The organism is Bradyrhizobium sp. SZCCHNR1015, from assembly GCF_032489875.1.
Classification (GTDB): domain Bacteria; phylum Pseudomonadota; class Alphaproteobacteria; order Rhizobiales; family Xanthobacteraceae; genus Bradyrhizobium.
In genome coordinates this window covers 230,687-288,357 of the sequence record NZ_JAUEYW010000004.1, presented here as the reverse complement: position 1 = coordinate 288,357, position 57,671 = coordinate 230,687, and the positions used below count along the sequence as shown (strand labels likewise).

Below are 57,671 nucleotides of genomic sequence, written 5' to 3'. Positions count from 1 at the left end.
TGATATCAACTCACGCCGGAGCTTTCGCTTCGCGTGGGGATGGTGGCCAGAAAGCACGGCGCACCAGGGAGAACGCGAAGCAGCCGTTAAAACCGATCGCGCAGGGAGGGCCGGGTCGTTCCGGCTGAACCTGTGGTACCTGCCGCCTGCATTCTTTTCGCAGGCGGGCCACGGGCCTCAGCCGAGGCCCGGCCTTCCCTGCGCCCTCTGCTTTGAGAGGGCGAACGAATCGACAAAGCTCGGGCGCGGGATGCGTCGCGAGAACGCGAAGTGCTGTGACGTCAGTCAGAGAGGGGCGGTGTGACGCAATCTCGCTTCGACAGAAATGGTTTCGTCCCCGCCTAGTGCGCAATTGCGCACGTCGCGCGGGGAACCATAACCACAGGGTCTTGTGGTGAAACGGCATCGTCGCTCCAGCCGTCGCCAAACTGCACACTGTGGTTATGGGTCCCGGGTCGGCGCATCCGCCAACGCTGGCGCGTTGTCGGACGCTTGCCCGGGACGACAGCTGAGCAGAAGTCAGCGGGTGTGCCGGGCCGATACGCGATGAACGTTGAAAGCCAAGTACAAAAATGCGGGTGCACGATCGGTCATCAGCCGAACCAAGTGCACGCTCGGCTAATTCAACACCCGCTTGCCGCCGTCCGGGCTGTCGAGCGAAAACGCCGGCACAGCGATGTCGAAGTGCTCGCCGCTCTCGCTCTCCATCTGGTAGGAGCCGGCCATGAAGCCGGACGCGGTGGTGAGCGGCACGCCGGAGGTGTATTCGAAGCGCTCTCCTGGCGCGAGCACCGGCTGCTCGCCGACCACGCCCTCGCCGCGCACCTCCTGCTGCCGGCCGATCCCGTCGGTGATGATCCAGTGGCGGCTGCGCAGCCGCACCGTCTCCTCCCCGCTGTTGGTGATGACGACGGTATAGGACCAGAACCAGCGGCCATCGGCCACCGAAGACTTCTCAGGCAGGAAGTTCGGTTCGACGGTCACTTCGATGTGGCGAGTCACGGCGCGATACATGGTGGCATTGTAGCGGAAACCCGCGCCGGAACCAATCGCGACGCCATCGTGCTTTCAACACAGTTCCGCATTATGGCACCAGAATCGCGGACTCTGTCGGCCGTACGCGCGGTCCGTTCCTTGGACTCGGATCGGGCGCGGCCGGCAGACCCTGGCGGCGATCGACCTGTCCTGCGTCGTGCGATCGCCCACCAGCTGGCCGCCAAGGTCGAAAAACTGGGCACGGCTCAGCTGATAAGTCCTTCATCGCTTGCGCAAAAACTGCGCGGCCCTACATTTCCCCTGCCGGGCCTCGAAGGCTGGCAGCCTTGACGCGGTGCCTGATGACGTCGATTGCCGATCGCCTTGCCGGACCGTCCGCCCCCGCAGCCAGCGCCGCGCCCGCGCCGGCTGCGGAGACCGCCGCCGCGGCGAGCGCGGCTGCACCTGTGGTTGCATCGGCATCAGCATCCGCCGTCGCGGCCGCGCCGGCCGCCACTGCTGCACCCGCCACCACCGCTGCTCCGGCGATCACCTTCCCGGCGGTCGGCGAGCGCGAGCTGCGGCTCGACCTGTTTCGCGGGCTGGCGCTATGGCTGATCTTCATCGACCACCTGCCGCCGAACCTGCTGACCTGGTTCACGATCCGCAACTACGGCTTCTCCGACGCCACCGAGATCTTCATCTTCATCTCCGGCTACACGGCGGCATTCGTCTATGGCCGGGCGATGCAGGATGCCGGCTTCATCGTCGCCACCGCGCGCATCCTGCGCCGCGTCTGGCAGATCTACGTCGCCCATGTCTTCCTGTTCACGATCTTCCTCGCCGAGATCTCCTACGTCGCGACCAGCTTCGAGAACCCGCTCTACACCGAAGAGATGGGGATCATGGATTTTCTCAAGCAGCCGGACGTGACCATCGTGCAGGCGCTGATCCTGCGCTTCCGCCCCGTCAACATGGACGTGCTGCCGCTCTACATCGTGCTGATGCTGTTCCTGCCGCTGATCCTGTGGCTGATGCGCTGGCGTCCGGATGTCACGCTCGGGCTCTCGGTCGTTCTCTACGCACTCACCTGGGAGCTCGATCTCTATCTGACGGCCTATCCGAACGGCTTCTGGGCGTTCAACCCGTTCGCCTGGCAGCTCCTGTTCGTGTTCGGTGCGTGGTGCGCGCTCGGCGGTGCTCATCGCATGTCGCGCATCATCAACTCGCCGATCACGCTCGGGCTCTGCGTCGCCTATCTGGTCGCGGCGTTCTGCGTGACCTTGACCTGGTACATCCCGCAGCTCGGCCATCTGATGCCGCGCCGAATCGAGCAGTGGATGTATCCGATCGACAAGACCGACCTTGACGTGTTGCGCTTCGCGCATTTCCTCGCACTCGCAGCACTCACCGTGCACTATCTGCGCAAGGATTGGCCGCTGTTGAAGTCGCCGTGGCTGCGCCCGCTGATTGTTTGTGGGCAACACTCGCTCGAGATCTTCTGTCTTGGCGTATTTCTGGCGTTTGCGGGCCACTTCGTCCTTGCCGAAGTGTCCGGCGGCGCCATGATGCACGCGGTGATCAGCCTTTGCGGCATCCTCATCATGTGGGGGGTGGCGTCGTTGATTTCGTGGTACAAGCGTGAGGCCGATAAGGGCGCCGCGCGAAAAGGTGCGCGCAGCAACGCCGATCTGGCGGGAGGGGGCTGATGAAGTCCGTCTCGTGGTTAAGGTTTGGTATCGCGGCGCTGGCTGTTTCGCTGGCGGCCTCCGCGCGCGCGGAAGACGCGCCGCAGAACTGCGAGGTGCCGGCCTACCTGCTGACCACCGAGAGCCCGCTCCCGAAGGTTGCAGACGCCGTCAAGAACGGCCGCACACTCGATATTCTCGTCGTCGGAAGCCGCTCGTCCTCGATCGTCAACACCTCCGACGCCAATGCGTACCCCGCCCGTCTGCAGGCTGCGCTGAAGGACAAGCTGCCGGCGGTCGCCGTCAATCTCAGCATCGAGCTGCAGCCCAAGAAGACGGCCGAGGAAGTCGCGGGCAATCTCGTTAAACTGGTGGAAGGAAAAAGGCCTAATTTGGTCATCTGGCAGACCGGCACGGTCGACGCCATGCGGTCGATCGATCCTGATGAGTTCCGGCAGGCGGTCGACGACGGTGTGGCGACGCTGCAGAAAGCAGGAGCTGACGTCGTCTTGATGAATCTGCAATACAGTCCGCGGACGGAAACATTGATCTCCGTGCCGCCCTATGTCGACAACATGCGTGTGGTGGCGCAGCACCGCGACATTCCGCTGTTCGATCGGTTTGCCATCATGCGGCAGTGGAACGAGCAGGGCGATTTCGACCTGTTCAATCCGACGCACGGGGTCGAGCTGGCCAGGCAGGTTCATGACTGCATCGGCCGGGCGCTGTCGAAGTTCATCATCGACGCGGCGCATATCGGGCCGGCGCAGCAGAACTAGGATTATGTCGTTCATGACGTCGAATGAGTGTCACCGCGTATCCGGGACATGGGAGAAGCTTTCGGCCGTTGCGGTCATTGCCATCGCCCTCGCGCTGAGCCCGCAGACGGTACGGGCGCAGAGCGCAGCGCCGGCTGCACCCGCCGCGCTGTCCGATGTGGAGAGCTCCGGTCCGAAGACTCCGCTGATCAGCGAGCTGCGACCTAGCATCGGACACGTCACATTGGCGCAGGCGAACGATCAGGTGCGCGGGCCGATCGCCGCGGTGCGCCCGGCGGCCACGACCGCGCCGCCTGCGGCGACGACCGCGCCGGCCATGACCGACGCACAGCCGCCGGCCGCAGCCGGGCAGGCCGTCGCGGCCACGCCGCCGCAATCGCGCAGCATCACCGAGCGGGCGATCGACAAGGTCAAGCAGGTCGCCAAATCGGCCACCGACATCTTCAACCGCGTGCCATGCCTGGCGCCGAAGGGCGTCGCGAAGAAGAATTTCATTTCGCTGCCGCACGTCGCCAACAAGCTCGCCTCCGGCCTGCCGATCGTGATCGTCGCCTTCGGCTCGTCGTCGACGCAGGGCTATGGCGCGAGCGCGCCGGACTACACCTATCCGAATCGGCTCGCCGCGCAGCTGCGCCGGCAATATCCGATGGTCGACATCAGCGTCATCAATGCCGGCGTCGGCGGCGAGGATGCGCCGGAGATGATGAAGCGGATCGAGACGTCGGTGATCGACCGTCACCCGGATCTCGTGATCTGGCAGGTCGGCACCAATGCCGTGCTGCGCGATCTCGATCCGGCCGAGACCGCCAGGCTGGTCGAGGACGGCGTCGCCAAGATCCAGGCCGCAGCCTCCGATGTCGTGCTGGTCGATCTGCAATATTCGCCGCGCGTGAACGAGCGGCAGGAGAGCGCGGGTCGCATGAACAAGCTGCTCGGCCGCATCGCCGAGCTGCATCACGCCGGCATCTTCCCGCGCTTCGAGGTGATGCGCGACTGGCACGAGCGGCAGGCGATCCCGATGAACGAGTTCGTGATCTCGGACGGCTTGCATATGAGCGATTGGGGTTATGCCTGCTTCGCGCAACTGCTCGGCGACGACATCATCCGCTCGGTTGGCCAGGTCAAGCTCGGCATCAACGCGCCGGCCGAGGTGCCGACCTATCGGCCGATGTGACGCCGCGGGCGTTATCCCGGGGCGCTCGCCGCGCGAGCGAACCCCGGGATCCGGAGGTGATGTGCGGATGAGGAATGACGAGTAGCGCGCAGCGATGAGATCGGTCTACTCGCGACGCTCACTTCGCCATTCGCTACGCCGCGCTGAGGGCGGCGTCGAGATCCTCGATCAGATCGTCGGCATGCTCGAGCCCGGCGGAGAAGCGGATGAAGCCCTCGCTGATGCCGAGCTCGGCGCGCGCGTCCGGCGTCAGCCGCTGATGCGTGGTCGTTGCGGGATGCGTGACCAGCGTCTTGGCGTCGCCGAGATTGTTGGAGATGCGCGCGAGCCTCAATCCGTTGAGCATACGGAACGCCGCCGCCTTGCCGCCCTTCACCTCGAAGCCGACCAGGGTCGAGCCGGCGCGCATCTGCTTCTTGACCGTCGCCGCCTGCGGATGGTCCTCGCGTCCGGGATAGATCAGCCGCGAGATCTTCGGATGCGCGGCGAGAAAATCGGCGACCTTGCCGGCGGTCTCAGTCTGCGCGCGCACGCGCACCGCGAGCGTCTCCAGGCCCTTGAGCAGGACCCAGGCGTTGAACGGCGAGATCGACGGGCCGGTCTGGCGCATGAAGTTGTGGATGTGCTCGGCGATGAAGGCTTCCGACGACAGGATCACGCCGCCGAGGCAGCGGCCCTGGCCGTCGATGTGCTTGGTCGCGGAGTAGACGACGACGTCCGCGCCGAGCGCGAGCGGGCTCTGCCAGATCGGCGTGGCGAACACGTTGTCGACGATCAGCCGCGCGCCATGGGCGTGCGCGATCTCGGCGATCGCGGGAATGTCCATCACGTCGAGCGTCGGATTGGTCGGGCTCTCGAGGAAGAAGCTCTTGGTATTCGGCCTGACCGCCTTCTGCCACTGGTCGAGATCGAGCCCATCGACCAGCGTCGACTCGATACCGTAGCGCGGCAGCAGATCCTCGACCACGTAGCGGCACGAGCCGAACAGCGCCTTGGCCGCGACGACGTGATCGCCGGCCCGCAGGGGGGCCAGGATCGCCGTGGTGACCGCAGCCATGCCGGTTGCGGCCGAGCGGCAGGCCTCGGCGCCCTCGAGCTCGATCATGCGGCGCTCGAACATCGCCGTGGTCGGATTGGAGAAGCGCGAATAGATGAAGCCGGGATCCTCGCCCTTGAAGCGCGCCTCGCACTCCTCGGCCGTGGCGTAGACGAAACCTTGCGTCAGATAGAGCGCTTCGGCGGTCTCGCCGAATTCGGAGCGCAAGGTGCCGGAATGCACCAGCCGGGTTTCGGGACGATACTGGGCGAACGACACCGGCGCCTTCGCGGGGGACTTCGACATGTGACCTCCATCGTGACCACCGCGCTCGGCGCGATGGGCACAAAAAAACCGGCCTGGGAAAACTCCTCAAGGCCGGGATCACATTCGTCCCCGGCCTGTTTAGCGACTTATTTAACGTGGCTGCAAGCCGGCCGGCTCAAATCACCACGGGATAAGTGGTGCTCATAGTCGCAACCGGCCTTTCCGTCAAGCCGGCCATCGGATAACCGGTCAAAAGACCCTATATTGGCTCCACAAGCCGCCGTTCCGGCGCCTGCAAAGGATCAGGCCTTGCCGTTTTCGCTTCCCGCCGACGCCCACGGCATCCTCCCCGATCGCATGATCGTGGCGATGGCGGAGGCCGGCTTGATCATTCCCGAATATGATTTCGTCGAGAGCCAGATCCAGCCGGCGAGCTTGGACCTGCGGCTCGGCGACGTCGCCTACAGGGTGCGCGCGAGCTTTCTGCCGGGGCCGGGATCCACCGTCGCCGAGCGCATCGACGAATTGAAGCTGCACGAGTTCGCGCTCGCCGACGGCGCGGTTCTGGAGACCAACTGCGTCTACATCGTGCCGCTGCTGGAGAGCCTGGCGCTGCCGAAAGACATCGTCGCGGCCGCCAATCCGAAGAGCTCGACCGGGCGGCTCGACGTGTTCACCCGCGTGATTGCCGACGGCACGCGACGCTTCGACATGATCGGCGCCGGCTATCACGGTCCGCTCTACGCCGAGATCAGCCCGAAGACGTTTCCGGTCCTGTTGCGCGAAGGCTCGCGCCTGTCCCAAGTTCGCTTCCGCTATCGCGACGCGGTCCTGTCGGAGGACGAATTGATCGCGCTGCACCAGGCCGAGCGGCTGGTGGATCGCGATGATGCGGATCTCGCCGGCGGTGTCGCTCTGTCCGTCGACCTCTCAGGCAGCAATGCGAACGGCTATGTCGGCTACCGCGCCAAGCGCCATACCGGCGTCGTCGACGTCGACCGCCGTGCCGGCTATCCGGTCGAGGAGTTCTGGGAGCCGATCAAGGCACGGCCCGATGGCAGCCTCATCCTCGATCCCGGCGAGTTCTACATCCTGGCCTCGAAGGAAGCCGTGCAGGTGCCGCCGGACTACGCCGCGGAGATGGTGCCGTTCGATCCGCTGGTCGGCGAATTCCGCGTCCACTATGCCGGCTTCTTCGATCCCGGCTTCGGCTATGCCGGCGCCGGCGGGCAGGGCTCGCGCGCGGTGCTCGAGGTGCGCTCGCGCGAGGTGCCGTTCATCCTCGAGCACGGCCAGATCGTCGGCCGCCTGGTCTACGAGAAGATGCTGGCGCGTCCCAACGCGATGTATGGCAGCCGCATCGGCTCCAACTACCAGGCCCAGGGCCTGAAGCTTTCCAAGCACTTCCGCTTCTAGCCGGCTGCGTCTGCCGCGCACCCCCAATGCGCCTGCCGCACAGGGCGCGCGCCAGCGCCGTGCTAGGAAAGCGAAAGCAATCGAACGATAAGACGGCCGCGACCTGCGCGGCCGAGCGGGGAGCTGAGATGTCCGAGATCGGCCTGGCCGACAATCCGGTCGGCGAGGGGCGTGCATTGCCGCCCCCCGAGAAGCCGATGCGGAATATGCTCGTCGACGGACCCATCCTGCGCACCCTGCTGTCGCTGGCCTGGCCGAACATCATCGCCAACACGGCCGGCACCTGCGTCGTCATTGCCGAGACCTCCTATATCGGCCGGCTCGGCATCGAGGCGCTGGCGGCGATGGCGCTGGTGTTTCCGCTGGTGATCCTGACCATGACGATGTCCGGCGGCGCGATGGGCGGCGGTGTGGCCTCGGCGATCGCACGGGCGCTGGGCGCCGGCGACACCGATCGCGCCTCGACGCTCGCCTCGCATGCGCTGCTGATCGCGCTGCTGTTCGGCGCGACCTTCATGATCGGCATGCTGGTGTTCGGCCCGGCCTTGCTGGAGTTGCTCGGCGGCCGCGGCGCGGTGCTGAGCCATGCCACGGCCTATCTGCAGATCTTCTTCGGCGGCGCGATCCTGCCCTGGCTGATGAACTCGATGGCCGGCATCCTGCGCGGCACCGGCAACATGAAGCTGCCGTCGTTCATGATCCTGAGCTCGGCGATGCTGCAGATCGTGCTGGGCGGCACGCTCAGCCTGGTCCTCGGGCTCGGTATGCGCGGCGTCGCCGCCGGCGCGCTGCTGGCGTTCTGCGTCAGCATCTCGGTGATGGGCTGGTACCTATTTTCGGGGCGCGCGCGCGTCCGGCCGAAGCTGCGCGGCCTCAGGATCAGCGGCGCGATGTTCGCCGACATTCTCAAGGTCGGCGCCGTCGCCTGCTTCTCGCCGCTGCAATCCGTGCTGTCGATCGCGATCTTCACGCATATGCTGGCGTCGTTCGGCACCGCGGTGCTCGCCGGCTACGGCATCGGCGCGCGGCTCGAATTTATGATGACCACGGTCGCCTTCTCCGTCGGCATGGCCTCGGTGCCGATGGTCGGCATGGCGATCGGCGCGCAGCGAATCGCGCGCGCCCGCCGCATCGCCTGGACGGCGGGGCTGGTGTCGTTCGCGTCGGTTGGCGCGCTGTCGACGCTGATCGCGATCGTCCCACAATTGTGGGTCGACATCTTCACCCAGGACGAGAGCGCGCGCGGCGCCGGCCGGCACTATCTGCAGGTCGCCGCGCCGATGTATGCCTTCATCGGCCTGGCGATCTCGATGTACTTCTCTTCGCAGGGCGCAGCCAGGGTGATCGGTCCGGTGCTGGCGCAAACGGTGCGGCTCGTGTTCATCGCCGCAGGTGGCTCTTATCTGTTGAGCCATGCCGCGACCGAGGGCGACTTCTTCATGCTGGCGGCGTCCTCGATGGTGCTGCTCGGCGTGCTGACGCTCGCGAGCGTCATGCTCACGCGGTGGGGGCCGAAGCCGGCCGCGGCGCTGGAGCTGCGCCCGGCCGTGCTGGCGGCCGGACGCGGTCCTGACGCGCACGCGCCGCCGCGTGTCGGCTGAGCCGCTATCCGCGCAGCCTGCCCAACGTGTCCTGCATCGCGCGCGCGCCGAGCTCCATCTGCTGCTCGATATAGGGCGCGATCTCGTGCGGCAGCACGTCGGTGGTCCAGATCACCCGGCAGCGCTCCTCGCCTTCCGCGATGATCTGAAACGACGCACTGTGCTGGCTGATGCGTTCGTTCCTGATGGCGTAGACGAGGCGCCGGCGCTGATCGTTGCAGTCGACCAGCTGCTCGCGCACCACGCTGCCGTTGGCGAAGCTGACAATGCGGACGTCTCCGTCGAGCCTGGTGCCGGTCACGAAGCCGCGCGCCACCCTGGTATGAACGGCGCCGAAATCGCGCACTGCGTCCCACACTGCACCGGCCGGGGCCGCGATCGGAATGTCCTTCTGGATGGATGCCATGACGCTGACCTCACGGACATACGGCTTCGACGTTGTTGCCGTCGGGATCGATCAGGAAGGCGGCGTAATAGGTCGGGCTGTAGTCCGTGCGCGGCCCGGCGCCGCCATTGTCGCCGCCTCCTGCCTTCAAACCCTCGCTGTGGAATCTGGCGACCGCCGCGTGGTCCTGGGCGCGGAACGCGATATGCGCGGTGCCTTTGCTGGCGCCCTTGTCGAGATACAGCCACAGCGCCGGCTGCCCCTTCGGGCCGATGCCCGCCGACGCCTCGTCCTTGGAGCAGAGGATGTGGCCGAGCGGCGCCAGCGCGGCGGTGTAGAAGCGGACGCTGGCGTCGAGATTGCCGACCCTGAGGCCGATATGATCGTACATCGATGATCTCCATGCTTCGCATGCGGCTGCCGCACGCGCCGGGATCATCCAATCAATGGCGGCTCAGACGGTCTTGGAGAATCTTGCGCTCGCCGCGCGAGGCCTTGCGAAACTTCGCCGGCGACACGCCGGCAGCGCGCGAGAAGGTGCGGGTGAAATTCGACAGATCGGCAAAGCCCGAATCGTAGGCGATGGCGGTGACCGGCGTATCCTCCTCGCTGAGGCGCCGCGCGGCGTGCCGCAGGCGGGAGCGGATCAGATATTGATGCGGCGTCACGCCGATCGTAGCGGCGAACATCCGGAGGAAATGAAACGGGCTGACGCCGGCCTCGCCTGCCGCAGCCGCCAGGTCGATGTCATCATGCGCATTGTCGTCGATCCACAACGCGCTCGCGACCGCGCGCCGTCGGTCGCGAGGGCCTGGTGTCGCGGCGCGCACCTGCTGGCCCGTGGCGGTCGCGACGAAGCGGCTGGCGATGATATGGCCAATCTCGTCGAGGCCCAGGGTCTGCTCGCGCGCGGCGACGGCCTCTGCGAGCTCAGCGAGGACCATGAGCTCCGGCAGCGGCGGCATCGCGCCGGCCCGCCAGGCCTGCCTGTCGCCGCCGATCTCGTCGATCAGCGCATCGTCGAAGAAGAACGACAGGCATTCGTCGCCGCAGACGTGGTCGTGCGTACACATGAACTCATCGCCGGGATGCCCGACCAGCAGCGCGCCGGTGACCAGCTCGAAGACGCGGCCGCGGTGCCGACAGCCGAAGCTGCCCTTGCGCACATAGGACAGCGAGTAGCCGGCATACTGCTCGACATAGGGACGCTCGCCCGGCATCGCTGCACAGCGGAACTCGGACACGGTGACGTCACGGCTTTCGAACAGGATGGTGGCGGTCATCCTGCAAATCTAGCGCATTGCGGAGGAAAGTGGAGGGCGATGCGCGAGATAATATCGCGCGACGCGAGGCGTCCGCTTACGACGCGCGCGGCCGGTCGACGGCGAGAAACGCGTCGAACAGCGTCAGGCCCGCATGAGGCCGTGCGCCTTCGAGCGACAGCAGCCGACGCTTGGAGACGATGCCGCTGTTGGGCGACGGCTTGTCGAGGCCGTTGCCGATGTCGCGGACGCGATGGCAAGGGACGATCAGGACGAACGTATTCTTGGTCAGTGCCTGCGCGATCGAGTTCAGCGCCTTGGGCACGTGCAGTTCGTCTGCGATCGCGTCGGCGGTGCGCGTCTCGCCGCGCGGAATCGCGCGAATGCAATCGTAGACGCGCTGGTTGAAGGGCGTGACGCCGTCGAGGTCGAGCGCAACGTCGGAGAAGTCGACCTCCTGCCCGCGCAGCATGGCCGCGATGCCTTCGATGGCGAGTTCAGTATTCGAACACGGGCGCTGCTCCCGTGCGTCGGGAAACTGGCGAAACAGGCGCCGCCGCGTCTCGATTTCCCGCGCTTCCGGCAATTGTACGCCGGTGATTCCGGCATCGCTCCATGCAATGCCGCAACGGCCGAGGGCCGTATCAAAGATCGTATACCCACGCCCCATGACGCCACCCCAACCCCACGCACATCATATCATCGTCACGATCGCCCGCATCAACTTTGTTTACAAAGTGTTAACAGCGCGGCGTGACGGGGGCGGGTTTGCCCTGATTTGGGTGATGGTTGTCAAGCGTTGCGTTGCGATCTCTGTTGTCGCAGGCGAGACGCGATCGATCAGAGCTCAGACGAGCGGCTCACCATTCCGGTGCGATCGCCAGCAAAATCAGGATCATGCGCGAGCCACAGCTCGAGGAGGCTTAGGAAGGTCACGGCGATCCCGACCGTGATGCTGACATGCATCGCCGATGTATGCGCGAACCCGAGCAGCCACGGCGCTGCAATCAGCCATACGCCAAGCGCAACCTTCAGCCACTCCTCCCAATCGGCGAACGCCACGAGGCCGCCGAACGAGAGCGCGACGACGGCAGCTCCCGCCAGCTCAGCATCGATCCGGCCGGCGCTGCGCGCGAAGCCGAACAGCGCGGGCGCGAAGGCCAGGAACAGGCCGCAACCGAGCGTGTAGAGGTCGAGCGCCGACGGGCCCGACATGAAGGCGAGGGTTTTCGAGGGGGCGGTCGGAGACTTGTGGCCATGGCTCTGCATGATGTGAACTCCCAGCACACGGCGCGGCGACGCGAGCGCCGGCTCCAATGGCAAGGCGAGATCGCCCAATCTGTTCCCGAGACTTGCGGTTGCGACCGATCACGATCGGGCGATCCGGCCATCGCAGACCTTTCGCGTTCGCCGTCTGGGCCCGCAGATCGCGCGGCAACAAGCCGCTTGGCGAAACGCATCGTGTCGGCTAAGCATTGGCGAGCGCGGGCGTAGTTCAATGGTAGAACGGCAGCTTCCCAAGCTGCATACGAGGGTTCGATTCCCTTCGCCCGCTCCAAGCTCCGCATTGGATGCCGACAATGCGAAGGTGAATTGTCCACCGCTTCCGATAGCGCCGGATAAGACGAGTACGCGGTCTATGCTGCGCGATGAGGTGCAGCTGCGGCGTCAGGACGGTATGCGTTGCGCGCGCCCGGTGGAGGGCGGACCTCCCCTGCCGCTCCGCACTTTCGCTGCAAATCGATCAGGACCGCGCGGTTTCGAACCTGACACCAACCCGACGTTCGCGGGAGATCGTGAAGATGGGCGTCGCGGCAGGTGCAGACCTTTTGGCTGTCGCGATCGACTGACGGGCAGGGACCGTGCGCGCGCCGGACCGTCGTTGCGGCCCTGGCTTCCTCAACCTGCGCGGCTGACGACACGGCGGCCGGCCGGAGGAGCGGTTCTGAAGATCGTCCGGTTGCCAAGATGCAGCTGGGACATGATCACGCCTCTCATCCTCGAAAAACTGCCATCGAATACACCTTTAAGGTGTATTTCAATTGACTGGAAATTCCTGAGGGCGCAAGTTTCGCGAGTATATATTTTCATTACAATCATAGATCAAGCCCAATCATGGATTGTTAAGGGGCCGGATCGGCCCCGACATTCGTTTCGGCAAGGGGGAACGTCCAGTGGCAGAGCAGCCTGTCTCATCGACGGGAGTCGATAACTATTCCCGATACGGCGACTATCTTTCCGCGCAGATGCAGTCCAACCGCAGCTTCGGTTACGGTCTGTTCATTTGCAGGATGCAGGCGGCACCAGGTCCCGTCTGCTCGGCATTCTGGCTCTACTCCAACGCGCCCTCGGCGGCGCAATCGCCCGACGTAGCGCAGAACTGGAATTGGAACGAGGTCGATTTCGAGTTCGTCCCCTTCACCCAGGCGACCCAGGCGGCCTACGCCACCTTCGCGGGCGGGCTGCCAAAACCGAATGACCTGCAAACCTTCGGCGCAACCGTCGCTCTGGGAGATCCGCGTTCGCAGACACTCGATCCGGCCGCGACCTCTTGGACACTCGGCTTCACGCGGACCGATGAGGCCATCGCGCAGCAGATGTGGGCCTACTACAATACGTGGATGGGCGCGCCGGGCGCTCCGCCCAGCGGCGGAACGTTCGTCCTGGAGGACGGCACGACTGGCGCCAAGACCGGTGATCTTGCTTACAATATCAGTTCCGGCGACCTGCAGACAGCGCTCAACAAACTCAACAGCGGCACCGGCTTGTTCGGCGCAGGGCCGGTCACGGTCACCGTCGCGGCGTCGGGCGGTTCGGGAAACATCAACAGCGGCCAGCTCAATCAGATCGATATCACCACGGTTGGCCTGATCGGACAGCTTTCGGGCGGCGAGGCGGTCTCCGCCGTGGGTAACCCCGGTCTCCTTCCCGAAGGGACCTTCATCACCGAGGTCGACCAATCGACGTCGATCGTCACGCTGAGCCAGGCCGCCAGCGCGCCCGTATCAGGCCAGACCTTCCAGTTCACCCCCGTGAACGTTTGGTCGGTTGGCCTCGCCGGTAGCCAGCCAGTCAAAGACGTGCTGATCATCGATACAAGTGATCTCACGCCGGAGGGCACGCTCGGAAGCGTGATCGCCGGCCTCAGCGGTCCCGGTGGCAACGAGGAGACCGCATTCAATGTCTCCGTCTTCCAACCCCTGCACGCGCCGGCGCGCGGGTCGACCTGGTGGGAGTTGCTCGTCGACCAGACCGGGCCCAATTTGATCTGGCCTGACGCGACGACCTGGAAATATCCGCTGACGTCGCTCGCGGCTCCATCCGACCTCGACATGACCAATGCCGTGGCGCTCAACTACTGGCGGAGCCCTGCCGGCCAAGCCTCGAATACCGTCGATTTCACCGGATGGCCCGACGTCACGCACACCGGAATACTCCGGGTGAGCCCCATACCCGGCACGAGCGATCCGAACTCCTTCACCTCGGCGGTGCTCAACAACGAGGCGTATCTGTTCGACACGTCTGGAAACTTCGCGCCTTACAGCGAGTTTCATACGTACACCATCGCGTGGACGCCGACGCGTGTGGCGCAGTACATCGACGCGCCGAACGGCGGCCGCGACATCTCCAAAGCCACCCCGGTCGCGGTGTTCGACCGCACTGATTTCCCGTCTGTCGCCAAGTCCGGACCACAGGCGCCGGGCGCGGAGATCCCGTGGATCAGCAGCGAAATGAACATGCCGGTGGGGAACGTCACGATAAATCTCGCCAACTACGTCGCCTTCATGGCTGCCGGTGCGGGACCAAACCCTCCGGTCGAGACGACAGGCAGCCTCACCGCAAATTCGACGGCCGTCACCGTTTCCGATCCATCGGGGATTTTCGCCAGCCAAGTCGTCTCCGGGGCGGGAGTGCCGGCGGGAGCGACGGTGACGGGCGTCAATGGAAGTACCGTAACGATGAGCCTCGCCGCCACGACGAGCGGCACGGGGGTCCCGCTGCAATTCGTGCCGACCGCCACGGTCACGACGACAGGCGACCTCGCGACCGGATCGCCGACGATCTCCAACATCGCTGCGGCGCAGGGAATCTTCGTCGGCCAGCAGGTCTCGGGGGCAGGAGTCCCGGAGGGGACGACGGTGACGGGCGTCGCGCCGCCCGATGTGATCATGAGCGCCAACGCCAGCGCGAGCAGTTCGGGAGCGCCGCTGACCTTCACCACATTGTTCGACGCGACGACGACCGGCGATCTGACCCAAGGTTCGACGATCATCACCAATGTCGCCAATCCCTCGATTGCCCTCCCGGGCCAGTCCGTCTCCGGTCAAGGGATACAGAATGGGACGAGCGTGGTCAGCGTCAACGACACCATGGTCACGCTGACCCAGGCCGCCGCCGCGAGCGGGACGGGCGTCGCGCTGACGTTTGCCACGATGCAGTCCGGCGTCGGGTGGTCGGGTCCCCCTCCCGGTTCTGACTTCACCAACGTGGCGGCCTTCGTGCAGACGATCGGCTGGTACCCGCTCATCCCTTTCAAGTCCGGCAAGGATACGTCGGATTTCGACCTGCAGAGCGACGATGCCCTGTGGCTCGATTTCTCCGACGGAACGTGGACTGCAACCGATTTCGCGACCGACTTCTCGAAATATTTCGGCATCCTCTACGCGCAGGACTTCACCAGCGCGGGCGGCGCCGGCTCGGCTCCGCTGCGCGATTCGAAAAGCCCTCTCGCCGTATCGTGGGTGGAGGGTCCCAAGGGCACTGGCGCCATGCAACTCGCCTGTGCATCGTCGGTGGCCGATCCGGCACGCAATTTCTTCGTCCTGCTCCCGAGCCAGGAAAGTCCGGGCGTGTTGGGCCCCGGCAATCCTCTCGTGCGCGCCGTGGTTCAGTCGACCGGGATCACTTTGAGCGCCAACGCGACCCAAAACGGCGACGCGTTGCTGACCTTCACCAGCACGACCACAGGCGATCTGTTCGAAGGGATCACGGCGATCTTCAACGTCGCAGACCCGTCGCTCGTACAGATCGGCCAGTCCGTATCCGGACAGGGAATCGCGACCGGCACCGTGGTAACCGACGTCAATGCATCGGCCGTCACCATCAATTGGCCTCCAACGTCTTCCGGCACGGCGGTCGCGGTGACCTTCGTCAGCACGACGACCGCGACGCTGATCCAAGACGAGGCGGCCGTCACCCTCGCTGACCCCTCGTGCGTCGTTGCGGGCCAGGCGGTCACCGGGACAGGAGTGCCGGCGGGCACGACCGTGGCGCGTGCGAGACAATACTACGCCGCAACCAGCTCGGTCGGCACGCCCACCGCGTTCTACGCGCCGCCGGCGAACACGAGCGTCGAGCTCTTCGTAGGCGTCTGGACCAGTTCGGCCAGCTACTTCCCCCAAGCGACGGTCCAGCCGTACTACACCGCCGAGATCATTGTTTCGACCAGTGCGGAGGGGGCGGTGTCGTGGGCGATCAAATCAGATCCGAAGGGAGCCCTGACCATCGATCCGAGCAACCCGTTCCGCATCGCCGTTGCAGCGCCTTCCGGTTAATCGGATCGCTGGCGGTTTCGGCCAGGTAAGGTTCGCCGAGGCCGGCGCACGGACCTCGCCGGCGTGCCCTCGCCAGCATGCCCTCGGCGCGAGACCAGGGATGCGAGCGGGTCAGCCGCGGGCTGAGCCTGAAACGGCAGTCTGTGGCGCCACCCGCTTCGCATAGATCGCCTCGATCTCCGTCGCGAAAGCACGCTCGATCGCCGGGCGCTTGTTCTTCAAGGTCGGCGTGATCAGGCCTTCCTGTATGGTCCACGGCTCCAAGGTCCAATGCACAGCTTTCGGCGTCGCGTAGGAGGGATAGGCCTTCACGGCGCGGGCGATGTGCCGCAGCAGCGATGCCGCCTCGGCCTCGGTGCCGCGCTGGCCGTGCGCCGCGAGCCGCGCCTGCTGCTCGGCCCAGCCCTTGGCATTGAGCACGACGATCGCGGCCAGGAACGGCCGGTTCTCGCCGATCACGATTGCCTGCTCGAACAGCGGATCGGTCAGGATCGCGGTCTCGAGATCGGCAGGCGCGATCTTCTCGCCGGTCGAGGTGACGAGGATGTCCTTGATCCGACCGGTGATGGTGATGCGTCCCGCATCGATGCGGGCCTGGTCGCCGGTGTGCAGCCAGCCGTCCGCTTCCTTGATCCGCGCGGTTTCCTCCGGCCGGCGCCAGTAGCCGAGCATCACGTTCGGGCCGCGCACCATCAGTTCGTCATTGTCGCCGATGCGCACCTCGATGCCGGGCAGGGCGCGACCGACGGTGCGCGGGTCGTTGTCGTCGGGCGTGTTGACGCTGACGACGGGCGAGGTCTCGGTCATGCCGTAGCCCTGCAGCACCTCGAGCCCGAGCGCCAGGAACAGCCGCACCACCGGCTCGGCGATCGGCGCGCCGCCGCTGACGGCGACCCGCAGCCGTCCGCCGAACCGGGCCAGCACCTTGGCGGCGACCAGGCGCTGCAGCAGCGGCCACGCGATACGGTCGAACGCTGACAGGCTCGTTTCGCGCCCATGCTGCGCATCGAAGCGACGGCCGCCGATCGCGATCGTCAGGTCGAGCAGCGCCCGTTCGAGCGGGTTTGCGGTCCCGCGATGATGCATGACCAGCGAGTAGATGCGCTCATAGATGCGCGGCACCGAGATCAGGATGGTCGGACGGACCTCCACCAGATCTTCGGACAATTGTTTCACCGACCGCGCATAGGCGACGCAGGCGCCGATGGCGATCGGGTAATAATAGCCCGCGGTGCGCTCGAACGTGTGCGACAGCGGCAGGAACGACAGGAACACGTCGTCGGTGTCGGCCGCGAGCCGTTGATGAATCGCCTTGAGGTTGGAGACGACGTTGTCGTGCGACAGCATCACGCCCTTGGGCCGGCCCGTCGTGCCGGAGGTGTAGACGATGGCGGCGAGGTCGTGCGGCGCGATGGCGGCCTGGGCGCCGGAAGGCGCGGCGTTGCCGGCTGCGTTCAACCACGCGTCCAGATCGACGAGGCGCGGATCGCCGGTCGGGCCAGCCGGTTGTCGGTCGGCGCAGACGATGCGCCGCAGCTCGGGCAGGGCCTCGCGGACCGCCGCGATCTCCTCCCAGCGGGCGTCCGAATCGACCAGCAGCAGCCGGGCGCCGGAATCGGCGAGGATGTAGGCGATGCTGTCGGCGTTATCGACGGCGTGCATCGGCACCGGCACCAGGCCGAGCGACAGCGCCGCCTGGTCCATCGCGAGATGCGCGATCCCGTTCGGCATCAGGATGGCGATACGCTCGCCCCGGTCGAAGCCCTCGGCCACAAGCGCCCGCCGCCAGCGGGCGACGACGAGATCGATCTCGCGCCAGCTGAAGCTCGCCCATCGGCCGCCTCGCGCGTCGAAATGGCGGTAGGCCGGCTTGTCCGGGCTCTGTGCGACGCGCCAGCGCCAAAGCTCGGGCAGGGTGGTGATGGCGGCCAGCGTGCCGGCCGCCATGGCGTGATCATCGATGGGATTTGATTGCTGCACGCCCGTCTCCGGCGATCCTGGACTCCGTTGCGAGCAGAAGCTCTGCAGCGGCGGATCGCGTCCGACGTTGACGTAGCGCAATCATCGCAAGGCAGGTCGCGCATCCGCGCATGGGAGCCCGGCCATCGCGGCAGGCCGGCACCGCAGCGGACGCCGGACCGGTCGGAGCGTCCATCAGGCGCCCTGCGGGACCTTGTCGAGAAATCCGGTGACGCGCTGGATGCGGCCGTCGGCCAGCTCGACGAAATCCGTGCCCTGGATCGGGGCTTCCGCATTCTCGGGGCCGAGCTCCCAGGAAAACCGCAGATGAGGACCGTGGCCGTCCGCAGCACCGACCAGGCGAAAGCGGAAGTCGGGAAAGCGCTGCTGCACGCCCGCGACCAGGCCATCCACCGCGTCGCGTCCTTCGCCGCGCATCATCGGGTCGACGTAGAGCGCATCCTTGGTCCAGTTGCGCGCGAGCAAGGTGCCGCGCTGCGCGGCGTCGCGTTCGTTCCACAGCGCGATGTAGCTCTCGGCGATCTCGGTCGGGTTGGTCATCGGTGCTCTCCATGTTGTGAACGATGAGGAGCCCATCATCGCGCCCGGCGCGCAGCGAATCGATTACGTCGAACGTCATCTCATCCGGAATGACAGAACTGTAAGTTGCCGCCTGTTTGCGCGAGGCCTACGTCTCGCGCGGCGGCGGTGCGGGGAATGCGTCTCATGATGTCCGACACTTGGAAGTGGATTGCCGTCGCGATCTGCCTGGTGCTGTTCACGGCGGATACCGTGCTCAAGCCGCAGGACAAGCCCAATCGCATGGTGTTCTTCGAGCTGCATCGCGGCGAAAGCCCGACGATGATCGGCATGATGCGCGACGACCTCGTCAAGCTGCCGGGACGCGGCGCCAGCCGCATCCGCGATGCGCTGGCGCGTGGCGAGACGTTAACGGTCTGGCAATATGAATTAAAAAAGATTGAAGACGGCAGCTATCAGGAGGTGCCGGAGCGGCAGATCGAGCTCGGCGCCGCCGATGCGCCGCTCGTCACCTTCGGTGCGCGGATTCGGCTGCCCGATAATTAGTTCGATCCGCCGGGGCCGTGAGCGTCGGGAGGCCGATCGTCTCCCGGCTGCTGGCGCGATGTCGGCGCGACCTCGCTTCATCTCCCTCTCCCGATCAGACGGCGCGGTGCCGCCTGACCCCACCGCAGTCATTGCGGCGCAGGGCCAGGAGCGGACGGCACAAACTTGTGATTGCATCGACGGCCTCTCTTGACGTCGTCGCATGACGCCATGCCCGCGCGAGCCCACCCGCCATCGGGACCGCACCAGCGCCGCTGGGCCGGCGATCCGCGGGACTCGCCTCCCGCCCTGATTGGGGTGTGTCGTGCGAAAGCGCGGCCCCCGGGTTTCTCCGGAGTGCCGGTCGTGCCGCCGTGACGCCGCTGCCGCGCCGATGGGCGAATCATGCCGGGCCTCCGCCTTGCTCGTGGCGCGACCGCCATGTCCGGAACCAGCGTTCGGCCATTTTCGGTGGTAGCGACTCATTGGTGCAGCGGGCTTGCAACACTCGCGGTGAATTTGGCTTTGGTCGCTGCGCTCTCCTGGACAAAAACACGATCTCGAAACACGCTGCATGTGCGATTTGGATTTGGCCTTCGCGTTCCGGTTCTGCGGATGGGGTCGTGATTGCAAGGTCCACCGCAGTCCAAGCATCACAAGAAGCGCATCACACGAAGCGTGCCAAAGTCGGTCAGATCGGTTTCGCCGGGTTGCACTGGGGCTCGACATGAAATTCTGGACGGGATTGCTTGCGGTCGTTCTGTTGCTGTCGGGGGTCGGCGCCAGCCAGGCCGTGGTCCGGATCGCCGATGACCGCGGCGGCCGGATCGGAACCTATGTCGACAAGTACCAGGGCCTGCGATCTTCCGGGGAGTACGTGATCATCGACGGGCTCTGCGCATCGGCCTGCACCATCGTGCTCGGCGCCATCCCGCACGAGAAGATCTGCGTCACCTCGCATGCCAATCTCGGTTTCCACGCCGCCTGGGATTTCGGCGCCAACGGCCGGGCCGTCACCAATCCCGAGGCGACCCAGATGCTGTACTCGATGTACCCGTCGCCGATCCGCCGCTGGATCACCCAGCGCGGCGGCCTGACGCCCCGGATGATCTTCCTGAAGGGCAAGGAGCTGCAGGCGATGTACAAGCCCTGCTACATGGATGCCCAGGCATCCTCGCCCTCGTCCTCGCATGTCGCGCCCAATGCGCCGGCCATCTCTCCGGCCGCGGCCAAGGCCTCCGCCTCCCATTGATAACGGCTGGCATTTGGGCTGATCGGCCGCCCGACTGCGGCGCTTGCCTGGACCGGTTGCGGGGCTTATCTGGAGTCTGAGGGGCGGGCCGCGTGGTCGGCTCCGGCCGATGAGTACGCCATCATGCAGCCTCTTTCAGCGCCGCAAGAGATACCGTCCGTGTCGCAAGCCCGGCGTCCCGCCGCTGTGCCGGCCATCGCGGCGGGGCTCGCGGCGATCGGACTCGTCCTCGGGGCCGTGACGATGTGGGCGCAGTACGGGACCGCGGTGTTCTTCGAGACCCTCGCGGCCGGCTTGCAGGCCTGCTTCTGAAAGACAGTGAAGGAGCGCGCAATGCCGTCCAATATCACCCGTCCGCTGGTGATCGTCGGAGCCTTCGCCGCCAGCCTGGTGATCGGGCTGTCGCTGATGTTCCTCGTCATGGGCGGCGGACGCAACATCGCGGCGCCAGCGGCGATCGGCGGCCCGTTCCAGTTGACCGACCAGAGCGGTGCGGTCGTCACCGAGAAGAGCCTGGAGGGGCGGCCGACTCTGATCTTCTTCGGCTTCACCCATTGCCCTGACGTCTGCCCGACCTCGCTGTTCGAGATCTCCGAGGTGCTGCGCGCGATGGGCAAGGATGCCGACAGCGTCAACGCCTATTTCATCTCGGTCGACCCGGAGCGCGACAATCCGGCCGCGATGAAGGATTACCTCTCGAGCTTCGACCCGCATCTCAAGGGCCTGACGGGCGATCCCGAGGTGCTGGCGAAGGTTCTCACCGAATACCGCGTCTATGCCAAGAAGGTTCCGCTGAAGGACGGCGACTACACCATGGACCACACTGCTTTGGTGTATCTGATGGACCGCAATGGCCGGTTCGTCGCGCCGTTCAACCTGAAGCGAACCCCCGAGGAAGCGGCGGCAGATCTCAAGAAATACCTCTGAGCGCGTTAACGCTCCAGCCGGGCGGCTGCCTCCCGGCCGAATCCAGCCTCGAATTTGCGCTGGGATGCTTTATAAGGCGGTGACCATCGGGACCGCTGATGCCGACCGTCTTGTCAAAGCCTGTGCAATCCACCCGTCTCGCCGTCGCCGGCGCGTTGCTGTGCTTCGCCCTCGCAGCAGCCGGCACCGAGGTGCGCGCCCAAGCGCCGGTGCGGCCGGTCGTCGAGGCGGCGCCGCAGGCCGTCCCTGGTTTCTGGGATCCGCGACGCCGGCCGGAGCGGCCTGATTTGTCGCGCCTCACCGTGATTCGGTTCCTGACCGAGACCGACTATCCGCCGTTCAACTTCACCGGCCCGGACGGCAATCCGGCCGGCTTCAACGTCGATCTTGCCAGGGCGATCTGCGACGAGATCAAGGTCACCTGCACCGTCCAGATGCGCCGGTTCGAAACCCTGCTCGACGCGCTGTCGTCCAACCGGGGCGATGCGATCATCGCCTCGATCGCGGTGACGCCGCAGATGCGGGCGCGGGCCGACTTCTCCGATCCGTATTACCGCGCGCCCGCGCGTTTCGTGTCCCGCCGCGACGCCGTCATGACCGAGATCCGCCCCGAATTTCTCGAGGGCAAGAAAATCGGTGCCGTCGCCGGCACCGCGCACGAGGCCTACCTCAAGGCGATGTTCACCGACGCCGAGATCAAGACCTATCCGAACGACGAAGCGCTGCGGCAGGCGCTGCGCCGCTCCGAGGTCGACCTGATCTTCGGTGACGGCATCTCGCTGGCGTTCTGGGTCAATGGCACCGATTCCGGCGATTGCTGCGCCTTTTCCGGTGGACCTTTCGTCGAAAGCCGTTATTTCGGCGAGGGCGTCGGCATCGCCGTGCGCAAGGGCAACGACCTCCTGCGCCAGGCGCTGAACTGGGCGCTGTTCCGGGTCTGGGAAAAAGGCCGCTACACCGATCTGTGGCTGCGCTACTTCTCGATCAGCCCGTTCTAGAGTTTCACCTGCCGGGTGGGCGAAGGCGTCATGCGCCCGGCCCGCCGTCGCTGCGCATCCACCGTCATTGCGAGGAGCGGAGCGACGAAGCAATCCAGAAGCCTTGTGACGGCTGGATCGCTTCGCTTCGCTCGCGATGACGCCCTGTGTTAGTTTTTTGCTCCTTCGAAACCGGTACTTCAGATGTCCACGATCGATCTCGTCCCGACCAGCCCGAGCGACCTGCGCGCGCTTGCCGAAAACTCCAACGCCTGGCCGTTCGAGCAGGCGAAGGCGATCGTCAACCGGCTGAAGAAGACGCCGAAGGACGAGGTGCTGTTCGAGACCGGCTACGGCCCGTCCGGCCTGCCGCACATCGGCACCTTCGGCGAGGTCGCGCGCACCACCATGGTGCGCCACGCCTTCCGCGTGCTGACCGAGGACAAGATCAAGACCCGCCTGATCGCGTTCTCCGACGACATGGACGGCCTGCGCAAGGTGCCGGACAACGTGCCGAACAAGGAGATGCTGGCCATGCATCTCGGCAAGCCGCTGTCGCGCATCCCCGATCCGTTCTCCAACGAGTATCCCTCGTTCGCCGCGCACAACAATGCCCGGCTGCGCGCCTTCCTCGACCGGTTCGGCTTCGACTACGAATTCGCCTCCTCGACCGAGTACTACACCTCCGGCAAGTTCGATGCGGCGCTGTTGCGCATGCTGGAGCGGCTGGAGAAGGTGATGGCGATCATGCTGCCGTCCCTGCGCGAGGAGCGCGCGGCGAGCTACTCGCCGTTCCTCCCCATTTGCCCGCGCACCGGGCTGGTGCTGTACGTGCCGATCGTCGAGCACGACGCCAAGGCTGGTACGATCTCCTATGACGATCCCGAGACCAAGGAGCGGATGACCGTTCCGGTCACCGGCGGCCATTGCAAGCTGCAATGGAAGCCGGACTGGGCGATGCGCTGGCACGCGCTCGGCGTCGACTATGAAATGGCCGGCAAGGACCTGATCGATTCGGTGAAGCTGTCGGGCAAGATCTGCGCGGCGCTCGGCGGCACCCCGCCGGAGGGCTTCAACTACGAGCTGTTCCTCGACGAGAAGGGCCAGAAGATCTCGAAGTCGAAGGGCAACGGCCTGACCATCGATGAGTGGCTGCGCTATGCCTCGCCGGAATCGCTGTCGCTGTTCATGTATCGCGAGCCCAAGGCAGCGAAGCGGCTGTATTTCGACGTCATCCCGCGCAACGTCGATGATTACCAGCAGTTCCTCGAGGGCTTCTCCAGGCAGGACGCCAAGCAGCAGCTCGGCAATCCGGTCTGGCACATTCATTCCGGCAAGCCGCCGAAGGCCGACATGCCCGTCACCTTCCAGCTGCTGCTGACCTTGGTGTCGTCGTCGAACGCGGAGAATGACGAGACCTTGTGGGGCTTCATCGGCCGCTACCGGCCGGGCGTGACGCCGCAGACGCATCCCAAGCTCGACGCGATGGTCGGCTACGCCATCAACTACTATCGCGACTTCGTCGCGCCGACCAAGACGTTCCGCGAGCCCACCGAGGCCGAGCGCGTGGCGCTGCAGGATCTGCGCGACGCGCTGTCGAACCTGCCGGCTGACGCCACGGCCGAGGACATCCAGAACGTGGTCTACGAGATCGGCCGCCGCGAGCCGTTCCTCGACCACGCCAAGAAGGGCAAGGACGGCCGCCCGGGCGTGTCGCTCGACTGGTTCAACATGCTCTACCAGGTGCTGCTCGGCCAGGAGAAGGGCCCGCGCTTCGGCTCCTTCGTCGCCGTCTACGGCCTGAACAATGCGGTGGCGATGATCGACGGGGCATTGGCACGCAGCGCGTGAGGCCAACGCTGGTCATGACACAAAAGGTGTCGTCCCGGCCTTGAGCCGGGACCTATAGCCATCGGCCAACATGTGGCGGAGGGTCTCCGCCACCTTCTCAACCAATCAGGATTCCGCGGTATGGGTTCCGCTTTCGCGGGGACGACGGCGGAATGCGCGGCGGCGCTTTCCACCGCCGCGCGGCGAGCGAACTACACCCCTTGCAGCACGAAGCGGCGGTCGAGCTTCTGCACCGGACGGGCGTTCATCGGATACAGTTTTGCGAATTTCGCCACGTCGGCTTCCGCGACCGAGACCGGCTCGCTCAGCAGCAGCCATTCGACCACCTCCGAGCAGGGCGGCGTCGTCAGCGAGCCGGCATAGCGAAAATAGGAGCGGCGCGCTGGCAGCATCATGTGGGGATTGATGCGCGGATCAGCCTTCACCGCGGGACCCTCCTTGTCCGGCATCGTCGCGACGATCTGCGCGAAGGCGGCGTTGGGGCGGCCGGTGGTCATGAGCACGCCGAGGACGGCGAGGCCGCCGGAGGCGGCGCGATGCACGAAATGCGCCTCCATCGGATAGTTCTTGCCGCCGATCTGGTGCTCGCTCGGACGATGGAAATGCACCTGCAGCAGCTTGTAGGTGGTGCCCTCGAGCTTCATGGTGCTGCTGCCATCGGCGAAGTTGAGCTGGATGGTGTGGCCGTTGTTGACGATGGTGTCGGCGGTCCTAGCCCAGTTCAGCCTGAAGTCGGGCAGCTGGGCCCGGGTCGAGTGCTCGATGTCGATGGGCGATTGCTGGGTGCCGACGCCGCAGACCTTGTTGGCCGCGTCGAGATCACCCCATTTGGCCGGTCCGGTCGCGCCCTCATAGCTCCAGTGCGGGGCGCCCTCGGCGGCGAAGCCCGGGGTGGCGCAGACGGGGCACAGGGCGAGCCCCGCCAGGGCCTTCAAGAGGTGGCGGCGGTCCATGACAATCTCCAAAGGTTCAAGCGTGGGCATGATCGGCTGCGAATCGCGCGCAACAGGAAAGCCGAATCAGGTTAACTCTTGCTGAGGAACCGGTTGCACCCTCGCGAATTCGCCGTCGCTCGGATACAACCTGAGCGGGTCAGCCGCTGAACTGTCCCGGGCAAACGATGCTTGAGTTCGCCGCCCCCTGCCGATACGGTCGGCCGCTCCCGAAAACATCAGCAAACTCAAGCTCAAGCCAGGACCGCGCGAAGGTGCCTAAAATCTACAAAATCTGCTCAGCTTCGGCCTGGCGCGAGGCGGAGCGGCTGGGCGTGTACCGCGGCAGCGCGGACGATCTGCGCGACGGGTTCATCCATTTTTCGACCGCCTCCCAGGTGCCGGAGACGGCGCGGAAGCACTTCTCGGGGCAGAGCGCGCTGTTCCTGGTCGAGGTCGAGGCGGATGCGCTGGGGGCAGGCTTACGCTGGGAGCGCTCGCGCAACGACGAGCTGTTCCCGCATTTGTATGGCGAGCTCGATCTCGGCGCCGTGACCGCCGTTCACCAGATGCACAGCCGTGCCGATGGCGGCCACGACCTTCCGGAATTGAAGCCGTGATCCGCGCTTTCGACCAGCTCTCGCTGCCGCTGCTCCGATGGCTCGACGCCGAGGATGCGCACCGGCTCGCCATCCAGGGCCTGAAGCTGCTGCCGGCGATCAAGCCGCGACCGGATGATGCCAAGCTCGCGGTGCGCGCCTTCGGGCTGAACTTCCCTAACCCGGTCGGCATGGCCGCCGGCTTCGACAAGAACGCCGAGGTGCCGGACGCGCTGCTGCGGCTCGGCTTCGGCTTCGTCGAGATCGGTTCGGTGACCCCGCGGCCGCAGAGCGGCAATCCGCGCCCGCGGCTGTTCCGGCTGGAGCGCGACGAGGCGGTCATCAACCGCATGGGCTTCAACAATGACGGCGCCGAGATCGTGCTGCGCCGGCTGGCCGGCCGCGCTCATCAGGGCGGCATCGTCGGCGTCAATGTCGGGGCCAACAAGGATTCGGCCGACCGCATCGCCGACTATGTCCGGCTGATCGAGACCTTCGCGCCAGTGGCGAGCTATTTCACCGTCAACATCTCCTCGCCCAACACGCCGGGCCTGCGCAATCTGCAGCAGGCCTCGCAGCTCGACGAGCTCTTGTCCAAGGTGCTCGAGGCGCGCGACCGTATCAGGCGGAAATCCGGTGACACCCCGGTTCTGCTCAAGATCGCCCCCGATCTCAGCCTCGCCGAGCTCGACGACGTCGTCCACGTCGCCCGCTCGCGCGGCGTCGACGGCATGATCGTGTCGAACACGACGCTCGCCCGGCCGAGCTCGCTGCGCGAGCAGTTGCGCGCCAGGGAGCAGGGCGGCCTGTCCGGGCGGCCGCTGTTCCGGCTGTCGACCCGCATGGTGGCCGAGACCTTCGTGCGCGTCGAAGGCGCGTTCCCGCTGATCGGCGTCGGTGGCATCGACACCGGCGGCGCCGCGCTGACCAAGATCCGCGCCGGCGCCAGCCTGATCCAGCTGTATTCCTCGCTGGTCTACAAGGGCCTCGGCCTGGTCGAGAGCATCAAGGCCGACCTGACCTCGACCCTGCTGCGCACGGGACGCGATTCGCTGTCGGAGATCGTGGGCGCCGATGCCGCCACGATCACCGCCGAGGATTGGCCGGTCTAGCGCGCGGTCTATCGTCGACAAAGAATGTAGGGTGGGCAAAGCGCAGCGTGCCCACCATTTGCACGTCAAGGAAGGCGGCGGGCACGCTGCGCTTCGCCGCCCTACGACCCTCATGATTTCCCGAACGACGCCCGCAACAGCGCCGGATAGCGCGCGGCCTGGAAGCCGCCGCGGGCCGCGTAGAAGCTCAGCATCGCGATCCACAGGCCCGTATTGCCGAAGCCGCGCAGCGCCAGCCAGGTGCCGAGGAAGACGACCAGCGCCGCCACCATGAGGTTGCGCATGTCGCGCGCCCAGGTGGCGCCGATATAGACGCCGTCGAATGCAAAGGCGAACACCGACAGCAGCGGCGACGCCACCACGAACGGCAGGTAGTCGCGCGCCGCACGGCGCACGGCATCGCTTGCCGTCATCACGTCGATCAGCACCGGCCCGAACAGCGCGAAGATCGCGGCCACCGCGAGCGCGAAGCCGAAGCCCCAGGTCAGCACCAGCCTCGTGGCGCCGGCGAAGGCGTCCTTGTTGCGCGCGCCGAACGCGTAGCCGCAGAGCTGCTCGGCGGCATTGGCGAGCCCGTCGAGGAAGAAGGCGGCCACCAGCAGGAAATTGTTCAGCACCGCGTTTGCGGCGAGCGTCGTGTCGCCGGCGCGCGCGCCTTGCGAGGTGAAGAACAGGAAGGCCACGATCATCGCCGCGGTGCGGATCATGATGTCGCGGTTGACGGCCATCATGTGCATCAGCTTGGCGCGGTCGAGCAGCGCCGCACGCGACATCCGGGCGTCGGCCTTGACCAATCGGCGCGCCAGCACGAGGCCGATCGCGACACCGACCGTTTCCGCGATGACGGCGGCGATCGCCGCGCCGGCGATGCCGGCCTGCAGCACTTGGACGAACAGGATGGTCGCGGCCATGTTGATCAGGTTGATCGCGACCTGAACGCCCAAGGCGAGCCGCGCACGCGCCAGTCCGACCAGCCAGCCGAGCAGCACGTAGTTGGCGAGCGCCAGCGGCGCCGACCAGATCCGGACGATGAAATAGCTGCGGGCCGCGCTCAGCACGGCGTCGCTGCCGCCCATGATGTCGAAGATGATCGCGCCCAGCGGCAGTTGCAGCGCGATCAGGCTGACGCCGATCAGCGCGGCCAGCACGAGGCCGCGGACCAGGACCATCAGGATCTCGTCGGTCTCGCCGGCGCCGAGCGATTGCGCAGTGAAGGCGAGCGTGCTGGCGCGGAGGAACCCGAACAGCCAGAACAGGCAGTCGAAGATCACCGAGGCCATGGCGACGCCGCCGAGCATGGCCGCTTCACCGAGCCTGCCGATCGCCGTGGTCGAGACGATGCCGATCAGCGGCGTGGTCAGATTGGCGATCATCGCGGGGCCCGCGATGTCGAACACCTGCGCAGTCGTGACTTTGGCTGAAGCGGTCAAGAACGGCTCTTTGATTGGCGAAACGCGCGACACGCGCGTCTCTGCCGTTCTTAGCGGCCTTTCGCGTCTCCCGGCTAGAGGTCGATGCTCATGCCGTCATGCGCGGCCACGTGGCCGATGCGGTCCAGCCGGCCCAGCATGTCGTCGCTCATATGGGTGAGCACCAGCCGCTTCGGCCTGATAGCATCGAGATGCGCCTCCAGCGTCGCGAGGCTGAGATGGTTCTTCACCGCCTTGTCGTAGGTGTAGGCCTCGGCGATCAGCAGGTCGGCGTCGCGGCCGAGCCGGATCAGGCTGTCGGTCCATTCGGTGTCGGCCGTATAGGCGACGACCTTGCCTTCCGCCTCGATGCGGTAGCCGAGAAACGGCCCTCCGGAGTTGCCGTGCACCACCGCAAACGGCGTCACGCTGATGTCACCGAAGCGCGTCGTCTCCTCGGGCACCAGCTCGATCACCGACAGCTCGAACTTGCGCGGCGTCGTCGACGAATGCTCGAACAGCGCTTCCATCACCTGCGTCAGCCGCGCCGCGATGCCGGCGGGGCCGGCGATCACCAGCGGCGTCGTTCGCCGTAAGAACTGCGCATCGAGCAGCAGGAACGGCAGGCCGGCGAAATGATCACCGTGGAAATGCGTGATCAGGATCAGTTCGATCGCGTTGCAGGCGATGCCGAGCCGCTTCAGCGCCGGCAGCGACGAGGCGCCGCAGTCGATCAGAAGATTGGTGCGCGCCCCCGTCAGATGGAAGCAGGTATTGGACCTGCCGCCCGATCCGAACGCGTCACCGCAGCCGACGAAGCGGAGCTGCATCGGCTGCGTCTCTCAGCGGCCGCGCGGAGCGAACAGCCGCGACAGGAACCAGATCGGGATCACGATGACGGCGCCGAGCAGGAAGTAGCGCCACAGCCAGTTGAAGGCGTCGAAGCCGAGCTCGTACAGCCGGATGAACAGCAGCCGGATGCTATGCAGGATGTTCAGCGGATCGAAGCCGATGGCCGACAGCACCACGCCGACCAGGATCGACAGCAGCACAAGCCGGAACGCCACCGACAGCGGCGAGCCGCCGAGAAAACGGTACAGGCCATCCGAGCTGCGGGCGCGGGCCGGATAGTCCCTGACGTCGTTCGACATGGCATCGTCTCCAGGCGGGTTCGTCGGATTCGCGAGCCCGATTATAAGGCACGGCAGGGCAGGTGGGGAACCCGGCTCAGCACCGCAAGCCGGTTGCCGGCATTTAATGTTCCTCCGCGCTGCCGGACATTCGCGGATCGCCGCGCATTTCAATGCTGTCATGGCCGGGCTTGACCCGGCCATCCATCTTTCGAGTGAGGATGGATGCCCGGGCCTTCGCCGTGCCGAAGCGGCTACGGCCGCGCAGGCGGGTCAAGCCCGGGCATGACGAGTCCCCTATTGTCAGGCCATTTTGGGGTCTAGACACGCGAGACGCTGTCACGCCAGCGCCTCGCTCTTCAGCAGGCGCTCCAGCGTCTCCAGCCGGTCGGCGTCGCGCGGCGGCTTGTCCCAGCGCAGCCGGCTGATGCGCGGAAAGCGCATCGCGATGCCGGATTTGTGCCGCGGCGAGCGCTGCAGGCCCTCGAACGCCACTTCGAGCACAAGGCCCTGCTCGGGCTCGTGCACGACATGCCGCACGGGACCGAACTTCTCGGTGGTGTTGCGGCGGACGAAGCGGTCGATCTGCAGGAGCTCCTCGTCGGTGAAGCCGAAATAGGCCTTGCCGACGGGGACGAGCTGATCGCCGCCGTCTCCTGCCGTCCAGACGCCGAACGTGTAGTCGGAGTAATAGGACGAGCGCTTGCCATGGCCGCGCTGCGCATACATCAGCACGGCATCGATGATGTGCGGATCGTGCTTCCACTTCCACCATTGCCCCTTGGGACGGCCGGGCAGATACAGCGCGTCCCGCCGCTTCAGCATCACGCCTTCGACCGCCTCGGCATCGTCGCCGGCACCGGCCGAGGCGGGATTGGCACGCGCAGCCTTCAGCTCGTCCCAGGTCGCGAACGCAATCGTCGGCGACAGGTCGACGCGCGGGTCATCCAGACGCCGGATGAACGCTTCGAGCCGCTCGCGCCGCTGTTCGAACGGCAGCTCGCGCAGATCGTGCTCCTCATCGCCGAGCAGGTCGTAGGCGCGCAGGTGGATCGGATACTCCTTCATCAGCTTCGGCGACACCGTCTTGCGGTTCAGCCGCTGCTGCAGCACGTTGAAGCTCTGCACGCGACGGTCGCGCACCACCAGCAGCTCCCCGTCGAGCGCGCCGGGCAGATGCAGCGACGGCAGCAGGTCCGGGAAGCTTGCCGTGATGTCCTCGCCGCTGCGCGAATACAGCCGCGTGACGACGCGGCCATCGGCCTCGCGGCCGCTCACTGCCTGCACGCGGATGCCGTCCCATTTCCATTCCGCGATGTAGTCGGCTGCCTTCATGTTGGCGAAGTCGTCGTCGTCGACGGCATGCGCCAGCATCACCGGCCGGAACGGCGCGGGATCGCGATTGACCGGCTTGTCGCCGCGGCCTTCCAGCCAGGCGAACAGGTCGAGATAGGGCGGCGCGAGGCCCGGCCAGATCAGCTCGACCTCGTGCGGGTCCTTGTCGCCGAGGGCGGCGGCCGCGGTCTTGGCGAGGCGCGCGGAGATGCCGATGCGCAACGCGCCGGTGACGAGCTTCAGCAGTGCCCAGCGCCCGGTCTCGTCGAGTTCATCCAGCCATTGCGCGAGCTGCCGCGGCATCTCCGTCTTGCCGAGCGTGCGCAAGGTGGTGACGACCTCGGTCAGCGTCGGCGGTGGCGGGTTGTTGTGGCCTGCGGCGTGCGATCCGGGTGTGTGCGCTTCAGGGAAACCGCCTGTGTGGCACCCCCCTCCCTGACCCTCCCCCACAAGGGGGGAGGGAACGGAGGGAGTGGTGCTCGGAGGAGCAAGAGCACTTTTCGAGCTGCCGTTCGCTATCGAATGAGATGCAAACTCCGGGTCCCACTCGGCTCCCTCCCCCCTTGTGGGGGAGGGCTGGGGAGAGGGGTACCCGGAAACGAGCTGCTCATTAGGAGCGCCCTTCGGCCACATCAGCGCGACCGTCTCCGAGAGATCGCCGACATAGTCATACGACAGCGCGAACAGCGCCGGATCGGTGCGCGCGGCGATCAGGTCGCGGATCAACGCCGGCTTGGCGTGCTTGAACGACAGCGCGCCGGTCAGCGCTGATAGCGCGTAGCCGCGATCGGGGTCCCCGACCTCGCGGAAATACGCCGTCAGCAGCCGCAGCTTGTTGTTGCGGCCGGGCTCGTAGGCGAGGCGGTCGAGCAGCTCGGCGAAGCGGTTCATGCCTCGGCGTCCTCCGTCGCCGCCACTTCGCTCTCCTCCTCGTCGCCGTAGCCGACCAGGTCGAGCGGCCGCGCGGCAAGCCCGCGCGACTGGCACCAATGCACCAGCGCGTCCTCCTGGCCATGGGTGACCCACACTTCGCTTGCGCCGGTCGCCGCGATCGTCGCGGTCAGCCCGGCCCAGTCGGCATGGTCAGAAATCACCAGCGGCAGCTCGATGCCGCGCTGCCGGGCCCTGGCGCGCACCCGCATCCAGCCCGAGGCGAAGGCGGTGACGGGATCGGGAAAGCGCCGGGTCCACAGGTCGGAGGTCGCGCTCGGTGGCGCAAGCGTGATGGTGCCGGCAAGCTCGGCCTTCTTGACGCCCTTCACAGGCCGCAGCTCGCCCAGCGCGATGCCCTTTTCCTGATAGTAGCGCGTGATCTTCTCCATCGCGCCATGCAGGTAGATCGGCCGATCATAGCCGGCCTCGCGGATCAGCGCGATCACGCGCTGCGCCTTGCCGAGCGAATACGCGCCGACCAGATGCGCGCGCTCGGGAAACAGCGCCACCGAGGCCAGCAGCTTGTTGACCTCCAGCGCCGCGTCGCCGTGACGGAAGACGGGCAAGCCGAACGTGGCCTCGGTGATGAAGACGTCGCATTGCACGAGCTCGAACGGCGTACAGGTCGGATCGCGCGCATCCTTGTAGTCGCCGGAGGCGACGATGCAGGTCCCGCCGCGGGACACCTTGATCTGCGCCGAGCCCAGCACATGGCCCGCCGGGTGGAAGCTCACGGTGACGTCGCCGAGCCTGATCTCCTCGCCATAGCCGATCGGCTGCGTGTTGCCGGCAAAATTCTCGCCATAGCGCAGCCGCATGATGTCCAGCGTCTCCTGCGTCGCCAGCACGGCGCCGTGGCCGGCACGGGCATGATCGGAATGGCCGTGGGTGATCAGCGCCCGCTCGACCGGGCGCACGGGATCGATATGAAAGCCGCCGGACTTGCAGCACAGGCCGGACGGAACGGGCAACAGAATGTCTTGCGGGCGCATCAAGTTCATATAGGTCTCGTCAGCCGGATTTTCAGTCTGTCCCATTCCCGGCCGGGATGCGCGGGCTTGACCCGCGCATGCATCTCCTGGAATGACAGCCCGCCCAGACCACGGTTCCAGCATGCCCCACCGTTTCTTCCTCTCCTCCGGCGACCTGATCGCCGACCGCCGCTACGAGTTCGCCCGCGACCTGCAATTGAAGGGCGATCTGGCCGCGGCCGCGGAGGTGATGGAGCAGGCCATCGAGGTCGCGCCGAACTTCGCCTCGGCGTGGTTCGAGCTCGGCCAGATCAGGATTGCGCTCGGCGAAACCGACAAGGCGGTCGCCGCGTTCCAGAACGCCCGGGGCGCCGATCCGGATGACCGCCATGGCGCCGGCGTGCGGCTGATGCAGCTCGGTGCCGCGCCGCTGTCGGATATGCCGAAGGCCTATGTGCAGTCGCTGTTCGACCAATACGCGCCGCGCTTCGAGTCCGAGCTGATCGAGCGGCTCAACTACCGGGCGCCGAACATCCTGTTCAAGGCCGTGCTCGCGGTGCGCGCGGCCGAGCGCAAGCCGGCCTACTTCAAGCGCGCGATCGATCTCGGCTGCGGCACCGGGCTGGGCGCGGCGGCGTTCGCCAAGAATGTCGACAGCATCATCGGGATCGACCTGTCGGCCGGCATGATCGCGGAAGCGCGCGCCACCGGGCTCTATGCCGGGCTCGAGGTCGACGATATGACGGCAGGGCTGGCGCGCCAGGACGATGCGTCTGCGGATCTCATTCTTGCTGCCGATGCGATGGTCTATGTCGGCGACCTCGGCCCGGTGTTGCGCGAGGCGCAACGTGTGCTGATGCCGGGGGGGCTGCTGACCTTCACCGTCGAGACCCATGACGGCGACGGTGTCATCATGGGCAAGGGGCTGCGCTATGCCCATGGCGCGGAATATGTCCGTGGCGTGATTGCGGCCGCGGGATTGAAGCTGGCCCATCTCGCGCCGGCGTCGCCGCGGACCGAGGAGCAATTGCCGGTGCGCGGCCTGGCCGTGGTCGCCACCAGGACTTGAGTCTACACGCTATTGAATGCGCTGCACGCGGCGTCCAATGCGGCAACTTCGCTCTTGCCGCAGCTCTCCCGATGCCAAAAAATGCCGGCAGTCCAGGGAGAGACAAAAATGAAAAAACATCTGACGCGGCGCGATTTCTGCGCCACCGCGCTTGCGACCATCGGCGCCTCGACGATCGCTTCGCCCTATGTCTGGGCCGCCGAAAAGAAGTATGACGCCGGCGCCAGCGATACCGAGATCAGGATCGGCCAGACCATTCCGCATTCCGGCCCGGGTTCGCTGTATGGCGTGCTCGGCCGTGTCGGCGAGGCCTATTTCCAGATGCTGAACGAGCAGGGCGGCATCAACGGGCGCAAGGTCAAGTTCCTGACGATGGACGACGCCTATAGCGCGCCGAAATGCGTCGAGGCGACCCGGCGGCTGGTCGAGCAGGACGAGGTGCTGGCGCTGTACGGCTCGCTCGGCACCGCGCCGCAGACCGCCGTGCACAAATACCTCAACTCCAAGGGCGTGCCGCAGCTCCTGCTCAACACCGGCGCCTCGAAGTGGAACGACCCCAAGAACTACAAATGGACCATGGCCGGCCTGCCGCTGTATCCGACGGAGGCGCGCATCCTCGCCAAGCATGTGCTGAGCGTGAAGCCGGAAGCCAAGATCGGCATCCTCTATCAGAACGACGATTTCGGCCGCGATTTCCTGGGACCGTTCAAGAAGGTGCTGGCCGATGCCGGCGGCAAGGCGCAGGTGATCATGGAGCAGACCTATGATCTCACCGAGCCGACGGTGGACTCCCAGCTCATCAACCTGTCGAAGTCCGGCGCCGACGTGTTCTACAACATCACCACCGGCAAGGCGACGTCGCAGTCGATCCGCAAGGTGGCCGAGCTCGGCTGGAAGCCGCTGCAACTGCTGTCGGCCGGCTCGACCGGCCGCTCGATTCTCTCGGCCGCCGGACTCGAGAACGCCAAGGACATCGTCGCCATCCGCTATTCCAAGGATGCCGGCGTGCCGCAATGGAAGGACGATCCGGACGTCAAGGGTTTCGAGGCGCTGCGCGCCAAGTACCTGCCCACCATCGATCCCGACAACACCATCGCCTATGCCGGCTACGGCCAGGCGGTGTCGATGGGCGAGATCCTGCGCCGCTGCGGCGACATGCTGACCCGCGAGAACGTGCTCAAGCACGCCACGACGCTCGCCGGCTTCCACTCGCCGTTCTTCCTCGATGGCGTCAACTACGCCTACACGCCGGACGACTACACGCCGATGAAGACGCTCTACATCTCGATCTTCGACGGCAAGGACTGGAGCATCTCCGAGAAGCCGATGACGGAGTAGGGATTTTCCCTCCGTCGGATGATGACACCGGAGCTGTCGCCGCACTCTCCGGTGTCGTCCCTGCGAACGCAGGCGTCCCTGCAAGTCATCGTCCCATAAAAGCCGGTGGCTATGGGTCCCAGCGTTCGCAGGGACGACAACGGAGTTTGCTGGGGCGCTGGTGCGCTCCAGCATGGGCTGGGCCGACGGCGGAGGTGGTCGAGGCAGTCGCGTGTTATCGCCCGACCCTCGACGAACCGCGCGTGACTGCCTACCTTCCCCCGGTGCCGCCCCGCGTCTCACCAGTCCCGTCCGACGACGGCGCCGCGCTGCCCGACCATTTCGCAAAATGGTTCGCGGCGCGCGGTTGGGCGCCGCGCGCGCATCAGCTCGCGCTGCTCGACAAGGCGCGGGCCAACCGGTCGGCACTGCTGATCGCCCCGACCGGTGCCGGCAAGACGCTCGCCGGGTTCCTGCCAACCTTGGTGGAATTGGGCTCGGCCTCTGCGTCGAATGACCGATCTGCTCGCGCCAAACAATCCGCTCTCTCCTCTCCCTCCCCCCTTGTGGGGGAGGGGCGGGGAGGGGGGCCTCCGGCGGAAGTATCGATGAGTCCCGCGCCTTCACGCCGGTACGCCTCGCACGAATCCGGCGAGTCCACTGCCGCGGATCCCGATCCTTCGTCTTCGCGAGTAGCAGGAACCAACCCGGCAGCTGCAAAGGTGATTTCAACGGGGCGATCCGTCGTTCGCTCCACCGGCCTGCACACGCTCTACATCTCGCCGCTCAAGGCGCTCGCGGTCGACATCGCGCGCAATCTCGAGGCGCCGATCTCCGAGATGGGCCTGCCGATCAAGGTCGAGACCCGCACCGGCGACACGCCGGTGTCGCGCCGGCAGCGGCAGCGCCGCTATCCGCCGGACATTTTGCTGACCACACCCGAGCAGATGGCGCTGCTGCTGTCGTCGGACGATGCGCCGTTCCTGTTTTCCTCGCTGAAGCGCGTCGTGCTCGACGAGCTGCACGCGCTGGTCACCTCCAAGCGCGGCGATCTCTTGTCGCTCGCGCTGGCACGGCTGTGGCGGCTCGCGCCGGACATGCGCATGATCGGCCTGTCGGCGACGGTCGCCGAGCCCGAGCAGCTCGCGCGCTTCCTGGTGCCGCAGCCGCGCGGCGGCATCGCTGCGGCCGATGTCGTGGTCGCCGGCGGCGCCGCACCGCCGGTCGTCGAGATGCTCGACACCCAGGAGCGGTTGCCCTGGGCCGGCCACAGCGCGCGCCACGCGCTGGCCGAGATGTACGAGCTGATCAAGAAGAACAAGACCACGCTCGTGTTCGTCAACACCCGCAGTCAGGCCGAGATGCTGTTCCAGGAATTCTGGCGCATCAACGACGACAACCTCGCCATTGCCCTGCATCACGGCTCGCTCGACGTCGCACAGCGCCGCAAGGTCGAGGACGCGATGTCGGCCGGCCGGCTGCGCGGCGTCGTCTGCACCTCCTCGCTCGATCTCGGCGTCGACTGGGGCGACGTCGACCTCGTCATCAATGTCGGCGCGCCCAAGGGCTGCTCGCGGCTGATGCAGCGGATCGGCCGCGCCAATCACCGGCTCGACGAGGCCTCGCGCGCGGTGCTGGTGCCGGCCAACCGCTTCGAGGTGCTGGAATGCTCGGTGGCGATCGACGCCATCGCCGACAACGCGCAGGACACGCCGCCGCTGCGCATTGGCGCGCTCGACGTGCTGGCCCAGCACGTGCTCGGCTGCGCCTGCGCCGAGCCGTTTCTCAGCGACGAACTCTATGCGGAGGTGATCACCACCGCGCCCTATGCGTCGCTGTCGCGGGCCGATTTCGACGACGTCGTCGACTTCGTCGCCACCGGCGGCTACGCGCTGAAGACCTATGAGCGGTTCGCGCGCATCAAGCAGGATGCGAAGGGCCGCTGGCGCGTCGCCAATCCCAAGGTGCGGCAGAGCTATCGCCTGAACGTCGGCACCATCGTCGAAGAAGCGATGCTGAAGGTGCGGCTGGTGCGCGCGCGCGGCGGCGGCACGGGAGCGACCGGCGCGATCGCGCGCGGCGGCCGGCTGCTCGGCGAGATCGAGGAGGCGTTCATCGAAGGCCTCACGCTCGGCGACACTTTCGTGTTCAGCGGCGAGATCGTGCGCTACGAGGCGCTGGCCGAGGACCAGGTCTATGTCAGCAGGGCCAACGACTCCGATCCGAAGGTGCCGTCCTATATGGGCGGCAAGTTTCCGCTGTCGACCTATCTCGCCGAGCGCGTGCGCGGCCTGCTCGACGACCGCACGGCCTGGAGCGCGTTGCCGGAGCAGGTGCGCGACTGGCTGTCGTTGCAGAAGGACGTGTCGCGCATCCCGGCCCGGCGCGAGCTGCTCGTCGAGACCTTTCCGCGCTCCAACAAGCACTACATCGTCTGCTATCCGTTCGAAGGCCGGCTCGCGCATCAGACGCTCGGCATGCTGCTGACGCGCCGGCTCGAGCGGGCGCGCGCCCGGCCGCTCGGCTTCGTCGCCAATGAATATGCGCTTGCGGTGTGGGGGCTCGGCGACATGTCGCTGATGGTCAAGCAGGGGCGGCTCGACCTCGCCAAGCTGTTCGACCCGGATATGCTCGGCGACGATCTCGAAGCCTGGCTCGCCGAATCCGCACTGATGAAGCGCACGTTCCGCGCCTGCGCCATCATTTCCGGCCTGATCGCGCGGCGGTCGACCACCGAAGAGAAGACCCGCCGCCAGGTGCTGTTCTCGACCGATCTGGTCTACGACGTGCTGCGCCGGCATCAGCCCGATCACATGCTGTTGCGCGCGGCGCGCGCCGATGCCGCCACCGGCCTGCTCGATCTGAAGCGACTCGGTGATATGCTCCAGCGCATCGAGGGACGAATCACCCATCGGGAACTCGATCGCGTCTCGCCGCTGGCGGTGCCGGTGATGCTGGAAATCGGCCGCGAATCCGTCTATGGCGAGGCCGCCGACGAGCTCCTGGCCGAGGCTGCCGAGGAACTCGTGAAGGAAGCGATGGGGTAGAAGCGAGGCGGACTTGCGGGGGACTTTCTGTGCATCGGGCATGATGGACGTCGCCGGCGCCGCGCTGCGCGTCGATCTCTCCGGCGCGCTGGTGTGGGACGAGCAGCGCCTGCTCGTCGTCTCCGATCTGCATCTTGAAAAGGGCTCGAGCTACGCCTCGCGCGGCACGCTGCTGCCGCCGTTCGATACCGTCGCGACCCTCAATCGCCTCACAGCCGTGATCGCCCACTACAATCCGCGCATCGTGATCGCGCTCGGCGACAGTTTTCACGATCGCGACGCGCATACGCGCCTGACCGGCGACGATCGCGCCTGCATCGCCAACCTCCAGGTTGGCCGCGACTGGGTCTGGATCACGGGCAACCACGATCCGGCGCCGCGCGGCATCGGCGGCGAGGTGGTCGACGCGATCACGATCGGCGCGATCAGCTTCCGCCACGAGCCGACCGGCGCGCGCGGCGAGATCGCCGGCCATCTGCATCCCAAGGCGCGGGTGGCGACGCGGGCGCGCACTTTGGAGCGGCGCTGCTTCGTCTCCGACGGCGAGCGCGCCGTGATGCCGGCGTTCGGCGCCTATGCCGGCGGCCTGAGCGTGCGCGACGCAGCCTTTGCCAAGCTGTTTCCCAAGCGTGCCTTCATCGCGCATGTGCTGGGCGATACCAGGCTGCACAGCATCGCCGCGGCGCGGTGTTATTAGTTGGATGGTGGAAATTCATTAGTTGGATTGGTGATCAGAGGTCGAACGGATCATTCGAAGTTGGACTGATCATGCCCCTCGCGCGCACCGCTGCGCCCTCTCCCCCGCGTGCGGGGGAGAGTTGGAGAGGGGGCGCCACGTGCAGCGCTGCTGGAGCGGCCCCCTCCCTAGCCCTCCCCCGCAAGCGGTAGAGGGGACGCACCGCCGTCGTGGCGGCAGAGTGGCAGGAGGGGTAGACAGATGCTCGTCACGCCGCCTTCGTCTGCACCTTCTCGCAGAACTTGGCCAGCCGGTCCGCGAGCCGCAGCGTCGCCGGGCTGGCGTCGGGCGAGGCGAGCAGCGCGACCTCGGTGCGGTCGATCGGCGCAAAGCCTTCGCGGGCCGTCAGCACGCGGTGCTCCGACTGCACGGACATCTCGGACAGAATGCTCAGCCCCATGCCGGCGGCGACCGCGGCCTGGATGCCGGCGAGGCTCGACGAGGTGTAGGCCATGTGCCAGGCGCGTCCCTCGCTCTCCAGCGCATGGATCGCGCGGGTGCGATAGATGCAGCCGAGCGGGAAGCCGATCAGCGGCAGCGAGCGGGCCTCGAGGCTGACCGGATGGCTCTTGCTGGTCACCCAATAGACCTGCTCCGGCCATGCTGCGATCGCCGCCGTGCTGTCGTCGACGCCGCGCTTGAGTAGCGCCAGGTCGAGGTCGCCGCGCTCGATGTCGCGCTTGAGGTTGAGGCTCTGGTCGGCGCGCACGTCGAGCCGCAGATCGGGGTGGGCGCGCGAGAATGCAGCCAGCAGCTTGGCGAGCCGATAGGCGGCGAAGTCCTCGGGAATGCCGAGCTTCACCGCGCCGGCCGGACCCGGACGTGCCACGACGTCGCGGGCCTCCTCCGCAAGCGCGAGCAGGCGGCGGGCATAGGACAACAGCCGCTCGCCGGCCTCGGTCGGCGTGACCTCGCGGCCGTCGCGGTTGAGCAGCGTCTGGCCGAGATCGTCCTCGAGCCGCCGGATCTGCTGGCTGATGGTCGACTGCGTACGGTGGACGCGCTCGCCCGCGCGGGTGAAGCCGCCGGCCTCGACCACCGAGACGAAGCTGCGCAACAGGTCCAGATCGAGCATTCCTGGCCTCCATTTGGAAAACCACTGAGTTTCAGTCTATCATTTAATTTCCAGATGGGAAAGAACAGCCCTACATCGAGGACGAAGGAGATCCCCGATGTCGTCCCTATCCTCCGTTGCGGTGACCCCCGTGAAGTCGAACCTGCTGCCGCTCGAGATCGGCCTGTTCTGCCTGCTGTGGAGCTTTGCCTTCGTCGCCGGCAAGATCGGCGTCACCTATTGTCCGCCGCTCCTGCTGCTCGCGGCGCGGTTCTCGCTCGCCGGCGTGCTCATTCTCGCGGTGCCGGCTATCCGGGGCGAGCTGCGCATGAGCTGGCGCGATGCGGCGGTGTTCGCGATCATCGGCATCGCCAACAACGCACTCTATCTCGGCCTCGGCTATACCGGCTTGCAGACGGTGTCGGCGGGGCTCGGCGGCCTGATCGTCTCGGCCAATCCGGTGTTCACCGCGGTGTTCGCCGCGCTGCTGCTCGGCGAGCCGCTGACCCTGCGCAAGATCGCGGGCCTCGCGCTCGGCACCATCGGCGTCGCCATGATCGTCTGGCACCGCATGTCCGTCGGCACCGACCACCTCGAAGGCATCCTCTATACGCTGGCGGCGCTGGCCTCGATCGTCACCGGCACCATCCTCTTCAAGCAGCTCGCGCCGAAGGGCAGCCTGTGGGTCGGCAACGGAATCCAGAACCTCTCCGCCGGGCTGGTGCTGTGGCCGGTGGCGCTCGGCGCATCACATGTGGATGCGATCGTGCTGAATGCGCAACTGATCGGTGCGTTCGCCTTCCTGGTGCTCGGCGGCTCGATCCTCGCCTACGTGCTCTGGTTTCACCTCCTGAAGGTCTGCGGTGCGACCGCCGCCAGCGCCTATCACTTCGTGATGCCGCCGCTGGCGATGATCTTCGCCTTCGTGGTGCTCGGCGAGCACGTGGCGCTGCAGGATCTGCTCGGCGTCATACCCGTCGCGCTCGGGATCTATCTGGTCACGCGGGCGCCGGCCCGCACGGTGGGAGCACAAGCATGAGCGTTGCGATCACCCTGATCGGCGGCCCGACCGCCCTGATCGAAATCGACGGTTTCCGCCTGCTGACCGATCCGACCTTCGACGATCCCGGCACATATCAGCTGCCGCACGTCACCCTGGAGAAGCTCTCGCGACCGGCGCTGACGGCAGATGCGGTCGGCGACGTCGACGCAGTGCTGCTCAGCCATGATCAGCATTCCGACAATCTCGATCATGGCGGACGGGCCTTCCTGTCCCGTGCGCGGCGCGTGCTGACCACCGAGATCGGTGCAATACGGCTCGGGGCGTCAGCCGAAGGGCTCGCGCCCTGGAGCGAAACCGAGCTGACGAAGAATGGCAGGTCGTTGAAGGTTGTGGCAACCCCGGCGCGCCACGGTCCGGCCGGCATCGAGCCGGTCGCGGGCGATGTCATCGGATTCGTGCTGCAGTCGAAAGGGTCTGCGCCGATCTATGTCAGCGGCGACACCGTGTTCTACGACGGCGTCGCCGAGGTGGCGCGGCGCTTTCGTGCGGGAATCGTGCTGCCGTTTGCTGGCGCGGCGCAGACGCGCGGGCCGTTCCACCTGACCATGGACACCAACGACACGATCGAGACGGCCCGGGTGTTTTCTGACGCGCTGATCGTTCCCGTCCACACCGATGGCTGGGCACATTTCCGGCAGAGCGCGCAGGACCTGCGCAACACGTTCGACGTACTCGGCTTCGGGGCGCGGCTGAAGCTGCTGGAGCCAGGTGTGCGGACGGTGATCGAACGCTGACCTCGCACAGCGACTAGTCCCTTCGGAACACGATCGACGCCATCCATCCCGTCATCAGCGCCATCGCGGCGGTGACCAGGCCATAGACGAAGCCGTTCTGCTTGGCGGAGGCCGCGACGAACTGCTCGAAGCCGACCTTGACGATCTCGAACGCAGTCTCGGTCTTGGTGACCAGCGCGCCGTCGGCGAGCAGCTTGATCTCGACCTCGTAGGTGCCGATCGGGACCGCAGCGGGCAACGGGATTCCGGTGCGGAACAGCGTCGGCGTGAGGAAGGTCACCGCGGACGTATCCTCGCGGTACAGGCCGTGCTGCGACTGCAGCCGCACGAAGGCGCTGCGGAACGCGTCGTTCGGGACGACATCGGCATAGTCTGGACCGACGCGCTGCGTGAGCAGCACGTTGTTGAGTCCGAGCTGCTGCCGGCGCAGCACCTCGGGCGCGGCCATCGCATCGAAGGGGCGGTTGGCGAACAGCGCCAGATAGCCGGGCACTTTCAGGAACTGGCGGGAGTCGGTGTTGATCCAGATGCCGAACTTTCGTTCCTTGCGTCGCGTCACCATGTCGGCCCGCGGTCCGCGGACGGTGACGACGAGGTCATAGGCGGTGCGGCCCGGCGGCGTCTGGATGTCCTTCTCGACCGAGCCGAACAGCACCAGCTCCTCGCCGGAATAGTTCGGCGTCACCGTCACGCGATGGTTGGAGACCGAGACGATCAGGCGCTCGGCGCGTGCGGATGCGGCGCCGGCCAGCAGCAGCATGACGATAAGGCTGGCGAGGCGGAGCGGCGTCATTGGCTGATCTCGGTCTCGCGGATCGTGAACAGGTCGTCGGGCTTGATCACGAGCTCGATCGCGAACCGGATGCCGACGGCGAGGATCAGCAGGCCGAGCAGCAGCCGCAACTGCTCGCCGCGGATCATCTGGCCGGCGCGAGCCCCGAACTGCGCGCCCGTGACGCCGCCGACCATCAGGATCAGCGCCAGCACGGCGTCGACCAGATGATTGCTCATCGCGTGCAGCATGGTCGCGATCATCATGGTCGCGAGCGTCAGGACCATCGAGGTGCCGATGACGGTCGAGGTCGGCACACGCAGCAGGTAGATCAGCAGGGGCACCAGAATGAAGCCGCCGCCGATGCCCATCACGGCGCCGAGGAAGCCGATGATCAGACCGATGGCGATCACCGGAATGACGGAGACGTAGATCTTCGAGCGCTTGAAGCGCATCTTCAGCGGCAGGCCATGAATCCAGACATGGCTGCCCGGACGCCGCACGGTCGCGACCGCGCCCTGGCGCGCGCGCATCATCGCGCGCAGGCCTTCCCAGAACATCGTGCCGCCGACGCTCGTCAGCAGCGCGACATAGGACAGCGCGATCATCAGATCGAGCTGGCCGAGCGACCGCAGCAGGGTGAAGGTGGCGACGCCGAGCCCCGTGCCGAGCGCGCCGCCGATCATCAACACCGAGGCCAGCGAGGGATCGATGGCGCGCCGCCGCCAATAGGACAGCGCGCCGGAGAACGACGAGGCGGCGATGTGGCTGGAGACCGAGGCGACCGCAACTGCTGGGGTGATGCCGACGAAGATCAGGAGCGGCGTCATCAGGAACCCGCCGCCGATGCCGAACATGCCGGAGACGAAGCCGACGGCCGCGCCCATCGCCAGCAACAGGAAGATGTTGACCGGGATGTCGGCGATCGGAAGATAAATCTGCATCCGCGCGGCCTCTGCCATCCTTCGAGCGAGCATCCCGCGCATGCCATGCAGGACGCCAAGCTCCTGCATAACCGAAAATCGCAGCGAAGGGATCAGTCATTCCCGCCCGAAGTCACATCCGCCGACGCCGAGCGTGGGGTTCTGAGGGCTCGGTCAAAGGGCCTTGAGCTGCGCGGTCACCAGCCTCATGGCCTCGGCATCGCTCGGATCGAGCCAGCGGATGTCGCGGGTCTGCGACATCGCCTCGATGACCTGCGACGATACGCCCATGCGCGTCATGTAGCCGAGGATGGCACCGGTGACGCGCTGGGTGTCGGCGACCGCGTCAGCGCCGCGGGCCTCAGACGTGAAGCGGTGCACGCCGAGCGCCGAACCATCGAGGCCGTAGCGGGTCTGCCCGCCGGCAAAGGCGAACACGCAGGCGCTGGCGCAGAAGCCCGGACGGATGCGGCCGCCGTTGTCGGCCACGCCGACGGCGGTCGCGAGTCCGTGGGCGCGGATGATCTCGCCCATCAGCACCCCCTGGTCGAGGTTGCCACCGGGCGAGGACAGCAGGATCACGTCACCCGGCTTGAGACGGGCCTCGCTGATCCGCTCACGCAGCCAGCCGGCCGCCGCTGGTCCGATGGGGCCGCTGACGGCGAGCACGGCGCGCCTGTCGCCCAGCCCGGCAAGGACGGGGTCGGCGACCAGCGCCGCCGACAGACTTGGCGAAATGTACTGATCCTTCCAGAACGACCAGGCGTCAGGCCGCGACAGGTCGCGGTAGGCGCGAATGCCCCCGCCGAGCACGATTGCAACGAAGAAGATGACGGTAGCCAGCCGGCGCCATCGGAACGCCGCAGGATAGCCGTCGGTCACGTGCTGCATTCGTTGGCGAGGAGGCGGAGCAGCGGCGACGTTCGCCGTGGTCCGCGGCGGCACGCGGGGCCCCGTCGGCGACTGCAGGAAGTGCGCGCCGTCCTGTTGTTCGTTCCCCGCTGACACCTGTCGATGCTCCTCGCGGCGCTCGTGATGATCCGCCGCGACAACCTATATCGATCGACCGCGCGACACTATGGCGGCGCGATCGCAAGCCGGGAGGATTTTTTTGGGCTGCGCGCGAGCGCTCGTCCATGTCGAGAGGGGGCGCTATACCCGTGTCAGCGCGGCGGCGTCGCCGCCGCGCGCTTCGCCAGGGCCGCCTTGGCGGCGGCAGCCTTCGCGATCGCCTGCGTGCCATCCCAGCCGCCGGCGGGCGCCGGCACGTTCACGGCGTCGTCGGGCTGCGGTTCGACCGTGAAGGTCTGGATCGCGAGCTTGGCCGCGGCGAGCGACTGGACATCGAGCCGCTTGGCGACATCGTCGCGCTTGCGCCCTGCGTCGACGTCACCCTGCGCTGCGGCCAGGGTGAACCATTTGTAGGATTCGGCGAGGTTCTGTTCGACGCCGATGCCACGGGCATAGAGAATGCCGAGGTTGAACTGGCTATCGGCGACGCCGCGCTCGGCGGCCTTGCGGAACCATTGCGAGGCGCTCTTGTAGTTCGCGCCCTTGCCGCCGCCGTCGGCGTCCAGCACGGCGAGATTGTGCATCGCCTTGGCATTGCCGCGCTCGGCGGCGACCACGTAGTAGCGGCGGGCGATGTCGGCGTCCTTCTTCACGCCGAGGCCCTTCTCGTAGAAGGTGCCGAGACGGAAGACCGCCGGGATCAGCCCGGCCTGCGCCGCGCGGTCATACCACTTCGCGGCTTCCTCATAGTTCGCCGCGACACCCTTGCCCTCGGCAAAGCGCACGCCGACTTCGTAGGCGGCGGTCGGATCACCCTTCAGTGCGGCATTGCGCAGCGCCAGTCCGCCGATGGCATCGGGCAGCTTCTCGGAGGCGGGCACCTGCACCAAACCGAGCTTCTGGCCGTTGGCAGCGGTGGGGATCGTGCCGGTGACGTCAGTAGGGACGGCAGCGGGTAAGGTGGCTGGCTTTTCGACGTCCTGCGGGATCGCGAGCATCGCGATCGTCTCCGCTTCGCTCGGCATGGCCCGATTGTAGGACTGACGGTCGAGCGGCGTCGGCGAGGTCAACGACGGCGCGCTCTGGTCGGGCGTCGTCGGCCGCGGCGACAGGCTCGGCGAGGCCGACGGCATCTGCGCGCGCGGCGCCTCGCCCTGAGTCTCCATCGGCGAGATCGGCGGCGGCGTGCTGCCGCTGTCGAGCAGCGACATCGCGAATTTGAAGGTGCCGAGCACGATCACCACGACGCTTGCACCGACCAGGAGCGAACGGATCTTCGACCCGATGGTCGAGACCTCTTCGTCGCCCTCGGCGGTGAGAGCGAACGTCGGCTTGTCCTTGGGTTTGGCCTTGGGCTTGACAGCGTCGCTGGCGACGTCCTTGGGGAGGTCTTTCGGCGGCTCCTTGGCCTTGTCCTTCGGCTTGTCCTTCTTCGCCTTCTTGGCGTCCACAGGCTGTGCCGCCGCCGCGGCCTGCGCCGCGCGGCGCGCAGCCGCGATGAAGCTCGATGTCGATACCGGCTCCCGCTTGCCGGCGGGAAGCTCGCTCAGGGCATCCTCGGACGCGGCGATCCGCTCGGCGGGCGATGCGGTCCGGCCAGGCGGACGGGTGCCGGGTTCGAGCGGATGATCCGGTGGCAGCTCGGGGACGATGACGGTCGGGCGGGGCGCCTGCGCTGCGTGCGGCTCCAGGATGTCGGCGATCGCCTTCGGCGGAATCGGCGGCGGCATGGCAGCCGATGGCGCCTGCGCGGCGTGGAAGTCGCGCGAGGCCGCTGCGAACGCCTGTTGACCCGCGGCCGGAGCGACAATCTGTCCCGCTGGCTCCTCGGCCGCCGGATTGGGCAGCTCCGGGCGGTAGGCAGGCTCTGGCCTGGCCGGCTCGGCATAGGCCTGGGGCGCCGTCGCGCGTGCGGCCGGCATCGGCGACTCGATTGGCGGCGCCAGCGGCGGCAGCGCGGCCGGCGGGCTCGCGGTGGCGCGCACATTGCGCAGGTCGCCTTCGATCATGGCGAGGCGGTCGACGACGTGCCCCAGCGTGTTGTGGACGGCCTCGAGCGAGTCCTGGGTGTTGCGGTCGGTCTCGGTCTGGCTGAAGCGGATGTCGGACAGCTCGCGCTTGACCATGTCGATCAGGCCGCCGTCCTGCGACGTTTCGCGCTGCGACCGGCTCTCCGCCAGCGCTGCGAAGGTCGCCTGCTGCCGTTCGAGATAGCGCAGGATGTCCTGCAGGCCATCCTCGACCCGGGTCATGTTGCCGCCGCGCGGGTCGTTGGCGGCTTCGAGCCGCTCCAGCAGGTAGCTGATCCGCTGTTCGAGATGCGTGATCGCCGATGAGCCGTCGCTGCCGACCTGCAGGCGGTCGATCCGGTCGGACAGGCCGCGCAGCGCGTCCTCGATCTGGGCGGTGTTGTCGGGCGCGGCCGCCGGCGGCTCGCGGCTCTCCAGGGTCGAGGTCAGCGCGGCGATGCGCTGTTCGAGCGCCGCAAACGACTCGTGGAACGAGTCGTGATCGTCGCGCGCCTGCGTGACCTGGTCGACCTTCGACGACAGCTGGCGGAGATCGTCCGACAGCCGTTCCAGCGCGTCGTTGGAGGCGACATTGGCGACGATCGCACGCAGCGCCGCGATGGCGCTTTCGAGCTGCTGCACGGTGCCGGGGTCGTCATTGGCGCGCAGGATCAGGTCGAGCTTGGCGCCGAGATTGCGGATCGCCTCGTCATAGACGGCGAGCTGCTCGGCAGGCTTCAGCGAGCCGACGACCTCGCGGATGTCGGTCAGCGCGCGCTCGATGCCGGCCAGAGCCTGGCCGTCGACGCCGGTGTTGCGGTTCTCGTCGATGCGGCGCGACAGCGAGCGGATCTCGTTCTCGATCGACTCGATCGCGCGGCGCGGCATCGCCTCGGTAATGGCGTGACGGATCTCGGAGAGCTCGTTGCGGAAGCCGGCGATCGACTGCTCGATGCCGTCCTCGGGGCGATGCAGCGCCTCGATCTGGCTCGTGATCTTCAGCAGATGGCGTTCGAGCAGCGAGAAATCGGGAGTGGGTGCCGCCGGTTGCGGCGGCGTCAGCGGCGCGCTGATCGGGGTCATCAGCGGCGCTGCTGCGGATGCCATGGCAGGCGCGGTCGGCGGCGCCTGGTGCGGCGGCAGCGGGCGCGCATTGTCGAGCTCGCTCTGGCGGGCGCTGATTTCGGCGACGGCCACGTCGAACGAGCCTGCGCTGAGCGCCTGGGCCGGCCGGTAGAGCTGTGCGGCGGCGCGCTCGACGCCGTCAGGACCACGATAGCGGTCCTCGGTGTCCGGCTTGCGCAGCGGCGTCGAGATCTGTGACAGGCGGGCGTCGAGCCGCGAGATCGCGTCGTTGAGCTGGCGCGCGACGCCCTGCTCGTCGCGCGGCGCATCCTTGCGCGCGACGGGGCGCGACATCTGCTCGATCTGCCGTGCGATGGAGTCGAGCCGCTGATGGATGTCGGTCACCTCGCGGGCATCGCGGCTGACGGTCGGCGTGCTGCGTGGCGCGGGGCTGCCGCGGAAATCGGGCGGGGCCGATGCGCCGAGCGTGGAGTTGATCCAGTCGTTCAGCGTCATGCCGGCGCGTTGCGCCGCGGCCTCGGCCCTTTCACGGACGGACGGGTCGATGCCTTCATTACTCCACGGTACGCGCGAATTCATGTCTCGTCCGGTTCCGCTTCCAGCGCTCCACCAAGCGCCTCCAGCCTCCCCACGCGTCCCGGACATGAACATGAACGGGTCCGCGCAGATCGTCTGCTCCAGGTCCCGACTTTTGACTTTTACGGTAAATAACGCGTTAAGTTTACCGCCGGCGCGGTCAGAAGTTTTGCGCTGTCAAACGGCGCGTATCAGCCGGCATTTTCGCGTGATGATGGATCGAGCGGCCGCACGCTGCTCGCGCCGGATATCGTCGACAGCGCGGTGATCGCCTCTTCGCACCATTCCGCCACCATGCGCTCGTGGCGCAGTCCGAGCCGCAGGTTGAGAAGCTTGCCCATATCGGCAGGGGCGACGCTGCCATCAGCGTAATGCTTCTTGAGGATGCGGTCGTAGCGCTCGGCGCGGTCGCGATGATGTTCCAGCCGCGCCATCAGGTCGGCCCGGATCGGCCCGATGTCGGCGGCGCCCAGTGCATAGAGCCGGACGAGAAGATCGTCCTTCGTCGAGGCCGGTGTGCTCGGCCGCGCCGCCCAGCTGCGGAACGCCGCGCGGCCCTCGGGGGTCAACGTGTAGACCAGCTTGTTGGGCTTGCCGGTCTGCACCACCTCGCGACCCTGGATGTAGCCGCGGTCGCGCAGCCGCGACAGCTCGCGATAGATCTGCTGGTGGTCGGTCTTCCAGAAGAAGCCGATCGAGGAGTCGAACGTCTTGGCGAGCTCGTAGCCCGTCATCGGATGTTCGGTGAGGCAGGCGAGGATGGCGTCGCCGAGGGCCATGGCCGGAAACTGCTCCCGTTTTTCTGATCGTGTTCTGCCCCGCTCCACGCTTGACATTATGCACACTGGCGCATATGCGTCAATGTGCATATGGGGTGGTCGTGGTGCTGGCCTGTTCCGCCCCGAGGAGACGCCCAATGACAATGACCGGCCTCGATGGATGGTACGGCTATATGAGGTCTCACGATCTCGGCGCTTTGCGGGAGCTGCTGCACCCGGACGCCGTGTTCGAAAGTCCCGTCGTGCATACGCCGCAGCGCGGCCGCGACATCACCTTCAAATACCTCGCAAGTGCTGAGAAAGTCCTGGGCGGTCCCGGATTCAAGTATGTCGGGGAGTGGCGTAACGCCACGGGCGCCGTGCTCGAATTCGAGAACGAGATCGAAGGCATCAAGCTCAACGGCGTCGACATCATCAGCTTCGACGACGCCGGTCTGATCACCCATTTCAAGGTCATGGTGCGCCCGCTCAAGGCGATCAACCTGCTGCACCGCCTGATGGGCGAACAGCTCGCCGCGATGAGCAAGCCGTCGTGACGTGACCGACGGCCGCAACGTGACGGCTGCCGCAAGTGCCTCAAACCCGCTACAGTCCGCGGCCTGCATTGTCTGCCGCGTCCGTGGAAATCCCAGTCTGAAACTTCAGCCTTCCTGCCGGAGACGCCGATGCCGATCTACAAAGCCCCCGTGGAAGATGTCACCTTCCTGCTCAACGACGTGTTCCAGATCGACCGCTACGACAATCTGCCGGGCTTCTCCGATGCCTCGGCCGATGTCCGCGAGGCGATCCTCGGCGAAGCCGCCAAGCTCGCCGAAGAGGTTCTGCACCCGCTGAATCGCGTGGGCGATCTCGAGGGCTGCAAGCGCCATGACGACGGCAGCGTGACAACGCCGAAGGGCTTCAAGGACGCCTACAAGCAGATCGTCGAGGGCGGCTGGCTCGGCCTGTCGGCACCGACCGAATATGGCGGCCAGGGCCTGCCGGTGACGCTCAGCCAGACCGTCAACGAGTTCCAGTGCTCCGCCAACATGGCCTTTTCCATGTATGGCGGCCTTACGATGGGCGCGACGGCGGCGCTCATCGTGCACGGCAATGAGGAGCAGAAGAAGACCTACGTGCCGAAGATGGTCGCCGGCGAATGGACCGGCACCATGAACCTGACCGAGCCGCATTGCGGCACCGATCTCGGTCTCTTGCGCACCAAGGCGGTGCGCCAGGCCGACGGCAGCTTCAAGATCTCCGGCACCAAGATTTTCATCTCCGCGGGCGAGCATGACCTCGCGGACAACATCATCCACCTCGTGCTCGCCCGCATCGAGGGTGCGCCGGCCGGCATCAAGGGCGTGTCGCTGTTCGTGGTGCCGAAGTTCATGGTCAACGCCGACGGCTCGGTCGGTGCGCGCAATGGCGTCAGCTGCGGCTCGATCGAGCACAAGATGGGCATCCACGGCAACTCGACCTGTGTGATGAACTACGACAACGCCACCGGCTGGCTGATTGGCGAAGAGAACAAGGGCATGCAGGGCATGTTCGTGATGATGAACGAGGCCCGGCTCGGCGTCGCCGTGCAGGGTCTCGCGCAATCCGAGGTCGCCTATCAGAACGCGGTGGCCTATGCGCGCGAGCGCATCCAGGGCCGCTCGCTGACCGGCGCCAAGGCGCCGGACAAGGCCGCCGATCCGATCATCGTGCATCCCGACGTGCGCCGCACCCTGCTGTCGATCCGCGCCTTCAACGAGGCCGCGCGCGCGATGGTGGTGTGGACCTCGCTGAAGAGCGACGTCGCGCACCGCTCGGCTGACCCGAAGGACCGCCAGGCGGCCGACGACCACATGGGCCTGATGACGCCGGTCATGAAGGGCTACATGACCGACATGGGCTTCGCCAACGCCGTCCAGGCGCAGCAGATGTATGGCGGCCACGGCTACATCGCCGAGCACGGCATGGAGCAGTTCGTGCGCGATGCCCGTATCGCCATGATCTACGAAGGCGCCAACGGCATCCAGGCGCTGGATCTCGTCGGCCGCAAGCTGCCGCGTGACGGCGGCCGTGCGGTGATGGCGTTCTTCAACGAGGTCGGGACCTTCGCCAAGGAGCAGGGCGGCAATGACGCGATGAAGCCGTTCGTAGCTCCCTTGTCGACCGCGCTCGGCCATCTGCAGCAGGCCACGACCTGGCTGATGCAGAACGCGATGACCAAGCCGGACAATGCCGGCGCCGCCGCGACCGACTACATGCATCTCTTTGCGCTGGTCACCTTCGGCTACATGTGGGCGAAGATGGCCAAGGTCGCGCAGGACAAGATTGCGGCCGGCGACAGCTCGACCTATCTCACCACCAAGCTGGTGACGGGCCGCTTCTTCATGGAGCGCGTGCTGCCCGAGACGGCGGCGCATCTCGCCCGCCTCCAGGCCGGCTGCGCGACCGTGATGGAACTGCCGGCGGAAGCCTTCTGATTTCGGAGCAAAGGCCGGTGCGCACCGCGTGCCGGCTATCGTTCCATGCTGACAACGACAAATTGGACCAGATGAGGAGGGCGTGATGCCTGAGGCCTTTATCTACGACCACGTACGGACTCCCCGCGGCCGCGGCAAGGCCGACGGCAGCCTGCATGAGGTGACCGCGCTCGCGCTCGCCACCGTGCCGCTGAAGGCGCTGAAGGACCGCAACAACATCCCTGAGGACGCGGTCGACGACGTCGTGCTCGGCGTGGTCGATCCGGTCGGCGAGGCCGGCTCCGACATCGCGCGCTTCGCCGCGCTGAATGCGGGTCTCGGCGATGCCGTTCCGGGCATTCAGATCAGCCGCTTCTGCGCCTCCGGCCTTGACGCCGTGAACTTCGCCGCGGCGCAGATCATGAGCGGCCAGCATGAGCTGGTCATCGGCGGCGGTGCGGAATCGATGAGCCGCGTCGGCATCGGTGCTTCCGGCGGTGCCTGGCCGATGGATCCGTCGATGGCGGTGCCCGCCTACTTCATGCCGCAGGGCGTCTCGGCGGACCTGATCGCGACCAAATACGGCTTCTCGCGCGACGACGTCGACGCCTATGCGGTCCAGAGCCAGCAGCGCGCCGCGAAGTCCTGGGAGGAAGGCCGCTTCGACAAGTCGGTTGTGCCGGTCAAGGACATCAACGGCCTGACCATCCTCGCCAAGGACGAGCACATGCGTCCGTCGACGACGATGCAGTCGCTGGCGCAGTTGCAGCCGTCGTTCGTGCAGATGGCGCAGATGGGCGGCTTCGACGCAGTGGCGATCCAGTCGCATCCGGAGATCGAGCGCGTCAACTACGTGCATCACGCTGGCAACTCCTCCGGCATCGTCGACGGCGCCGGTGCGGTGCTGCTCGGCAGCAAGGAGGCAGGCGCGAAGTATGGCATGAAGCCGCGCGCGAAAATCCGCGCCTTCGCCAATATCGGCTCGGAGCCCGCGATGATGCTGACGGGCCCGGTCGATGTCACCGAGAAGCTGTTCGAGCGCTCCGGCATGAAGAAGTCGGACATCGACCTGTTCGAGCTCAACGAAGCCTTCGCCTCGGTCGTGCTGCGTTACATGCAGGCGTTCGAGATCGACAAGGACAAGATCAACGTCAATGGTGGTGCGATTGCGCTCGGCCATCCCCTGGGCGCCACCGGCGCGATGATCCTCGGCACCGTGCTCGACGAGCTCGAGCGCACCGGCAAGGCGACCGCGCTGGTGACGCTGTGCATCGGCGGCGGCATGGGCACCGCGACCATCATCGAGCGGGTGTGACAGCCGTAGGGCGGGTTAGCCGGAGGCGTAACCCGCCGTGTTGCGAGAGGCGGTGGGTTACGCTGCGCTAACCCACCCTACGATCGACGAATACAGGACAACGCCGCGCCGACTGGCTGCTGGCACCGAGGGAGATCCATATGGCCTTCAAGAACTTCAAGCTCGAAACCGATGCCGACGGCATTGCGCTGATCACCTGGGACATTCCGGGCCGTTCGATGAACGTGCTGGACGAGACCTCGACCAACGAGCTCGAGGCCATCGTCAAGCAGACCACCGCCGACGCCGCCATCAAGGGCGTCGTCATCACCTCGGCCAAGGAGGCGTTCTGCGCCGGCGCCGATCTGTCCATGCTCGAAGGCATGAACCGCATCTATGCGGATGTGCTGAAGAGCAAGGGTGAGGAAGCCGCCAACCAGATGCTGTTCGACACCAGCCGGCGCTTCTCGCAGATCAACCGGTCGATGGAGACCTCGGGCAAGCCGTGGGTCGCCGCGATCAACGGCCTCGCGCTCGGCGGCGGCTTCGAGATCACCCTGTCGTGCCACTACCGCGTCGCGGCCGAGAACCCGAAGACCCGCCTCGGCCTGCCCGAGATCAAGGTCGGCCTGTTCCCCGGCGCCGGCGGCACCCAGCGCGTGCCGCGCATCGTGCAGCCGCAGGACGCCATGAACCTGCTGCTGAAGGGCGAAGCGCTGACGCTGGACAAAGCCAAGGCGCTCAAGCTGGTCGATGCGATCGTGCCGGCCGCGGATCTCATCAAGGCGGCCAAGGACTGGATCAAGGGTGGCGGCAAGGCGGTTCAGCCGTGGGACGAGAAGGGCTTCAAGCTGCCCGGCGGCCCGGTGTTCTCGAAGAACGGCATGATGATGTTCCCGGCCGGCAACGCCATCTATCGCCGCGAGACCTACGACAACTATCCGGCCGCGCGCGCCATCATGAGCTGCGTGTATGAGGGCCTGCAGTTGCCGATCGACGCCGCGTTGCGGGTCGAGTCGCGCTACTTCACCAAGATCCTGCGCTCCAAGGAAGCGGCGGCGATGATCCGCAGCCTGTTCCTGTCGATGCAGGAATTGAACAAGGGCGCGCGTCGTCCGGCCGACGTGCCCGCGACCAAGCTGAAGAAGATCGCCGTGATCGGCGCCGGCTTCATGGGCGCCAGCGTCGGCTACGTCTCGGCGCGCGGCGGCCTCGAGGTGGTGCTGATCGATCGCGACCAGGAGAGTGCCGACAAGGGCAAGGCGCATGCGCAGAGCGTGATCGATGGCCTCGTCAAGAAGGGCCGCGCCAAGCCGGGCGAGGCCGAGGCGATCATGGGCCGCATCACCGCCACCGCCGACTACGCCGCGCTGAAGGATTGCGATCTCGTCATCGAGGCCGTGTTCGAGGACCGCAAGGTCAAGGCCGAGACCTATGCCAAGGCGCAACAGCACCTGAAGGACGGCGCGATCTTCGCGTCGAACACCTCGACTTTGCCGATCACCTCGCTGGCCGAGGAGTTCAAGGACCAGGGCCGCTTCATCGGCATCCACTTCTTCTCGCCGGTCGAGAAGATGATGCTGGTCGAGATCATCATGGGCAAGGCCACCGGCGACGTCGCGCTGGCGACCGCGCTGGATTATGTCCGCACCATCGGCAAGACCCCGATCGTCGTCAACGACTCCCGCGGCTTCTTCGCCAACCGCTGCGTGATGCGCTACATCGCCGAGGGCAACGAGATGTTCCTCGAAGGCGTGCCGCCGGCGATGATCGAGAACGCGGCCAAGATGGCCGGCATGCCGGTCGGCCCGCTGTCGCTGTCGGACGAGGTCGCGCTCGATCTCGGCCTGAAGATCATGAAGGCGACCGAGCACGATCTCGGCCCCAACGCGATCAACCAGGACCACAAGAAGCTGATGGTCGAGCTGGTCGAGAAGCAGGGCCGCTTCGGCCGCAAGAACGCGAAGGGCTTCTATGACTATCCCGAGAAGGGCAAGGGTCAGAAGAGCCTGTGGCCGGATCTGGCCAAGCTGCAGCCGAAGCATCTCGATCCGGATACGCTGGATGTCGAGGAGCTGAAGCAGCGCTTCCTGGTGGTGCAGGCGGTCGAAGCCGCGCGCACGGTCGAGGATCACGTCATCACCGACGTGCGCGAGGCCGATGTCGGCTCGATCCTCGGCTTCGGCTTCGCGCCGTTCACCGGCGGCACGCTGTCCTACATCGACTTCATGGGCACCAAGAAGTTCGTCGAGCTGTGCCACACCTTCACGGCGAAGTACGGCTCGCGCTTCGCGCCGCCGAAGCTCCTGGAGGAGATGGCCGCCAAGGGCGAAACCTTCTACGGCCGCTTCCCGCCGAAGAAGGTGGCGGCTTAGCACTCGGGTTAGCTAACACGGAAGCGAGCCGCGCTCGCTATACGTTCCCTCCCCCCTTGTGGGGGAGGGTTAGGGAGGGGGATAGCCACAGGCGCCGGTCCGTGTGGCTACCCCCCTTTCTATCTCTCTCCCACAAGGGGGGAGAGAACAGACCGCCCGAGGTGCAGTCGTGAGTTCTTTCAACGTAGAACTCACCCCGCCTTCATCAGCCCTTCCTTGGTCAGCGCTTCCTGCACCTTGGGGCGGGCCGCGACGCGGTTCTTGTAGGCCACGAGATTCGGCATCGCCGACAGGTCGAACTTCATCCGGTCGGCCCAGGTCAGGATGGTGAACAGATAGCCGTCGGCCACCGTGAACTGGCTGCCCATCAGGTAGTCGCGGCCGGCGAGCTGGCCGTCGATGTACTTGAACTTGCCCATCACCCGGTCCTTGAAGAACGCCTTGGCCTCGTCGGCGAGCACGGGAGAGAACATCGGGCCGAAGTTCTTGTGCAGCTCGGAGGTGATGAAGTTCAGCCACTCCAGCAGCTTGTAGCGCTCGCCGCTGTCGCGCGCCGGCGCCAATCCCTTGTCCTTGGCCTGGTCGGCGATCATCTGGACGATGACCGGTCCCTCGGTCACGATTTCGCCGCTCGGCAGCCCCAGGGCCGGCACCTGGCCCTTCGGATTGACCTTGAGATAATCGTCGCCATTTTCCAGGGTCTTGGCGCGCAGATCGACCTTGACCAGATCATAGGGCAGGCCGGCCTCGAGCAGGGCGATATGGGGCGAGAGCGAGCAGGCGCCGGGTGAATAATAAAGCTTCATCTTGTATTCCCTCCGTGAGACCTTTTCTTCGTGGAACCGGTCGGGGCGCCACATCCGCCTTTACATGCAGATGCATGGAATAGTCAAGATTGATGCAGCTGCATCGAATGCGCTAGACTGCGCATCTGAGGATACGAGCCGGCCCATGAAACGCAAACCATCGACCGAGGCGACCGCCGCCTGGATCCGCCTGATGCGGGTCCAGAGCCGGGTGCTGGACTGCGTCGAGCAGGAGCTGAAGAAGGCCGGGTTCCCGCCGCTCGCATGGTATGATGCGCTTCTCGAACTGTCGCGCGCGCCCTCCGGCGAGCTGCGTCCGGTCGAGCTGGAGCGGCAGATGCTGATCCCGCAATATTCCACCTCCCGGCTGATCGACCGTCTGGTCGACGAAGGTCTGGTCGTCCGGCGCGAATGCAAGATGGACAAGCGCGGCCAGTTCGTCGAGATCACCGAGGCCGGGCGCGAGCTGCAGAAGCGGATGTGGTCGGCCTATTCGGCCGCGATCGAGAAGCATGTCGGCTCCAAGCTGTCGGATACCGACGCCGCAAAGCTCTGCATGCTGCTGGATCGCCTCGGCTGCTCCTGTGGTCAGGCCGCTCCGTTGGCGGCCGGAGAGGGCGCAGCGATCCGATGAAGCATCCGTTCCCATTCACATCCGCGGCCCCCTGGGGTCCGCGGCCCTTCCTGTCACCACGCGCGACCCTCGAAGCGCTTCTGAACCGAGACTCCCATGGCGCGTGACCAGATCGATATGACCCCGCTGCAGTCGCGCGACGAGCTCGTGGCCTGGCTGGCCGCCGGCGTGAAGCCGCCGTCCGCCTTCCGCATCGGCACCGAGCACGAGAAGACGCCGTTCACGCTCGACGGTCACCGCCCGGTCCCCTACGAGGGTGCGCGCGGCATCGGCGCGCTGCTCGAAGGCATGAAGCTCTTGCTCGGCTGGGAGCCGATCATGGAGCGCGGCAACATCATCGGGCTCTATGACGTCACCGGCGGCGGCGCCATCTCGCTGGAGCCCGGCGGCCAGTTCGAGCTGTCCGGCGCGCCGGTCGAGACCGTGCACCAGACGCATGCGGAGCTGATGGCGCATCTGGCGCAGGTGCGCGAGATCGCGACCCCGCTCGGCATCGGCTTTCTCGGCCTGGGCATGACGCCGTCCTGGTCGCGCGCCGAAATTCCGATGATGCCCAAGGGCCGCTACAAGATCATGACCAGCTACATGCCGAAGGTCGGCAGCTACGGGTTGGACATGATGTACCGGACCTGCACCGTGCAGACCAATCTCGACTTCTCCTCCGAAGCCGACATGGTCAAGAAGCTCAGGGTCTCGGTGGCGTTGCAGCCGATCGCAACCGCGCTGTTCGCCAATTCGCCGTTCACCGAGGGCAAGCCGAACGGCTTCCTGTCGTTCCGTTCCGAGATCTGGCGCGACACCGACAATCAGCGCTCGGGCATGATCCCGTGGGCGTTCGAGGACGGCATGGGCTTCGAGCGCTGGGTCGACTACGCGCTCGATGTTCCGATGTATTTCGTGAAACGCGAGGAGACCTATATCGACGTTTCCGGCACTTCGTTCCGCGACTTCTTCGCCGGCAAGAACCCAGCGATGCCGGGCGAGCGGCCGACGCTGTCGGATTGGGCCAATCACCTCTCGACGATCTTCCCCGAGGTGCGTCTGAAGCGCTACCTGGAAATGCGCGGTGCCGACGGTGTGCCATGGGGCCGGCTGCCGGCGCTGCCGGCGTTCTGGGTCGGCCTGCTCTACGACGATGTCAGCCTCGATGCGGCCTGGGACCTCGTCAAGGACTGGACCGCGTTCGAGCGCCAGAACCTGCGCGACGACGTGCCGCGCCTCGGCTTCAAGACGCGCATCCGCAATCGCTACGTGTTCGAGGTGGCGAAGGAGTGCCTGACGCTCGCCCATCACGGCCTGCGCCGCCGCAACCGCGTCGATCAGAATGGCCGCGACGAGAGCCGCTATCTCGAGCCGCTCGA

The 57,671-nt window shown here is 66.4% G+C and carries 48 protein-coding genes, 1 tRNA gene and 1 riboswitch (1 of these 50 cut by a window edge); of the genes, 27 read left to right on the top strand and 22 right to left on the bottom strand.

Features of this window, described 5'->3' with window-relative positions:
• Positions 1-618: 618 nt before the first annotated feature.
• Positions 619-1,014 carry a Co2+/Mg2+ efflux protein ApaG gene (gene apaG, locus QX128_RS09755; protein ID WP_315801592.1) on the bottom strand — a complete coding sequence of 132 codons (396 nt, stop codon included), beginning with the start codon at positions 1,012-1,014 and terminating at the stop codon, positions 619-621.
• A gap of 323 nt (positions 1,015-1,337) precedes the next feature.
• Between apaG and QX128_RS09750 the strand changes: the two genes are divergently transcribed.
• From QX128_RS09750 to QX128_RS09740, 3 genes are read left to right on the top strand one after another with little or no spacing between them, the layout of a single operon-like run.
• Complete coding sequence (locus tag QX128_RS09750; protein ID WP_316237350.1) at positions 1,338-2,684, top strand: OpgC domain-containing protein; 1,347 nt, start codon at positions 1,338-1,340, stop codon at positions 2,682-2,684.
• Positions 2,684-3,442 carry an SGNH/GDSL hydrolase family protein gene (locus QX128_RS09745; RefSeq protein ID WP_315801590.1) on the top strand — a complete coding sequence of 253 codons (759 nt, stop codon included), beginning with the start codon at positions 2,684-2,686 and terminating at the stop codon, positions 3,440-3,442. The genes QX128_RS09750 and QX128_RS09745 overlap by 1 nt, the downstream gene beginning before the upstream one ends.
• A gap of 13 nt (positions 3,443-3,455) precedes the next feature.
• On the top strand, positions 3,456-4,616 hold the full coding sequence (locus QX128_RS09740; RefSeq protein WP_316237349.1) for a GDSL-type esterase/lipase family protein: 1,161 nt from the start codon (positions 3,456-3,458) through the stop codon (positions 4,614-4,616).
• Positions 4,617-4,749: 133 nt separating this feature from the next.
• Here the strand turns inward: QX128_RS09740 and QX128_RS09735 are convergent, their stop codons facing one another.
• Entirely contained in the window at positions 4,750-5,958 is a 1,209-nt protein-coding gene (locus QX128_RS09735; RefSeq protein ID WP_315801588.1) for an O-succinylhomoserine sulfhydrylase, read from the bottom strand.
• A gap of 78 nt (positions 5,959-6,036) precedes the next feature.
• Positions 6,037-6,116, bottom strand: a riboswitch (SAM riboswitch).
• Between the two features lie 112 nt (positions 6,117-6,228).
• On the opposite strand from QX128_RS09735, the gene QX128_RS09730 reads away from it, so the two are divergent.
• The gene (locus tag QX128_RS09730) at positions 6,229-7,335 is read left to right on the top strand and encodes a 2'-deoxycytidine 5'-triphosphate deaminase (protein WP_316181992.1); all 1,107 of its coding nucleotides are present in this window, start codon (positions 6,229-6,231) and stop codon (positions 7,333-7,335) included.
• Between the two features lie 128 nt (positions 7,336-7,463).
• Complete coding sequence (locus tag QX128_RS09725) at positions 7,464-8,936, top strand: MATE family efflux transporter (RefSeq protein ID WP_316237348.1); 1,473 nt, start codon at positions 7,464-7,466, stop codon at positions 8,934-8,936.
• A 4-nt stretch (positions 8,937-8,940) separates the two neighbouring features.
• Here the strand turns inward: QX128_RS09725 and QX128_RS09720 are convergent, their stop codons facing one another.
• From QX128_RS09720 to QX128_RS09700, 5 genes are all read right to left on the bottom strand, one after another.
• A complete protein-coding gene (locus QX128_RS09720) occupies positions 8,941-9,342 on the bottom strand; it encodes an SRPBCC family protein (protein WP_316218166.1) in 402 nt (133 codons plus the stop codon).
• A gap of 10 nt (positions 9,343-9,352) precedes the next feature.
• Positions 9,353-9,712 carry a VOC family protein gene (locus tag QX128_RS09715; RefSeq protein WP_316181987.1) on the bottom strand — a complete coding sequence of 120 codons (360 nt, stop codon included), beginning with the start codon at positions 9,710-9,712 and terminating at the stop codon, positions 9,353-9,355.
• A gap of 52 nt (positions 9,713-9,764) precedes the next feature.
• Complete coding sequence (locus tag QX128_RS09710; RefSeq protein ID WP_316237347.1) at positions 9,765-10,604, bottom strand: AraC family transcriptional regulator; 840 nt, start codon at positions 10,602-10,604, stop codon at positions 9,765-9,767.
• Positions 10,605-10,680: 76 nt separating this feature from the next.
• Complete coding sequence (locus tag QX128_RS09705) at positions 10,681-11,253, bottom strand: methylated-DNA--[protein]-cysteine S-methyltransferase (RefSeq protein WP_315801581.1); 573 nt, start codon at positions 11,251-11,253, stop codon at positions 10,681-10,683.
• Positions 11,254-11,423: 170 nt separating this feature from the next.
• Positions 11,424-11,852, bottom strand: a complete 429-nt coding sequence (locus QX128_RS09700) for an SPW repeat protein (RefSeq protein ID WP_315801580.1) — start codon at positions 11,850-11,852, stop codon at positions 11,424-11,426.
• A gap of 215 nt (positions 11,853-12,067) precedes the next feature.
• Here QX128_RS09700 and QX128_RS09695 point away from each other — a divergent pair.
• Together QX128_RS09695 and QX128_RS09690 are read left to right on the top strand one after the other, a co-directional pair.
• Positions 12,068-12,141, top strand: a tRNA-Gly gene (locus tag QX128_RS09695).
• 616 nt (positions 12,142-12,757) lie between these two features.
• On the top strand, positions 12,758-16,138 hold the full coding sequence (locus QX128_RS09690) for a hypothetical protein (protein ID WP_316237346.1): 3,381 nt from the start codon (positions 12,758-12,760) through the stop codon (positions 16,136-16,138).
• Positions 16,139-16,249: 111 nt separating this feature from the next.
• Here the strand turns inward: QX128_RS09690 and QX128_RS09685 are convergent, their stop codons facing one another.
• Both QX128_RS09685 and QX128_RS09680 read right to left on the bottom strand, forming a co-directional pair.
• Complete coding sequence (locus tag QX128_RS09685; protein WP_316237345.1) at positions 16,250-18,118, bottom strand: AMP-dependent synthetase/ligase; 1,869 nt, start codon at positions 18,116-18,118, stop codon at positions 16,250-16,252.
• Between the two features lie 174 nt (positions 18,119-18,292).
• Positions 18,293-18,658 (bottom strand): nuclear transport factor 2 family protein, encoded by a 366-nt coding sequence (locus QX128_RS09680; RefSeq protein WP_316181981.1) that lies wholly within the window; start codon positions 18,656-18,658, stop codon positions 18,293-18,295.
• 165 nt (positions 18,659-18,823) lie between these two features.
• Here QX128_RS09680 and QX128_RS09675 point away from each other — a divergent pair, with 165 nt between their 5' ends.
• The 6 genes from QX128_RS09675 to QX128_RS09650 all read left to right on the top strand — a co-directional run bounded on the left by QX128_RS09675 (position 18,824) and on the right by QX128_RS09650 (position 24,169).
• Positions 18,824-19,183, top strand: coding sequence for a hypothetical protein (locus QX128_RS09675; protein WP_315801576.1), 360 nt, complete (start codon positions 18,824-18,826; stop codon positions 19,181-19,183).
• A 706-nt stretch (positions 19,184-19,889) separates the two neighbouring features.
• Positions 19,890-20,414, top strand: a complete 525-nt coding sequence (locus tag QX128_RS09670; protein ID WP_315801575.1) for a hypothetical protein — start codon at positions 19,890-19,892, stop codon at positions 20,412-20,414.
• A gap of 159 nt (positions 20,415-20,573) precedes the next feature.
• Positions 20,574-20,726 carry a hypothetical protein gene (locus QX128_RS09665; RefSeq protein WP_315801574.1) on the top strand — a complete coding sequence of 51 codons (153 nt, stop codon included), beginning with the start codon at positions 20,574-20,576 and terminating at the stop codon, positions 20,724-20,726.
• A gap of 21 nt (positions 20,727-20,747) precedes the next feature.
• Complete coding sequence (locus tag QX128_RS09660) at positions 20,748-21,341, top strand: SCO family protein (RefSeq protein WP_316237344.1); 594 nt, start codon at positions 20,748-20,750, stop codon at positions 21,339-21,341.
• Positions 21,342-21,439: 98 nt separating this feature from the next.
• A complete protein-coding gene (locus tag QX128_RS09655; protein ID WP_315801572.1) occupies positions 21,440-22,339 on the top strand; it encodes a transporter substrate-binding domain-containing protein in 900 nt (299 codons plus the stop codon).
• 183 nt (positions 22,340-22,522) lie between these two features.
• Positions 22,523-24,169, top strand: a complete 1,647-nt coding sequence (locus QX128_RS09650; protein WP_316237343.1) for a lysine--tRNA ligase — start codon at positions 22,523-22,525, stop codon at positions 24,167-24,169.
• A gap of 191 nt (positions 24,170-24,360) precedes the next feature.
• On the opposite strand, the gene QX128_RS09645 is transcribed toward QX128_RS09650, so the two are convergent.
• Entirely contained in the window at positions 24,361-25,122 is a 762-nt protein-coding gene (locus tag QX128_RS09645; RefSeq protein WP_316237342.1) for a carbonic anhydrase family protein, read from the bottom strand.
• A 254-nt stretch (positions 25,123-25,376) separates the two neighbouring features.
• Here QX128_RS09645 and QX128_RS09640 point away from each other — a divergent pair, with 254 nt between their 5' ends.
• Together QX128_RS09640 and QX128_RS09635 are read left to right on the top strand one after the other, a co-directional pair.
• A complete protein-coding gene (locus QX128_RS09640; RefSeq protein ID WP_315801569.1) occupies positions 25,377-25,721 on the top strand; it encodes a DUF952 domain-containing protein in 345 nt (114 codons plus the stop codon).
• Positions 25,718-26,812: a quinone-dependent dihydroorotate dehydrogenase gene (locus tag QX128_RS09635; protein WP_316237341.1), complete on the top strand. Its 1,095-nt coding sequence runs from the start codon at positions 25,718-25,720 to the stop codon at positions 26,810-26,812. Before QX128_RS09640 ends, QX128_RS09635 begins: the two co-directional genes overlap by 4 nt.
• Positions 26,813-26,922: 110 nt before the next feature.
• Here the strand turns inward: QX128_RS09635 and QX128_RS09630 are convergent, their stop codons facing one another.
• The 5 genes from QX128_RS09630 to QX128_RS09610 all read right to left on the bottom strand — a co-directional run bounded on the left by QX128_RS09630 (position 26,923) and on the right by QX128_RS09610 (position 32,611).
• On the bottom strand, positions 26,923-28,209 hold the full coding sequence (locus QX128_RS09630; RefSeq protein ID WP_316237381.1) for an MATE family efflux transporter: 1,287 nt from the start codon (positions 28,207-28,209) through the stop codon (positions 26,923-26,925).
• Between the two features lie 107 nt (positions 28,210-28,316).
• Complete coding sequence (locus QX128_RS09625; RefSeq protein WP_316237340.1) at positions 28,317-29,051, bottom strand: MBL fold metallo-hydrolase; 735 nt, start codon at positions 29,049-29,051, stop codon at positions 28,317-28,319.
• A 12-nt stretch (positions 29,052-29,063) separates the two neighbouring features.
• Entirely contained in the window at positions 29,064-29,372 is a 309-nt protein-coding gene (locus tag QX128_RS09620) for a DUF6460 domain-containing protein (protein WP_315801566.1), read from the bottom strand.
• Between the two features lie 318 nt (positions 29,373-29,690).
• Positions 29,691-31,577: an ATP-dependent DNA ligase gene (locus QX128_RS09615; RefSeq protein WP_316237339.1), complete on the bottom strand. Its 1,887-nt coding sequence runs from the start codon at positions 31,575-31,577 to the stop codon at positions 29,691-29,693.
• Positions 31,574-32,611, bottom strand: coding sequence for a ligase-associated DNA damage response exonuclease (locus QX128_RS09610; RefSeq protein WP_410053143.1), 1,038 nt, complete (start codon positions 32,609-32,611; stop codon positions 31,574-31,576). The genes QX128_RS09615 and QX128_RS09610 overlap by 4 nt, the downstream gene beginning before the upstream one ends.
• Before the next feature lie 121 nt (positions 32,612-32,732).
• Here QX128_RS09610 and QX128_RS09605 point away from each other — a divergent pair, with 121 nt between their 5' ends.
• The 4 genes from QX128_RS09605 (at position 32,733) to pdeM (ending at position 38,720) form a co-directional block, all read left to right on the top strand.
• Positions 32,733-33,659, top strand: coding sequence for a class I SAM-dependent DNA methyltransferase (locus QX128_RS09605; protein WP_315801563.1), 927 nt, complete (start codon positions 32,733-32,735; stop codon positions 33,657-33,659).
• 108 nt (positions 33,660-33,767) lie between these two features.
• Positions 33,768-34,997: an ABC transporter substrate-binding protein gene (locus QX128_RS09600; protein WP_316237337.1), complete on the top strand. Its 1,230-nt coding sequence runs from the start codon at positions 33,768-33,770 to the stop codon at positions 34,995-34,997.
• A gap of 263 nt (positions 34,998-35,260) precedes the next feature.
• The gene (locus tag QX128_RS09595; RefSeq protein WP_316237380.1) at positions 35,261-38,023 is read left to right on the top strand and encodes a ligase-associated DNA damage response DEXH box helicase; all 2,763 of its coding nucleotides are present in this window, start codon (positions 35,261-35,263) and stop codon (positions 38,021-38,023) included.
• Between the two features lie 43 nt (positions 38,024-38,066).
• Positions 38,067-38,720, top strand: coding sequence for a ligase-associated DNA damage response endonuclease PdeM (pdeM, locus tag QX128_RS09590; protein ID WP_316237379.1), 654 nt, complete (start codon positions 38,067-38,069; stop codon positions 38,718-38,720).
• A gap of 247 nt (positions 38,721-38,967) precedes the next feature.
• Here pdeM and QX128_RS09585 read toward each other — a convergent pair whose 3' ends face one another.
• Positions 38,968-39,834 carry a LysR family transcriptional regulator gene (locus tag QX128_RS09585; protein WP_316237336.1) on the bottom strand — a complete coding sequence of 289 codons (867 nt, stop codon included), beginning with the start codon at positions 39,832-39,834 and terminating at the stop codon, positions 38,968-38,970.
• A gap of 97 nt (positions 39,835-39,931) precedes the next feature.
• Between QX128_RS09585 and QX128_RS09580 the strand changes: the two genes are divergently transcribed.
• Positions 39,932-40,852: a DMT family transporter gene (locus QX128_RS09580; protein ID WP_316237335.1), complete on the top strand. Its 921-nt coding sequence runs from the start codon at positions 39,932-39,934 to the stop codon at positions 40,850-40,852.
• Entirely contained in the window at positions 40,849-41,610 is a 762-nt protein-coding gene (locus tag QX128_RS09575) for an MBL fold metallo-hydrolase (protein WP_315801559.1), read from the top strand. Before QX128_RS09580 ends, QX128_RS09575 begins: the two co-directional genes overlap by 4 nt.
• 13 nt (positions 41,611-41,623) lie before the next feature.
• Here the strand turns inward: QX128_RS09575 and QX128_RS09570 are convergent, their stop codons facing one another.
• The 5 genes from QX128_RS09570 to QX128_RS09550 all read right to left on the bottom strand — a co-directional run bounded on the left by QX128_RS09570 (position 41,624) and on the right by QX128_RS09550 (position 48,766).
• Positions 41,624-42,403, bottom strand: coding sequence for a TIGR02186 family protein (locus tag QX128_RS09570; RefSeq protein WP_315801558.1), 780 nt, complete (start codon positions 42,401-42,403; stop codon positions 41,624-41,626).
• Positions 42,400-43,326: a sulfite exporter TauE/SafE family protein gene (locus QX128_RS09565; RefSeq protein WP_316181963.1), complete on the bottom strand. Its 927-nt coding sequence runs from the start codon at positions 43,324-43,326 to the stop codon at positions 42,400-42,402. The genes QX128_RS09570 and QX128_RS09565 overlap by 4 nt, the downstream gene beginning before the upstream one ends.
• A 153-nt stretch (positions 43,327-43,479) precedes the next feature.
• Positions 43,480-44,313 carry a hypothetical protein gene (locus tag QX128_RS09560; RefSeq protein ID WP_316237334.1) on the bottom strand — a complete coding sequence of 278 codons (834 nt, stop codon included), beginning with the start codon at positions 44,311-44,313 and terminating at the stop codon, positions 43,480-43,482.
• A gap of 155 nt (positions 44,314-44,468) precedes the next feature.
• The gene (locus QX128_RS09555) at positions 44,469-47,990 is read right to left on the bottom strand and encodes a hypothetical protein (RefSeq protein ID WP_316237333.1); all 3,522 of its coding nucleotides are present in this window, start codon (positions 47,988-47,990) and stop codon (positions 44,469-44,471) included.
• 188 nt (positions 47,991-48,178) lie between these two features.
• Entirely contained in the window at positions 48,179-48,766 is a 588-nt protein-coding gene (locus tag QX128_RS09550; RefSeq protein ID WP_315801554.1) for a PadR family transcriptional regulator, read from the bottom strand.
• Between the two features lie 137 nt (positions 48,767-48,903).
• Here QX128_RS09550 and QX128_RS09545 point away from each other — a divergent pair, with 137 nt between their 5' ends.
• From QX128_RS09545 to QX128_RS09530, 4 genes are all read left to right on the top strand, one after another.
• Positions 48,904-49,302, top strand: coding sequence for a nuclear transport factor 2 family protein (locus QX128_RS09545; RefSeq protein ID WP_315717936.1), 399 nt, complete (start codon positions 48,904-48,906; stop codon positions 49,300-49,302).
• 129 nt (positions 49,303-49,431) lie between these two features.
• Complete coding sequence (locus QX128_RS09540; protein WP_315801553.1) at positions 49,432-51,222, top strand: acyl-CoA dehydrogenase C-terminal domain-containing protein; 1,791 nt, start codon at positions 49,432-49,434, stop codon at positions 51,220-51,222.
• Between the two features lie 85 nt (positions 51,223-51,307).
• Positions 51,308-52,516 (top strand): acetyl-CoA C-acetyltransferase, encoded by a 1,209-nt coding sequence (locus QX128_RS09535; protein WP_315801552.1) that lies wholly within the window; start codon positions 51,308-51,310, stop codon positions 52,514-52,516.
• A gap of 140 nt (positions 52,517-52,656) precedes the next feature.
• On the top strand, positions 52,657-54,870 hold the full coding sequence (locus tag QX128_RS09530; protein ID WP_316237332.1) for a 3-hydroxyacyl-CoA dehydrogenase NAD-binding domain-containing protein: 2,214 nt from the start codon (positions 52,657-52,659) through the stop codon (positions 54,868-54,870).
• 191 nt (positions 54,871-55,061) lie between these two features.
• On the opposite strand, the gene gstA is transcribed toward QX128_RS09530, so the two are convergent.
• Positions 55,062-55,676 (bottom strand): glutathione transferase GstA, encoded by a 615-nt coding sequence (gene gstA, locus QX128_RS09525; RefSeq protein ID WP_315801550.1) that lies wholly within the window; start codon positions 55,674-55,676, stop codon positions 55,062-55,064.
• 145 nt (positions 55,677-55,821) lie between these two features.
• Here gstA and QX128_RS09520 point away from each other — a divergent pair, with 145 nt between their 5' ends.
• Together QX128_RS09520 and QX128_RS09515 are read left to right on the top strand one after the other, a co-directional pair.
• Positions 55,822-56,310 carry a helix-turn-helix domain-containing protein gene (locus tag QX128_RS09520; protein ID WP_315801549.1) on the top strand — a complete coding sequence of 163 codons (489 nt, stop codon included), beginning with the start codon at positions 55,822-55,824 and terminating at the stop codon, positions 56,308-56,310.
• Between the two features lie 96 nt (positions 56,311-56,406).
• Positions 56,407-57,671: the 5' portion of a glutamate--cysteine ligase gene (locus QX128_RS09515; protein ID WP_316181954.1), read on the top strand. The gene runs 106 nt beyond the window's last position; the window shows 1,265 of its 1,371 coding nt (coding positions 1-1,265); it begins with the start codon at positions 56,407-56,409; its stop codon lies beyond the right edge, outside the window.

Excerpts from the sequence above, each read along its gene's own strand:
- apaG (WP_315801592.1), bottom strand. The coding sequence starts at position 1,014 with ATGTATCGCGCCGTGACTCGCCACATCGAAGTGACCGTCGAACCGAAC.
- QX128_RS09750 (WP_316237350.1), top strand. The coding sequence starts at position 1,338 with ATGACGTCGATTGCCGATCGCCTTGCCGGACCGTCCGCCCCCGCAGCC.
- QX128_RS09745 (WP_315801590.1), top strand. The coding sequence starts at position 2,684 with ATGAAGTCCGTCTCGTGGTTAAGGTTTGGTATCGCGGCGCTGGCTGTT.
- QX128_RS09740 (WP_316237349.1), top strand. The coding sequence starts at position 3,456 with ATGACGTCGAATGAGTGTCACCGCGTATCCGGGACATGGGAGAAGCTT.
- QX128_RS09735 (WP_315801588.1), bottom strand. The coding sequence starts at position 5,958 with ATGTCGAAGTCCCCCGCGAAGGCGCCGGTGTCGTTCGCCCAGTATCGT.
- QX128_RS09725 (WP_316237348.1), top strand. The coding sequence starts at position 7,464 with ATGTCCGAGATCGGCCTGGCCGACAATCCGGTCGGCGAGGGGCGTGCA.
- QX128_RS09720 (WP_316218166.1), bottom strand. The coding sequence starts at position 9,342 with ATGGCATCCATCCAGAAGGACATTCCGATCGCGGCCCCGGCCGGTGCA.
- QX128_RS09715 (WP_316181987.1), bottom strand. The coding sequence starts at position 9,712 with ATGTACGATCATATCGGCCTCAGGGTCGGCAATCTCGACGCCAGCGTC.
- QX128_RS09710 (WP_316237347.1), bottom strand. The coding sequence starts at position 10,604 with ATGACCGCCACCATCCTGTTCGAAAGCCGTGACGTCACCGTGTCCGAG.
- QX128_RS09705 (WP_315801581.1), bottom strand. The coding sequence starts at position 11,253 with ATGGGGCGTGGGTATACGATCTTTGATACGGCCCTCGGCCGTTGCGGC.
- QX128_RS09700 (WP_315801580.1), bottom strand. The coding sequence starts at position 11,852 with ATGCAGAGCCATGGCCACAAGTCTCCGACCGCCCCCTCGAAAACCCTC.
- QX128_RS09680 (WP_316181981.1), bottom strand. The coding sequence starts at position 18,658 with ATGACCAACCCGACCGAGATCGCCGAGAGCTACATCGCGCTGTGGAAC.
- QX128_RS09675 (WP_315801576.1), top strand. The coding sequence starts at position 18,824 with ATGATGTCCGACACTTGGAAGTGGATTGCCGTCGCGATCTGCCTGGTG.
- QX128_RS09670 (WP_315801575.1), top strand. The coding sequence starts at position 19,890 with ATGAAATTCTGGACGGGATTGCTTGCGGTCGTTCTGTTGCTGTCGGGG.
- QX128_RS09660 (WP_316237344.1), top strand. The coding sequence starts at position 20,748 with ATGCCGTCCAATATCACCCGTCCGCTGGTGATCGTCGGAGCCTTCGCC.
- QX128_RS09655 (WP_315801572.1), top strand. The coding sequence starts at position 21,440 with ATGCCGACCGTCTTGTCAAAGCCTGTGCAATCCACCCGTCTCGCCGTC.
- QX128_RS09650 (WP_316237343.1), top strand. The coding sequence starts at position 22,523 with ATGTCCACGATCGATCTCGTCCCGACCAGCCCGAGCGACCTGCGCGCG.
- QX128_RS09645 (WP_316237342.1), bottom strand. The coding sequence starts at position 25,122 with ATGGACCGCCGCCACCTCTTGAAGGCCCTGGCGGGGCTCGCCCTGTGC.
- QX128_RS09625 (WP_316237340.1), bottom strand. The coding sequence starts at position 29,051 with ATGCAGCTCCGCTTCGTCGGCTGCGGTGACGCGTTCGGATCGGGCGGC.
- QX128_RS09620 (WP_315801566.1), bottom strand. The coding sequence starts at position 29,372 with ATGTCGAACGACGTCAGGGACTATCCGGCCCGCGCCCGCAGCTCGGAT.
- QX128_RS09615 (WP_316237339.1), bottom strand. The coding sequence starts at position 31,577 with ATGAACCGCTTCGCCGAGCTGCTCGACCGCCTCGCCTACGAGCCCGGC.
- QX128_RS09610 (WP_410053143.1), bottom strand. The coding sequence starts at position 32,611 with ATGCGCCCGCAAGACATTCTGTTGCCCGTTCCGTCCGGCCTGTGCTGC.
- QX128_RS09605 (WP_315801563.1), top strand. The coding sequence starts at position 32,733 with ATGCCCCACCGTTTCTTCCTCTCCTCCGGCGACCTGATCGCCGACCGC.
- QX128_RS09600 (WP_316237337.1), top strand. The coding sequence starts at position 33,768 with ATGAAAAAACATCTGACGCGGCGCGATTTCTGCGCCACCGCGCTTGCG.
- pdeM (WP_316237379.1), top strand. The coding sequence starts at position 38,067 with ATGGACGTCGCCGGCGCCGCGCTGCGCGTCGATCTCTCCGGCGCGCTG.
- QX128_RS09585 (WP_316237336.1), bottom strand. The coding sequence starts at position 39,834 with ATGCTCGATCTGGACCTGTTGCGCAGCTTCGTCTCGGTGGTCGAGGCC.
- QX128_RS09580 (WP_316237335.1), top strand. The coding sequence starts at position 39,932 with ATGTCGTCCCTATCCTCCGTTGCGGTGACCCCCGTGAAGTCGAACCTG.
- QX128_RS09575 (WP_315801559.1), top strand. The coding sequence starts at position 40,849 with ATGAGCGTTGCGATCACCCTGATCGGCGGCCCGACCGCCCTGATCGAA.
- QX128_RS09570 (WP_315801558.1), bottom strand. The coding sequence starts at position 42,403 with ATGACGCCGCTCCGCCTCGCCAGCCTTATCGTCATGCTGCTGCTGGCC.
- QX128_RS09565 (WP_316181963.1), bottom strand. The coding sequence starts at position 43,326 with ATGCAGATTTATCTTCCGATCGCCGACATCCCGGTCAACATCTTCCTG.
- QX128_RS09555 (WP_316237333.1), bottom strand. The coding sequence starts at position 47,990 with ATGAATTCGCGCGTACCGTGGAGTAATGAAGGCATCGACCCGTCCGTC.
- QX128_RS09550 (WP_315801554.1), bottom strand. The coding sequence starts at position 48,766 with ATGGCCCTCGGCGACGCCATCCTCGCCTGCCTCACCGAACATCCGATG.
- QX128_RS09545 (WP_315717936.1), top strand. The coding sequence starts at position 48,904 with ATGACAATGACCGGCCTCGATGGATGGTACGGCTATATGAGGTCTCAC.
- QX128_RS09540 (WP_315801553.1), top strand. The coding sequence starts at position 49,432 with ATGCCGATCTACAAAGCCCCCGTGGAAGATGTCACCTTCCTGCTCAAC.
- QX128_RS09535 (WP_315801552.1), top strand. The coding sequence starts at position 51,308 with ATGCCTGAGGCCTTTATCTACGACCACGTACGGACTCCCCGCGGCCGC.
- QX128_RS09530 (WP_316237332.1), top strand. The coding sequence starts at position 52,657 with ATGGCCTTCAAGAACTTCAAGCTCGAAACCGATGCCGACGGCATTGCG.
- gstA (WP_315801550.1), bottom strand. The coding sequence starts at position 55,676 with ATGAAGCTTTATTATTCACCCGGCGCCTGCTCGCTCTCGCCCCATATC.
- QX128_RS09520 (WP_315801549.1), top strand. The coding sequence starts at position 55,822 with ATGAAACGCAAACCATCGACCGAGGCGACCGCCGCCTGGATCCGCCTG.